The 57,671-nt window shown below is 51.0% G+C and carries 55 protein-coding genes, 2 tRNA genes and 1 pseudogene (1 of these 58 running past the window's edge); 38 read left to right on the plus strand and 20 right to left on the minus strand.

Annotated features, from left to right (window positions below; genetic code table 11):
* Positions 1 to 237 precede the first annotated feature (237 nt).
* The gene (gene dkgB, locus OGV75_RS09575) at positions 238 to 1,041 is read left to right on the plus strand and encodes a 2,5-didehydrogluconate reductase DkgB (RefSeq protein WP_019076057.1); all 804 of its coding nucleotides are present in this window, start codon (positions 238 to 240) and stop codon (positions 1,039 to 1,041) included.
* A gap of 20 nt (positions 1,042 to 1,061) precedes the next feature.
* On the opposite strand, the gene yafC is transcribed toward dkgB, so the two are convergent.
* Entirely contained in the window at positions 1,062 to 1,976 is a 915-nt protein-coding gene (gene yafC / locus OGV75_RS09580; RefSeq protein WP_200013919.1) for a DNA-binding transcriptional regulator YafC, read from the minus strand.
* A 104-nt stretch (positions 1,977 to 2,080) separates the two neighbouring features.
* Here yafC and OGV75_RS09585 point away from each other — a divergent pair, with 104 nt between their 5' ends.
* The 3 genes from OGV75_RS09585 (at position 2,081) to OGV75_RS09595 (ending at position 5,035) form a co-directional block, all read left to right on the plus strand.
* Positions 2,081 to 3,256 carry an MFS transporter gene (locus tag OGV75_RS09585; RefSeq protein ID WP_131380669.1) on the plus strand — a complete coding sequence of 392 codons (1,176 nt, stop codon included), beginning with the start codon at positions 2,081 to 2,083 and terminating at the stop codon, positions 3,254 to 3,256.
* A 131-nt stretch (positions 3,257 to 3,387) separates the two neighbouring features.
* A complete protein-coding gene (locus OGV75_RS09590) occupies positions 3,388 to 4,188 on the plus strand; it encodes an endonuclease/exonuclease/phosphatase family protein (protein WP_053389570.1) in 801 nt (266 codons plus the stop codon).
* A 76-nt stretch (positions 4,189 to 4,264) separates the two neighbouring features.
* Positions 4,265 to 5,035: a class I SAM-dependent methyltransferase gene (locus OGV75_RS09595; RefSeq protein ID WP_049271174.1), complete on the plus strand. Its 771-nt coding sequence runs from the start codon at positions 4,265 to 4,267 to the stop codon at positions 5,033 to 5,035.
* A gap of 49 nt (positions 5,036 to 5,084) precedes the next feature.
* Here OGV75_RS09595 and mltD read toward each other — a convergent pair whose 3' ends face one another.
* Positions 5,085 to 6,443 (minus strand): murein transglycosylase D, encoded by a 1,359-nt coding sequence (gene mltD, locus OGV75_RS09600; RefSeq protein ID WP_029139416.1) that lies wholly within the window; start codon positions 6,441 to 6,443, stop codon positions 5,085 to 5,087.
* Between the two features lie 71 nt (positions 6,444 to 6,514).
* Positions 6,515 to 7,270, minus strand: a complete 756-nt coding sequence (gene gloB, locus OGV75_RS09605; protein WP_075846672.1) for a hydroxyacylglutathione hydrolase — start codon at positions 7,268 to 7,270, stop codon at positions 6,515 to 6,517.
* 33 nt (positions 7,271 to 7,303) lie between these two features.
* Between gloB and OGV75_RS09610 the strand changes: the two genes are divergently transcribed.
* Positions 7,304 to 8,026 carry a class I SAM-dependent methyltransferase gene (locus OGV75_RS09610; RefSeq protein WP_218733391.1) on the plus strand — a complete coding sequence of 241 codons (723 nt, stop codon included), beginning with the start codon at positions 7,304 to 7,306 and terminating at the stop codon, positions 8,024 to 8,026.
* Here OGV75_RS09610 and rnhA read toward each other — a convergent pair.
* Positions 8,023 to 8,490: a ribonuclease HI gene (rnhA, locus tag OGV75_RS09615; protein WP_016151805.1), complete on the minus strand. Its 468-nt coding sequence runs from the start codon at positions 8,488 to 8,490 to the stop codon at positions 8,023 to 8,025. The genes OGV75_RS09610 and rnhA overlap by 4 nt on opposite strands.
* A gap of 64 nt (positions 8,491 to 8,554) precedes the next feature.
* Between rnhA and dnaQ the strand changes: the two genes are divergently transcribed.
* Together dnaQ and OGV75_RS09625 are read left to right on the plus strand one after the other, a co-directional pair.
* The gene (gene dnaQ, locus OGV75_RS09620) at positions 8,555 to 9,283 is read left to right on the plus strand and encodes a DNA polymerase III subunit epsilon (protein WP_029139417.1); all 729 of its coding nucleotides are present in this window, start codon (positions 8,555 to 8,557) and stop codon (positions 9,281 to 9,283) included.
* Between the two features lie 134 nt (positions 9,284 to 9,417).
* Positions 9,418 to 9,494 (plus strand) — tRNA-Asp (locus OGV75_RS09625).
* Positions 9,495 to 9,650: 156 nt separating this feature from the next.
* On the opposite strand, the gene OGV75_RS09630 is transcribed toward OGV75_RS09625, so the two are convergent.
* Together OGV75_RS09630 and OGV75_RS09635 are read right to left on the minus strand one after the other, a co-directional pair.
* On the minus strand, positions 9,651 to 10,169 hold the full coding sequence (locus OGV75_RS09630; protein WP_016155747.1) for a FidL-like protein: 519 nt from the start codon (positions 10,167 to 10,169) through the stop codon (positions 9,651 to 9,653).
* 1 nt (position 10,170) lies between these two features.
* Entirely contained in the window at positions 10,171 to 10,854 is a 684-nt protein-coding gene (locus OGV75_RS09635; protein ID WP_223307926.1) for a winged helix-turn-helix domain-containing protein, read from the minus strand.
* A gap of 749 nt (positions 10,855 to 11,603) precedes the next feature.
* Here OGV75_RS09635 and OGV75_RS09640 point away from each other — a divergent pair.
* From OGV75_RS09640 to OGV75_RS09680, 9 genes are all read left to right on the plus strand, one after another.
* Positions 11,604 to 12,152 carry a fimbrial protein gene (locus OGV75_RS09640; RefSeq protein WP_016155749.1) on the plus strand — a complete coding sequence of 183 codons (549 nt, stop codon included), beginning with the start codon at positions 11,604 to 11,606 and terminating at the stop codon, positions 12,150 to 12,152.
* Between the two features lie 69 nt (positions 12,153 to 12,221).
* Entirely contained in the window at positions 12,222 to 12,770 is a 549-nt protein-coding gene (locus tag OGV75_RS09645; RefSeq protein ID WP_286481012.1) for a fimbrial protein, read from the plus strand.
* A gap of 41 nt (positions 12,771 to 12,811) precedes the next feature.
* A complete protein-coding gene (locus OGV75_RS09650) occupies positions 12,812 to 15,283 on the plus strand; it encodes a fimbria/pilus outer membrane usher protein (RefSeq protein WP_286480601.1) in 2,472 nt (823 codons plus the stop codon).
* 26 nt (positions 15,284 to 15,309) lie between these two features.
* On the plus strand, positions 15,310 to 16,086 hold the full coding sequence (locus OGV75_RS09655) for a fimbrial biogenesis chaperone (RefSeq protein WP_046275745.1): 777 nt from the start codon (positions 15,310 to 15,312) through the stop codon (positions 16,084 to 16,086).
* Positions 16,087 to 16,098: 12 nt separating this feature from the next.
* Positions 16,099 to 16,704: a fimbrial protein gene (locus OGV75_RS09660; protein WP_019076065.1), complete on the plus strand. Its 606-nt coding sequence runs from the start codon at positions 16,099 to 16,101 to the stop codon at positions 16,702 to 16,704.
* A complete protein-coding gene (locus OGV75_RS09665) occupies positions 16,701 to 17,765 on the plus strand; it encodes a fimbrial protein (RefSeq protein ID WP_016155754.1) in 1,065 nt (354 codons plus the stop codon). Before OGV75_RS09660 ends, OGV75_RS09665 begins: the two co-directional genes overlap by 4 nt.
* A gap of 9 nt (positions 17,766 to 17,774) precedes the next feature.
* A complete protein-coding gene (locus tag OGV75_RS09670) occupies positions 17,775 to 18,317 on the plus strand; it encodes a fimbrial protein (RefSeq protein WP_016155755.1) in 543 nt (180 codons plus the stop codon).
* A gap of 1 nt (position 18,318) precedes the next feature.
* Positions 18,319 to 19,986, plus strand: a complete 1,668-nt coding sequence (locus OGV75_RS09675) for an O-antigen ligase family protein (protein ID WP_269518851.1) — start codon at positions 18,319 to 18,321, stop codon at positions 19,984 to 19,986.
* Between the two features lies 1 nt (position 19,987).
* Positions 19,988 to 20,707 carry an EAL domain-containing protein gene (locus OGV75_RS09680; RefSeq protein ID WP_053389577.1) on the plus strand — a complete coding sequence of 240 codons (720 nt, stop codon included), beginning with the start codon at positions 19,988 to 19,990 and terminating at the stop codon, positions 20,705 to 20,707.
* 15 nt (positions 20,708 to 20,722) lie between these two features.
* Here OGV75_RS09680 and OGV75_RS09685 read toward each other — a convergent pair whose 3' ends face one another.
* The 3 genes from OGV75_RS09685 to fadE form a co-directional block, all read right to left on the minus strand.
* Positions 20,723 to 21,133, minus strand: coding sequence for a Spy/CpxP family protein refolding chaperone (locus tag OGV75_RS09685; RefSeq protein ID WP_046275741.1), 411 nt, complete (start codon positions 21,131 to 21,133; stop codon positions 20,723 to 20,725).
* A 177-nt stretch (positions 21,134 to 21,310) separates the two neighbouring features.
* Complete coding sequence (locus OGV75_RS09690; protein WP_016151813.1) at positions 21,311 to 22,078, minus strand: amidohydrolase; 768 nt, start codon at positions 22,076 to 22,078, stop codon at positions 21,311 to 21,313.
* A 110-nt stretch (positions 22,079 to 22,188) separates the two neighbouring features.
* Positions 22,189 to 24,633, minus strand: a complete 2,445-nt coding sequence (gene fadE, locus OGV75_RS09695; RefSeq protein ID WP_016151814.1) for an acyl-CoA dehydrogenase FadE — start codon at positions 24,631 to 24,633, stop codon at positions 22,189 to 22,191.
* A gap of 239 nt (positions 24,634 to 24,872) precedes the next feature.
* On the opposite strand from fadE, the gene lpcA reads away from it, so the two are divergent.
* On the plus strand, positions 24,873 to 25,451 hold the full coding sequence (gene lpcA, locus OGV75_RS09700) for a D-sedoheptulose 7-phosphate isomerase (RefSeq protein ID WP_016155760.1): 579 nt from the start codon (positions 24,873 to 24,875) through the stop codon (positions 25,449 to 25,451).
* Between the two features lie 149 nt (positions 25,452 to 25,600).
* Positions 25,601 to 26,368, plus strand: coding sequence for a class II glutamine amidotransferase (locus OGV75_RS09705; protein WP_016151816.1), 768 nt, complete (start codon positions 25,601 to 25,603; stop codon positions 26,366 to 26,368).
* On the opposite strand, the gene dpaA is transcribed toward OGV75_RS09705, so the two are convergent.
* Entirely contained in the window at positions 26,339 to 27,079 is a 741-nt protein-coding gene (gene dpaA, locus OGV75_RS09710; RefSeq protein ID WP_016151817.1) for a peptidoglycan meso-diaminopimelic acid protein amidase, read from the minus strand. The two genes, OGV75_RS09705 and dpaA, sit on opposite strands and share 30 nt — an antisense overlap.
* Positions 27,080 to 27,428: 349 nt before the next feature.
* Between dpaA and OGV75_RS09715 the strand changes: the two genes are divergently transcribed.
* The gene (locus tag OGV75_RS09715; RefSeq protein WP_016155761.1) at positions 27,429 to 28,190 is read left to right on the plus strand and encodes a C40 family peptidase; all 762 of its coding nucleotides are present in this window, start codon (positions 27,429 to 27,431) and stop codon (positions 28,188 to 28,190) included.
* A 38-nt stretch (positions 28,191 to 28,228) separates the two neighbouring features.
* Here OGV75_RS09715 and OGV75_RS09720 read toward each other — a convergent pair.
* Positions 28,229 to 29,947, minus strand: a pseudogene (locus OGV75_RS09720) (flagellar biosynthesis protein FlhA); the annotation flags it as partial.
* Between OGV75_RS09720 and lafU the strand changes: the two are divergent.
* The 3 genes from lafU to dinB all read left to right on the plus strand — a co-directional run bounded on the left by lafU (position 29,859) and on the right by dinB (position 32,592).
* Positions 29,859 to 30,773: a putative lateral flagellar export/assembly protein LafU gene (lafU, locus tag OGV75_RS09725; RefSeq protein WP_071600315.1), complete on the plus strand. Its 915-nt coding sequence runs from the start codon at positions 29,859 to 29,861 to the stop codon at positions 30,771 to 30,773. The pseudogene OGV75_RS09720 and the gene lafU overlap by 89 nt on opposite strands.
* Positions 30,774 to 30,828: 55 nt before the next feature.
* Entirely contained in the window at positions 30,829 to 31,470 is a 642-nt protein-coding gene (locus OGV75_RS09730) for a DNA primase (RefSeq protein WP_286480602.1), read from the plus strand.
* A 66-nt stretch (positions 31,471 to 31,536) separates the two neighbouring features.
* Positions 31,537 to 32,592 (plus strand): DNA polymerase IV, encoded by a 1,056-nt coding sequence (dinB, locus tag OGV75_RS09735; protein WP_016155765.1) that lies wholly within the window; start codon positions 31,537 to 31,539, stop codon positions 32,590 to 32,592.
* Positions 32,593 to 32,645: 53 nt separating this feature from the next.
* Here dinB and pepD read toward each other — a convergent pair whose 3' ends face one another.
* On the minus strand, positions 32,646 to 34,103 hold the full coding sequence (gene pepD, locus OGV75_RS09740; RefSeq protein ID WP_016151863.1) for a cytosol nonspecific dipeptidase: 1,458 nt from the start codon (positions 34,101 to 34,103) through the stop codon (positions 32,646 to 32,648).
* Positions 34,104 to 34,364: 261 nt separating this feature from the next.
* Here pepD and gpt point away from each other — a divergent pair, with 261 nt between their 5' ends.
* From gpt to crl, 3 genes are all read left to right on the plus strand, one after another.
* Complete coding sequence (gpt, locus tag OGV75_RS09745; protein WP_003031380.1) at positions 34,365 to 34,823, plus strand: xanthine phosphoribosyltransferase; 459 nt, start codon at positions 34,365 to 34,367, stop codon at positions 34,821 to 34,823.
* Positions 34,824 to 34,921: 98 nt separating this feature from the next.
* Positions 34,922 to 36,166 (plus strand): esterase FrsA, encoded by a 1,245-nt coding sequence (gene frsA / locus OGV75_RS09750; protein ID WP_016155767.1) that lies wholly within the window; start codon positions 34,922 to 34,924, stop codon positions 36,164 to 36,166.
* A gap of 57 nt (positions 36,167 to 36,223) precedes the next feature.
* On the plus strand, positions 36,224 to 36,625 hold the full coding sequence (gene crl, locus OGV75_RS09755; RefSeq protein WP_016151866.1) for a sigma factor-binding protein Crl: 402 nt from the start codon (positions 36,224 to 36,226) through the stop codon (positions 36,623 to 36,625).
* Between the two features lie 56 nt (positions 36,626 to 36,681).
* On the opposite strand, the gene phoE is transcribed toward crl, so the two are convergent.
* A complete protein-coding gene (gene phoE / locus OGV75_RS09760; protein ID WP_016151867.1) occupies positions 36,682 to 37,737 on the minus strand; it encodes a phosphoporin PhoE in 1,056 nt (351 codons plus the stop codon).
* Positions 37,738 to 38,026: 289 nt separating this feature from the next.
* Between phoE and proB the strand changes: the two genes are divergently transcribed.
* From proB to OGV75_RS09825, 13 genes are all read left to right on the plus strand, one after another.
* Complete coding sequence (proB, locus tag OGV75_RS09765; RefSeq protein ID WP_003031373.1) at positions 38,027 to 39,130, plus strand: glutamate 5-kinase; 1,104 nt, start codon at positions 38,027 to 38,029, stop codon at positions 39,128 to 39,130.
* Between the two features lie 11 nt (positions 39,131 to 39,141).
* A complete protein-coding gene (proA, locus tag OGV75_RS09770; RefSeq protein WP_016151868.1) occupies positions 39,142 to 40,395 on the plus strand; it encodes a glutamate-5-semialdehyde dehydrogenase in 1,254 nt (417 codons plus the stop codon).
* A gap of 281 nt (positions 40,396 to 40,676) precedes the next feature.
* A complete protein-coding gene (locus tag OGV75_RS09775; protein ID WP_047498426.1) occupies positions 40,677 to 41,396 on the plus strand; it encodes a Crp/Fnr family transcriptional regulator in 720 nt (239 codons plus the stop codon).
* Between the two features lie 596 nt (positions 41,397 to 41,992).
* On the plus strand, positions 41,993 to 42,580 hold the full coding sequence (gene ecpA, locus OGV75_RS09780) for a common pilus major fimbrillin subunit EcpA (RefSeq protein WP_046276283.1): 588 nt from the start codon (positions 41,993 to 41,995) through the stop codon (positions 42,578 to 42,580).
* A 53-nt stretch (positions 42,581 to 42,633) separates the two neighbouring features.
* Positions 42,634 to 43,311, plus strand: coding sequence for an EcpB family pilus assembly chaperone (locus OGV75_RS09785; protein ID WP_286480603.1), 678 nt, complete (start codon positions 42,634 to 42,636; stop codon positions 43,309 to 43,311).
* A 47-nt stretch (positions 43,312 to 43,358) separates the two neighbouring features.
* Entirely contained in the window at positions 43,359 to 45,851 is a 2,493-nt protein-coding gene (locus OGV75_RS09790) for a CS1-pili formation C-terminal domain-containing protein (protein ID WP_286480605.1), read from the plus strand.
* Positions 45,852 to 45,855: 4 nt separating this feature from the next.
* Positions 45,856 to 47,472 (plus strand): fimbrial adhesin EcpD family protein, encoded by a 1,617-nt coding sequence (locus tag OGV75_RS09795; protein ID WP_200013900.1) that lies wholly within the window; start codon positions 45,856 to 45,858, stop codon positions 47,470 to 47,472.
* Positions 47,469 to 48,164 (plus strand): fimbrial biogenesis chaperone, encoded by a 696-nt coding sequence (locus OGV75_RS09800; protein WP_131380707.1) that lies wholly within the window; start codon positions 47,469 to 47,471, stop codon positions 48,162 to 48,164. The genes OGV75_RS09795 and OGV75_RS09800 overlap by 4 nt, the downstream gene beginning before the upstream one ends.
* Positions 48,165 to 48,308: 144 nt before the next feature.
* Positions 48,309 to 49,040, plus strand: a complete 732-nt coding sequence (locus tag OGV75_RS09805; RefSeq protein ID WP_019076099.1) for a winged helix-turn-helix domain-containing protein — start codon at positions 48,309 to 48,311, stop codon at positions 49,038 to 49,040.
* Positions 49,015 to 49,488 carry a FidL-like protein gene (locus OGV75_RS09810; protein WP_046276288.1) on the plus strand — a complete coding sequence of 158 codons (474 nt, stop codon included), beginning with the start codon at positions 49,015 to 49,017 and terminating at the stop codon, positions 49,486 to 49,488. Before OGV75_RS09805 ends, OGV75_RS09810 begins: the two co-directional genes overlap by 26 nt.
* 342 nt (positions 49,489 to 49,830) lie before the next feature.
* On the plus strand, positions 49,831 to 51,279 hold the full coding sequence (locus OGV75_RS09815; protein WP_286480606.1) for an EAL domain-containing protein: 1,449 nt from the start codon (positions 49,831 to 49,833) through the stop codon (positions 51,277 to 51,279).
* Positions 51,280 to 51,472: 193 nt separating this feature from the next.
* Positions 51,473 to 51,937 (plus strand): methyltransferase family protein, encoded by a 465-nt coding sequence (locus OGV75_RS09820; RefSeq protein WP_047417042.1) that lies wholly within the window; start codon positions 51,473 to 51,475, stop codon positions 51,935 to 51,937.
* Positions 51,938 to 52,102: 165 nt separating this feature from the next.
* Positions 52,103 to 52,178 (plus strand) — tRNA-Thr (locus OGV75_RS09825).
* Positions 52,179 to 52,429: 251 nt separating this feature from the next.
* Here OGV75_RS09825 and cbdX read toward each other — a convergent pair.
* The 7 genes from cbdX to hyaC form a co-directional block, all read right to left on the minus strand.
* The gene (gene cbdX / locus OGV75_RS09830; RefSeq protein ID WP_016151902.1) at positions 52,430 to 52,519 is read right to left on the minus strand and encodes a cytochrome bd-II oxidase subunit CbdX; all 90 of its coding nucleotides are present in this window, start codon (positions 52,517 to 52,519) and stop codon (positions 52,430 to 52,432) included.
* 13 nt (positions 52,520 to 52,532) lie between these two features.
* On the minus strand, positions 52,533 to 53,669 hold the full coding sequence (gene appB / locus OGV75_RS09835) for a cytochrome d ubiquinol oxidase subunit II (protein ID WP_286480607.1): 1,137 nt from the start codon (positions 53,667 to 53,669) through the stop codon (positions 52,533 to 52,535).
* Between the two features lie 11 nt (positions 53,670 to 53,680).
* A complete protein-coding gene (appC, locus tag OGV75_RS09840; protein ID WP_286480608.1) occupies positions 53,681 to 55,225 on the minus strand; it encodes a cytochrome bd-II oxidase subunit 1 in 1,545 nt (514 codons plus the stop codon).
* A gap of 89 nt (positions 55,226 to 55,314) precedes the next feature.
* On the minus strand, positions 55,315 to 56,172 hold the full coding sequence (locus OGV75_RS09845; protein WP_016155779.1) for a hydrogenase expression/formation protein: 858 nt from the start codon (positions 56,170 to 56,172) through the stop codon (positions 55,315 to 55,317).
* Between the two features lies 1 nt (position 56,173).
* On the minus strand, positions 56,174 to 56,572 hold the full coding sequence (hyaE, locus tag OGV75_RS09850; RefSeq protein WP_047417026.1) for a hydrogenase-1 operon protein HyaE: 399 nt from the start codon (positions 56,570 to 56,572) through the stop codon (positions 56,174 to 56,176).
* A 5-nt stretch (positions 56,573 to 56,577) separates the two neighbouring features.
* Positions 56,578 to 57,159: a hydrogenase 1 maturation protease gene (gene hyaD / locus OGV75_RS09855; RefSeq protein ID WP_016151907.1), complete on the minus strand. Its 582-nt coding sequence runs from the start codon at positions 57,157 to 57,159 to the stop codon at positions 56,578 to 56,580.
* A protein-coding gene (gene hyaC, locus OGV75_RS09860) for a Ni/Fe-hydrogenase b-type cytochrome subunit (protein ID WP_016151908.1) crosses the window boundary here: on the minus strand, positions 57,156 to 57,671 show its 3' portion. Its footprint extends 219 nt past the window's final position; only the last 516 of its 735 coding nucleotides appear in the window; its start codon lies beyond the right edge, outside the window — the gene reads right to left on this strand; it ends in the stop codon at positions 57,156 to 57,158. The genes hyaD and hyaC overlap by 4 nt, the downstream gene beginning before the upstream one ends.

The following is a 57,671-nucleotide window of genomic DNA, read 5'->3' on the forward strand; positions in this document are numbered from 1 at the left end:
CGGTAGTTCAGTTGGTTAGAATACCTGCCTGTCACGCAGGGGGTCGCGGGTTCGAGTCCCGTCCGTTCCGCCACTTATTAAGAGCCCTGAGCTAACGCTCAGGGCTTTTTCTTTTCCAGCGATTTAATTATTGCTGAATCCGCAAAAATCCTCTGCATTTTTCACTCTTTTTCGGCAAAGAACTGATGGTCATAATCCTCTCAGTTAACGAACATAGTGATTAAAAAGAGGAATTCTATGACTATCCCTGCATTCGGTTTAGGTACGTTTCGTCTGAAAGATGACGTGGTTATCGCTTCTGTCAAAACGGCGCTTGAGCTGGGCTACCGTGCTGTCGACACTGCGCAAATCTATGAAAATGAAGCGGCTGTTGGTCAGGCAATTGCCGAAAGTGGCGTACCGCGTAACGAGTTGTACATCACCACCAAGATCTGGATTGAAAATCTCAGCAAAGACAAACTGATCCCAAGTCTGAAAGAAAGTCTGAAGAAACTGCGTACGGATTATGTTGATTTGACGCTGATCCACTGGCCATCTCCGGGCGATGCGGTATCCGTTGAAGAGTTTATGCAGGCGCTGCTTGAAGCGAAAGAGCAGGGGCTGACTCGCGAAATTGGTATCTCAAACTTCACTATTCCGCTGATGGAAAAAGCCATTGCTACAGTCGGTGCAGACAATATCGCGACCAACCAGATTGAGCTGTCTCCGTATCTGCAGAGTCGTAAGGTGGTTGACTGGGCTAAAGCGCACGGTATCCACATCACCTCTTACATGACGCTGGCTTACGGTAAGGCGCTAAAAGATGAAGTGATTGCACGCATTGCCGCTAAACATAACGCGACCCCGGCGCAGGTTATTCTGGCATGGGCAATGGATGAAGGTTACTCCGTGATCCCTTCATCTACCAAGCGTGAAAACCTGGCAAGCAACCTGCTGGCGCTGGACCTGCATCTGGATACTGAAGATAAAAAAGCGATCGCGGCACTGGACTGCAACGATCGTCTGGTCAGCCCGGAAGGTCTGGCCCCTGATTGGGATTAATTGCCCGACCCTCTGTACCTTTAACCCTCTTTCACAGCTCCTTCGGGAGCTGTTCTTATATACTCACTTAAAAAGTCTATAAATGCCCGAATGCGTGTACTGACCGCACGATCGCTGTAGTAAACGGCGCTGAAAGGCATTTCTACCGGCAGACGTTTATCGGCCAGCAGCTCCACCAGTTCTCCCCGCGCGATCTCTTTATCAATCATATAATCTGAAAGACATGCGATACCATTGCCGCTCAGGCAAAGCTGTTTTAACGTTTCCCCGCTGTTGGAAGAAATCCCACATTCGACCTCATGGAGCTGTCCGTCGCTACGGGCAATCGGCCAGGTATTGAGTGAAACGGGTTCGGAAAACCCCAGACACAGATGCTGCTTTAACTGTTCGATAGTCTCGGGCTTGCCAAAACGGGCAATATAGTCCGGTGAGGCAATAATCTTACGATAGCTGGTAAACAACGGACGCGCACGCAGGCTTGAGTCAGTCAGCGTACCTGCTCGTATCGCGACATCCACTTTTCGTTCAATAAGATTGATGAACGTTTCTGAGGAGACAAGAGACAACGTCATCTCAGGATATCGCTCACGGAACGGTTTGATTAGCGGCATCAGGAAATGCAGCATCACCGGCGTTGCCGCGTCGATACGCAACAGGCCGCGCGGGGTATTGCGTGACTCCATGATTTCCGTTTCTGCTGCTGCCATCTCTTGCAGTATCTGCTGCACACGCCTGAAGTAGCGTTCTCCTTCTTCTGTCAGGCTTAGCTGTCGGGTCGTTCGATTAAGCAGACTCACACCCAATTTCATCTCCAGCTTTTTTACTGCCCGACTGACTGCGGAATTAGCCTGACCGAGTTGTTCTGCCGCCCGGCTGAAGCTGCCGCTTTCCACAACGGCCACAAAAATCGCAAGTTCTTCAGAGGTTGCTTTCATTTTTGCACCTGACGCAAAATTATATTGAGATTTTGAATGTTTTTGTTATTAAAACATCCCCGCATACTGCGTGTCATCTGATTACTGATGTTACGGAGTTATTTATGCCTCTCGCATTATTTGCACTAACAATAAGTGCCTTCGCTATTGGCACGACTGAGTTTGTGATTGTTGGCCTGGTGCCGACCATTGCTCAACAACTGGCAATCTCGTTACCTTCAGCCGGGATGCTGGTTTCAATCTATGCGCTGGGTGTGGCGATTGGCGCACCAGTGCTGACCGCTCTGACCGGAAGCCTGCCACGTAAAAAGTTGCTTGTCGCGCTGATGGTCCTGTTTACGGCGGGGAATTTACTGGCATGGCAGGCACCCGGGTATATGACACTTATTGTCGCCCGTCTGCTGACGGGGCTGGCTCACGGCGTATTCTTCTCGATTGGTTCCACTATCGCGACAAGTCTGGTGCCAAAAGAAAAAGCGGCTTCCGCTATCGCTATTATGTTCGGTGGCTTAACCGTTGCGTTGGTCACGGGCGTGCCGCTGGGTACGTTTATCGGCCAGCACTTTGGCTGGCGTGAGACTTTCCTGGCAGTATCAATGTTAGGCGTGATTGCGCTGATTAGTAGTCAACTGCTGATCCCGGCTAACATTCCTGGTCGAGCGGCCGCCAGCATTCGCGACCAGGTGAAAGTGCTGACTCATCCTCGTCTGTTGCTGATTTACGCCGTTACGGCATTGGGCTACGGTGGTGTGTTCACAGCTTTCACCTTCCTGGCACCGATGATGCAGGATCTGGCGGGCTTCTCCCCGGCAGCGGTAAGCTGGATCTTACTGGGTTACGGGGTATCAGTTGCTATCGGCAATATCTGGGGTGGTAAGCTGGCGGATAAGCATGGTGCGGTTCCTGCATTGAAATTCATTTTTGCCGCGCTGTTTGTTCTGCTGATGGTCTTCCAACTGACGGCTTCCACGCAGTACGCCGCGCTGGCTACCATTCTGGTGATGGGGATCTTTGCCTTCGGTAACGTACCAGGATTGCAGGTCTACGTGGTACAGAAAGCGGAACAATTTACGCCCAATGCTGTTGATGTGGCGTCAGGGCTGAACATTGCAGCGTTTAATATTGGTATTGCACTGGGTTCCGTGATTGGCGGACAAACGGTCGAGCATTATGGGTTGGCGCAGACACCGTGGATTGGGGCACTTATTGTTCTGGTGGCTTTCCTGCTGATGGGGCTGAGCGGCCGTCTTGATAAGTCCACACGCGTTGCTCTGGGGTAAATCATTGATGTAAGCGCCTACTTACAAAACAAACTGCAATTGTTCGTTGAAAGTGAGTGCTAAAATCCCTATAACAGAAGAACCAGTCCGGCTGCGGACTGGTTGACGTTACAGAGGTTTGAAAGTCTAAAGTGCGAAAAAACACCTATGCCATGCGTTATGTTGCCGGACAACCCGTCGAGCGGATTTTACCGCCGGGCTCGTTTGCGCATATTGGCCAGGCATTACCCGCAGGCGTACCGTTAAGCAGTGAAGATCGCATTCGCGTGCTGGTATGGAATATTTTTAAACAGCAGCGAGCTGAGTGGCAGTCGGTGCTGAAGAATTTTGGCAAAGACGCGCATCTGGTGTTATTGCAGGAAGCGCAAACCACACCAGAACTGGTGCAGTTTGCGACCACTAACTATCTCGCTGCCGACCAGGTTCCCGCCTTTGTGCTGCCTCAGCACCCCTCTGGCGTTATGACACTCTCCTCCGCCCATCCAGTTTACTGCTGCCCATTGCGCGAGCGTGAGCCTATTTTACGGCTGGCGAAATCGGCGTTGGTGACGGTGTACCCGTTGCCTGACACTCGGTTGTTAATGGTGGTGAATATCCACGCGGTTAACTTTAGCCTTGGCGTTGATGTCTATAGTAAGCAGTTACTTCCCATTGGCGATCAGATTGCTCATCACAGCGGTCCGGTGATTATGGCCGGCGATTTTAATGCCTGGAGCCGTCGACGGATGAATGCGCTGTACCGCTTTGCGCGTGAAATGTCGCTGCGCCAGGTGCGCTTTACCGATGATCAGCGCCGCCGCGCGTTTGGTCGTCCTCTCGATTTTGTGTTCTATCGCGGTCTGAACGTGAGTGAGGCCTCTGTGCTGGTCACCCGCGCCTCCGACCACAACCCGCTACTCGTTGAATTCAGTCCCGGCAAACCTGAACAATAACGGTGTGTCAGGTCTGCCGTAGGGCAGGCCTGTGATGGTTGCCCTTCATATTTCACAACAACCGAAGGACAACACAATGACAACACGCTCTCATCATGACAACGTCGAAAAACAGTTTGGCTCTCAGGCTAATGCCTACTTAACCAGTGCGGTGCACGCCTCTGGTCGTGACTTGCAACGTCTGGGGGAAAGGTTGCTGGCATTTCCGCAGGCCCGCGTGTTGGATATGGGATGCGGAGCGGGGCACGCCAGCTTTGTGGCCGCGCAATACGTAAAGCAGGTAGTGGCATATGATTTATCGTCGCAGATGCTTGACGTGGTCACTGAAGCGGCAAAGGACAGAGGTCTGGAGAATATCGCCACACGGCAGGGTTATGCTGAAAGCCTGCCGTTTGAAGATAACGTATTTGACGTGGTGATTAGCCGCTATTCCGCGCATCACTGGCATGATGTCGGGCGTGCGTTGCGAGAAGTGAACCGCGTTCTGAAGCCCGGCGGCGTGCTGATTGTGATGGATGTGATGTCGCCAGGCCATCCTGTACGTGACATCTGGTTGCAAACTGTGGAGGCGTTACGCGATACCTCGCACGTACGCAACTATTCCAGCGGAGAATGGCTGTCGTTAATCAATGACGCCAATCTGATTGCCGATACCTTGTTAACCGATCGTCTGCCGCTGGAGTTCAGTTCGTGGGTGGCGCGGATGCGCACGCCTGCAGCGTTGAGCGACGCGATCCGTGTATACCAACAAAGTGCCTCTGCGGAAGTGAAAGCCTATTTTGCGTTACAGGAAGATGGCTCGTTTACCAGCGACACGATAATGGTTGAAGCACATAAAGCGGGATAAATAAAAAAGGCACTGGGGGGAAACCAGTGCCTTCATTTCTACAATGCTATCAGGAGTCCGGCATACCGCTGTTTTTCACAAACAACGTTAGCTGATCGCCTGGCTGCAGATTGTTCGTATCGCTGTTCCAGCGCATCACATCCTTGATGTTAACCCCGTGGCGTTTGGCAATGCTCGAGAGCGAGTCGCCTTTACGCACACGATAGGTGATGCTATCGCTGTTGTTCGCCAGTCGCTGTGCGCTGGTACCAGCGCCCACCGTCAGATTTTGGCCTACTTTCAGCGATGACCCGCGCAGATTATTCCACTGCTTAAGGTCATTGGTGCTCACGCCAAGACGTGAAGCGACGCCAGAAAGCGTATCGCCAGAGCGAACTTTGTAGCTACGGCTGTTCAGCGGCGTGTTATCCGCAACCAACGTTGACTGCACGGCTGCAATTTCGCCTGAGGCCAGAGACTCACGCAGCTTCTCTGCATGCTTCTTTGGCACCATCACATATTGCGGACCGCTGGCACCCAACGTGGAGCCTTTCACGCCTGCATTGAAGGTTTTCAGCTTGCTGACGGAAATACCTGCCATATCGGCAACCTGAGCCATTTCAACCGGGCTACTCAGGCGAACACGTGCCAACGCGCGGCTTTCGTCTGTTGTTGGCAGACGCACGCCATAGCGTTTGCTGTTTTTGAGTATATCGCTCAATGCCAGCATTTTTGGCACATATAGCTTCGTTTCCTGAGGCAATGGCAACGACCAGAAGTCAGTGGGTTTACCACGGGCTTTGTTCGTTTTAATTGCCTTCATGACACGACCTTCACCGCTATTATAAGCAGCAACGGTCAGCAGCCAGTCGCCATCAAACATTTTGTTCAGACGCTGCATCATGTCCAGTGCGGCGGTGGTGGAAGCCACAACGTCGCGACGTGCATCATAATTGCGGGTCTGTTTTAAACCATAATTGCGCCCCGTGCTCGGAATGATCTGCCAAATACCTGCGGCATTGGCGCCAGACGTTGCGTGAGGATCAAAAGCGCTCTCCACTATGGGTAGTAGTACCAGTTCCATTGGCATGTTACGTTTCTTAACCTGCCCGGCTATCCAGTACATATACGGCTCTGCCCGTAAAGTTACATCGTGGAGATAGCTCTTATTGCGTAAATACTTCTGTTTCTGTTCGCGAATCCGGTTGTTTTCCGGAATTCCCATCTTTAGCTCGTCACCAATGAAAGCCCACAAATCTTGATCAGCAGCGATAGATGTTCCGTCGTCCATCCATCGCGCCTGACTTGTAAACTTTCCTGCTTCCCCTTGACCAGCTGCAGAAAGGCTCTGTGCGTGTTGTTGGACGTTACCAGTATTCTGGCACCCAACAAGCAGGACAGAGGCGAGTAATATCGCTTTTGCCTTCATGTGTGTGTCAATAGTTGCTTAAAAGACGACCGATCATAACGGCGAAGTTTTCAAAAGGCAACCCGCAATTGTCAGAACGTATCTTTCTTTGACCTTAACCAGGCAAAACGCTCTTCAGGTTGTTGCAATATTGTTTTTTTATTTATTTCATTAATTAAATCAATATCTTCCGTTCTTAAAAAAAGATTATTTCGTCGCTCATTTTTCAGAATTACGGGCAGTGTCATTTGTTTTTTTACGCGTAACTCATTAACTTTACGATAATATTCATTTATGAACGGATCGTGCGGAAGAATGCTTAAGGCAAACTTCATGTTTGCTAATGTGTACTCATGTGCGCAACAAATCAATGTATCGTCAGGAAGTGCGTTTAGTTTTTTAAGTGATTGATACATTTGAGATGCTGTGCCTTCAAAAAGCCGACCGCAGCCACCGGAGAAGAGCGTGTCGCCGCAAAACAGGTAAGGGTGGCTAAAGTAACAGATATGTCCTAAAGTGTGACCCGGCGTAGCAATTACCGTAAATTCATGCCCCAAAACGAGTGCAATATCGCCATCTTCGACTATATGCGTCGTTCCCTTATCTTGCGTTTCAGCCGGTCCGTATACCGCTATTTGTGGGAAATGTTGCAGAAGTTCTTTCACGCCGCCCACGTGATCCTGATGATGATGTGTCAGCAGAATGGCCTCGGGAACCCAGTTATGTTCTGCAATAGCTTTCAGAACAGGTGCTGCTTCACCCGGGTCCACAATCAGACAATGTTTGTCATTATTCGACAGGACCCAGATGTAATTGTCCTGAAATGCAGGAATACTGTTAAGATTCATAGATTACCTCTCAATGCGTAACGGAAGGTTGTGATGAAACCGGCAAGGATCCCTCAAACTGTCGTAGCGCCCGTTAGTTGGGATGATTTGCCCTGGGGCGAACACTATCGTCAGGCGCTGGAGCATCAGCTTAACCCGTGGTTCGCAAAAATGTACGGATTTCATCTGCTTAAGATTGGTAATTTAAGCGCAGAAATCAATTCTGAAGCGTGCGCGGTTTCTCATCAGGTAAATGTTTCTTTGCATGGCGCTCCCATGCAGGTGACTGCCGATCCTTTACATCTGCCCTTTGCCGATAAGTCCGTGGATGTTTGTTTGTTGGCTCATACGCTGCCGTGGTGTTCCGATCCACATCGCTTACTGCATGAAGCCGATCGCGTGCTTATTGATGACGGTTGGTTGATTCTGAGCGGCTTTAACCCGGTAAGTCTGATGGGATTGCGTAAACTGGTGCCCGTATTGCGTAAAACATCGCCCTACAACAGCCGGATGTTTACCCTCATGCGGCAGTTGGACTGGCTCTCATTGTTGAATTTTGAAGTACTGCACTATAGCCGTTTTCATGTCCTGCCCTGGAACAAGAAGGGCGGGAAAATGTTAAGCGCCCATATCCCTGCGCTGGGCTGTTTGCAACTGGTGGTTGCGCGTAAGCGAACCATTCCGCTTACGCTCAACCCGATGAAACAAAATAAAAGCAAAACGCCTATCCGCCAGGCCGTTGGCGCAACCCGGCAATACCGTAAACCGGACGCTTAAGCCTCCGCCTGATACCCAATATCATCCTGAGTGGGACGCATTGCTGCGGCGCGCGCAAGCTCATCACAGCGTTCGTTTTCCGGATGGCCCGCATGGCCTTTAACCCATTCCCATTTGATTTGATGCGGCCCCAGCGCGGTATCCAGACGTTTCCACAGATCGACGTTCTTCACTGGTTTTTTATCTGCTGTTTTCCAGCCGCGCTTCTTCCAGTTGTGGATCCACTGCGTAATGCCCTGGCGCACATACTGGCTGTCCGTGCTGAGTATCACTTCACACTGTTCTTTCAGGGCTTCCAGCGCAACGATTGCCGCCATCAGCTCCATGCGATTATTGGTGGTGAGGTTGTAGCCTTCGCTAAAGGTTTTTTCGCGCCCGCGATAGCGTAAAATCGCCCCATAACCACCTGGCCCTGGATTTCCCAGGCAAGAACCATCGGTGAAAATCTCTACCTGTTTAAGCATCTCTGGTAGACTTCCTGTTTTAGCAAATCGAAATCAAACGATAAGTCTGACATAAATGACCGTTATGAGCACTGGAATTACACGACAGATCGTCCTCGATACCGAAACCACCGGTATGAACCAGATTGGCGCCCACTACGAAGGCCACAAGATCATTGAGATCGGTGCGGTTGAAGTGGTGAACCGCCGCCTGACCGGGAATAACTTCCACGTTTACCTGAAACCGGATCGGCTGGTGGACCCGGAAGCGTTTGGTGTACACGGAATCGCAGACGAATTCCTGCTTGATAAACCTACGTTTGCCGATGTGGCCGATGAGTTTCTCGACTACATCCGCGGTGCGGAGCTGGTCATCCATAACGCATCGTTTGATATCGGCTTTATGGATTACGAATTTGCTAAGCTCAGGCGGGATATTCCAAAGACAAACGAATTCTGCAAAATTACCGATAGCCTGGCGCTGGCGAGGAAAATGTTTCCTGGCAAGCGCAACAGCCTTGATGCGTTATGCTCACGCTATGAAATAGACAACAGTAAGCGAACCCTGCACGGCGCATTGCTCGATGCCCAGATTCTGGCCGACGTTTATCTGATGATGACCGGTGGGCAGACCACGATGGCGTTCTCAATGGAAGGTGACAGCCAGCAGCAGAATGACACGGGGATCCAGCGTATTGTGCGACAGTCCAGCAAACTACGCGTTGTTTTCGCCACTGATGAAGAGTTAGCGGCCCATGAGTCGCGCCTTGACCTGGTGCAGAAGAAAGGCGGAAGTTGCCTCTGGCGGGCATAGTTTGTACGTTTTCCGTATGGAAATGACCATTCGGGTGATTTTTGCAGCAAACGATTAAAAAACGTGAGAAAAAGCGTTGACGAGGCGTGAGGCAATCCGTAATATTCGCTTCGTTCCCAAGCGGAACACAACGCGGAGTGGTAGTTCAGTTGGTTAGAATACCTGCCTGTCACGCAGGGGGTCGCGGGTTCGAGTCCCGTCCATTCCGCCACTATTCAGAAAGCCTGAATCAGAAATGATTCAGGCTTTCGTCGTTTTAGCCCGCCAACAATAATAATCTCATCATCACACTTTATCGACCACGTCCGTGCTATCGGGCAGGCAACACATCAGGTCATCCTTAACCCGACGCATATCCAGGGGCAGATCAACCTGCGAAGTGATTCATCACGCAGGCGAAGCGGGGGGAAAAGTTATCGCCGATAAGCACCGTTTCTTCATTCAAGTGCTTTAGCATATACAGCTTGTCGGCACGTTCGTAAGCGTCGAAGAAGAGATAATCGACAGCATCCGTTGCTTCATCATCGGGAGATTTTTCACGTCCGTTGGGAGTGAGCATGAAAACACCGGCGGTATGGCCGAGTGGTCGGGCATAGCGAAAGAACAGTTTTCGGTTCACAGCAAACTCGCCATCATCACTTTTGAGTTTCCCTTGTACTGACAATGAAAGGTGTCCGGAGTTGTAGCTGGTAATCAGCATTATTCCATGGAGTACCTTTTTTGTATCCTGGATGTCGAGTATCGACGTGAATTCCGAGGAGCAGGAAAAACTGATTTCTTGTTTTTTCGCATTCCCGGCGATAATAAAAAAAGCGATAGCCGCCAGCCCAAAAATGGCAATCACGACTGACCATAGTAAAGGAGAGTGATCGCTTTCTTGCTTCATATCATTCCTCATGATGGCGATACTGGCTGATGCAATGGTAATAGCCGAGGTTCAGCCCGCATTCAGCGGCAAACGACCACTCAACCAGATTATGGTTGCTCGCCCAGGTATTGAGATACAGATCTTTTGGGTACGAACAGTCGGGGTTAATGCCCACGGACTTGAAAATATCCAGCGCTTTCTTTTCGGTTATGGTGTCGGTGAGGGCGTTTCCTAATATATGTACACGGCATTGTTCATAGTCGATAGTCCGCAGGATAGTCGCGTCCGTCATGGCGATTTCATTGGGTATCCATGTTAACCACGCTGTCGCCAGCACGGCGATACCAGTAATTAACGCGGTTATCGCCACAGGCCAACGGCTTTGTTTCTTTTTGTTGAGCGTCGATGCAACATTGGCAATTCTGGCGGGAGCTTGCGCTTCTTCCAGTTGCTGAATATTGATATTAGCGTCGCCCATCCGAAATCCCATCCGCGGAATTGTGACGATGAGCTCTGCAGGATGACCCGTAGACGTTATTGCTTTGCGCAAAAATGAAATGTGCTGATTGAGATTCGCATCCGTCGCTCTGGCGCCATTATGCTGAAAAACATTCAGCAGAATTTCATCACGCGAGGATATCTCTTTACCATTTTGCAACAAATAGAGCAGTAATTGTGTTGCCACATTATTCAATGTGGCCATTTCACCAGATGCCAGGTCTTTTAGGGTATTTTTATGTGGTCTGAAAACTAAGCCATCACCAATAATTACGGATTTAATTTTGTTTATTGGTATATGAGAAATCACTGATGTCTCCTTTAAAGCAGGATATCTCGCATTCGAGTGGGTGAAGCAATAGCATAACATAATTCATTTATAAAAAATGGTTGTACCATAGATCGCTTTATTAATATTTATATAACAATATTTTAATATCTCTTATAGAATCCTCTTTTCTCCTTCCTCTCTTTCACTATCTTATTGTCATTACTCGCTTTTGATATCCAATTTCATTTTTACAAAAATTTCATAAATACATTTTGCCTGTTGTTCTGGCTAAATAAAAAAATAGTTGATAGATAAAAACTCTATAAAAATGCTGAATGATAGATATTAACACTGGCTACGTCGTGATTTTTGGCGGTTTTTTAGGTAAACGATCGCTATGCAGACAGTGTGACAACATGATTCCCTGAGTTTGATTAATACCGGATTTTTGCATTGTGTCATTTTCCCGTCGACTTAATATAAGCCCCGAAACAGCGTAAACAACTGTGGACGGTATTTCGGATGGAATACCAATGAAGTTCAAAATACGGGGCGGCTTGAGATGGATTGTTTGCAAGGATATGCGCTACCGCCACCTGCAGATCAGGATTCCCGGACATAAATTATCTGCGGAAATAGATCTTCGGAATAACTAAAAAACAGATATAAGGTTAAGTAGTAATATGAAAATGAAAAACGTGGCTGTGGCCTGTGCGCTGATGGCGGGAATGACTTTTACTGCCTCTTCTGCTTTTGCTGCAAAAAATGTCGAACCGACTAACGGTAAAATTCACTTCACCGGTTCTCTGGTTAATTCCGCATGTGGTCTGGCACCAGAATCCAGCCCGGTACAGGTTAATTTTGGTGAGATCCCAACTTCTCAGTTAAAAGACAACCAACGTGCTGGCGTTAAGCATGCCAAAATCGTTCTGCAGGGCTGTGATACGACCGTCGCGAAAACAGCCACTGTGACTTATACCCCGGCAACGATTGATACAGACAACAACGCGCTGGCTGCGTTCACCTCTGGTACTGCAAAGGGTGCGGGCATCGGTATGATTGACAGTGGCAACCAGGACGTGGAATGGGGCCAAGCCGCCTCTCAGGTCAACATTACCGATGGTGAAACCGACATTGATTTCGTCGCTTACCTGCAGGCAAACAACGCATCTGCCGCGGTAACCCCAGGTGATTTCGAATCTACCGTTAATTTCCAGATCGACTACCAGTAACGATCTGCAGCAGGCGCATTAACGCGCCTGCTTAACCCTTCCTGCGAATAACTGAAAGGAAATGCGGTGATGCCTGGATGGCGAATTTTACTGCTTTTTATCTTCATATCGCCTGCATGGGTTTTGGCTGACACCAATCGTCTTGTCAGTACGCCCGGCAAAATGCGCATGCGCGGAAATATTATTGAGGCTGCCTGTTATGTCGATCCACGCGACCGGTCGCTACTGGTTGAATTTGATGATCTCTCAGCCAGATATATTTCCGGAAAACCAGAGAAAGTATCAGCGCATGATTTCAGCATTCATTTGTTGGGATGTTCATTAGGGGATTCTCAACACCCCGGGAATCTGTTTCAACGCGCCAATATTACCTTTTCTGGCGCACCGGATAGTGACAATCCTGATTATCTAAGCGTGCAATCGGAAACTGAAAATTTAGCGATAGAAATATATGACAGCAACGGACAGCAAATTCATCTGGGTGAGCCATCACCGGACTATGTGCTTAATCCAGGGAAAAACACGCTCAATTTTACGGCTTATTTGATCTCCCGCGACGGAAGAATGACATCTGGCGAATTTACTGCGGTCACGCATTTTGTTGTGAATTATCTCTGAGCTGCACTGCAATTCGGGTATCTGAAGGTTTGCTAACGAAAATGATCACGCTGAAAACAGATAAAAAACGTCTGGCGCTTTTTATTGCTCTGGTCTGTGCCTCTTCATGGGCTGAAGCGGATGAGGCCATTGAATTTAATACCGACGTACTGGATGCCAGCGACAGGCACAATGTCGATTTGCAGCGTTTTTCCGAAGGCAACTTTGTGACTCCCGGAGAATATCTGCTGGATGTTCGTATTAACAGCCAGGAGATTCCACAGCAGTCGATCCGTTATATCGTCGATCCTGCCAACCCGCATAAATCCATGGCATGTCTGACCCCGCAACAACTCGAATTACTGGCGCTCAAAGAAGAAGCGCTGGCCTATATTCATCCGATTAGCGCGACCTGCTATGACATTTCCCGCCTGCCGGGTGTGGCGTTGAATAATAGCGCAGGCGTACTGGACATTATCGTGCCACAGGCGTGGATGAAATATACCGATCCAGACTGGACGCCACCGGAGCGCTGGGATAACGGTGTCGCGGGGCTGATTTTTGACTACAGCGTCTCGGGCCAGGCCACACATTATGAACAGGGCGGCGATCGTTATCGCTCTCTGTCTGGCTATGGGCAGACAGGTTTTAACCTCGGCGCGTGGCGATTTCGTGGCCAGTATCAGGCCAATTACGCTTCGGATGATAATCGCGGCCGTATCGACTGGGATCAGATCTATGCCTATCGACCGTTGCCGATGCAGGCTGCAAAACTGACGGTCGGCGAAATCTACCTGAATTCCCAGGTTTTTGATTCGGTACGTTTCACCGGGGCTAACCTCGCCAGCGACGAGCGTATGTTGCCACCGAATTTGCAGGGCTACGCGCCTGAAGTGCACGGCATCGCCCGCAGCAATGCGAAGGTTACCGTCAGTCAGCAGGGCCGTGTTATCTATCAAACCACCGTTCCTGCAGGGCCATTTAATATTCAGGATCTGCACGGTTCGGTACGCGGTACGCTGGATGTTCGCGTCGAGGAGCAGGATGGCAGCGTACACACTTTTCAGGTCAATACAGCCGATATTCCTTACCTGACGCGACCAGGCTATGTGCGCTACAACGCCGCGGTCGGGAAGCCATCGCGTTATAACCACGACGTTCAGGGGCCTGCGTTTTATAGCGGTGATTTTTCATGGGGGGTCAGCAATGCATGGTCGCTGTACGGCGGTGCGCTGCTGACAGGCGATCGCTATAACGCCTGGTCGATGGGGATTGGGCGGGACTTGAGCTGGCTGGGGGCGCTGTCGGCTGATGCGACGCAATCCATGAGTCGGGTAAAGCATCAGGCTGAACAAAAAGGCATGTCTTTTAAGCTCAGCTACGCCAAAACTTTTGATGAGTACAACAGCGCCATCACCTTTGCCGGTTACCGCTTCTCACAGCGTAACTTCCGCACTTTCTCGCAGTTTCTCGACGAGCAGTATGAAAATAACAACAGTGCCGGCAACGAAAAAGAGATGTACACCATCACCGGCAACAAAACCTTCTTTGCTGACGACCCACTATTAGCGACCACGCTGTACCTGACCTATACCCACCAGAACTATTGGGATCGCGGTTCCCAGGATCGTTACGGATTATCGATGGGGCACAGCTTTTCATTTGCTGGCATCCAGGGGATCAGCGCCAACGTTGCGGCTTACCGCTCTGAGTATCAGGGCAAACGAGACGACAGTCTTTCGCTTTCAATCTCGGTGCCATGGAGCGATGGCCGCTCTATGGATTACGAATTGCAGAACAGCGGCAACCAGACCAGCCAGATGGTTTCGTATTCCGATAACCGCGACCGTAACAATCCGTGGCGTTTGCGCACAGGGGTTTCCGGTGAAGGGCGTACGGCGTTTGATGGCTATTACAAGCACCGCAGCATGATGGCGGAACTGGAATCTAACGTCAGCTGGCAGCAATCACGTTATTTCTCCGTTGGCGGCACGATGCGCGGCGGTTTTACCGCGACGCGTCACGGTGCGGCGCTGCACAACAGCCAGGCGTCGATGAATACCGCCAGGGGGATGGTTGATACCGACGGGGTGGCGAACGTGCCGCTGAACGGCGAACAGGCGCACTCAAACCGCTTCGGTATTGCCGTCGTACCGGACGTCGTTAGCTATCACAGCTTTGATACCCGTATCGATGTGGACGCAATGGACGAGGACATTTCCGCGACTAAAGCCATTGTGACCAACACCCTGACGGAAGGTGCGATTGGCTACCAGCATTTTGCCGTGGCGCAGGGGCAAAAAATGATGGCGCTGCTGCGCCTGAAGGATGGTTCGGTACCGCCGTTTGGCGCCGAAGTGTTTAACGCTAACGGCGTTAGCGTCGCCATGGTAATGGAAAACGGTATGGCCTGGATTGCGGGTGTGAATCCGGCTGAGCGTCTTTCCGTTGCCTGGGCTGGCCGTGCGCAGTGCCACTTACAGGTGCCACAACAAATCAACCCGGAAGGTAACGTGCTGTTGCCTTGTGAATAATTTCAATAACCTGAATGAATTTTGTCATGAATAATCAAGCTTTTTACTCCGTGCAGCGTTGGCTTAAACCCGTGGCCTGTGGCCTGCTTTTGATTGCAGAGATCAACACCTCATGGGCGGGTATTGCGCTCGACCGTACCCGCATGATCATCACTGGTGATGCGCGCTCAGTCAGTGCGAACTTAACCAATACCAGTCCGAGCATTCCGTTTCTGGCTCAGTCGTGGGTGGAAGATGCCAACGGAACAAAAATTACCTCGCCGCTGATGGTCTTACCGCCGCTGCAACGAATTAACGGCGGGCAAAAGGGAATTGCCCGCGTGACGAAAACCAGCGGGATCAACGCCCTGCCGCAGGATCGCGAGAGCTTGTTCTACCTGAACGTACGTGAAATTCCGCCTAAACCGGATAAGCCGAACGTGCTGCAACTGGCGATGCAGTCGCGCATCAAATTGTTCTACCGTCCGGCCGCCATTGTGCCGGAAACGCCGGGCGCAGTGTGGCAAAACCAACTGGTCTTTCACAAGCAGGGCCAGCGCTGGAGTGTGGATAACCCAACGCCTTACTTCGTCACCTTAATCGGCTTAAGCCGCAAGCCAGAAGCGCAGGGAGGCGGCAGATTGACCGACTTCCCCGGCGTTATGGTCTCACCAAAATCCTCTCTCGATTTCAGCGTCACGGACGGCAGCGTCAGCCAGTTCAGCATGATGTACGTGAACGATTTTGGCGGTCATCCCGAACTGAAATTCAGCTGCACAGGCAATGTATGTAAAGCATTGCCGATGGAGCAACAGCCCCGGTAACAGGAATCGTAAATGAAAAAGATGCTTTGCGCCCTGCTGATGGCGGGCATGGCCTGGCAGGTTCAGGCCACCAGCGGCCGCCAGGATATGAGCAACGTGTCCGGTGAGTATGGCAACGTCCGCTTTCACGGCCGGGTCTACGTGTCGCCGTGCGTGCTGGATATGGCCTCACGCGATCAGACCATCAATCTTGGTGATATTTCCGCCAGTCGGTTTCGCCAGGGCGGCGATCGCAGCGAACCGGTGTTGGTCACGCTGTACCTGAACGGCTGCTTAAAGGGCTCTGGTCATACCCTGAGGGATTTCCCCGGGCAGACCAGCGAAATGCCTGAGCTGGCGCACAGCACGGTGGAACGCGGCGTTTCGATGACGCTGATGGCCGAAGGCGCGCCGGAAAACAGTGACCTGGGGCGTATTCGTGGTGATGTGCGCGGCGCGGGCATTCGGCTACTGACCGAGCGTAATCAGCTGATCCATCTGAACCAACCGCAACGTATGTGGATCCTCAAACCAGGCGATAACGCCATTCACTTTCTGGCCACGCTGGAATCTTTTGGGCCAGAGGTGACTGCCGGAGAATTTAACGGCCTGGTGAGACTTAAGCTGGAGTATCTATGAGCGTATTACGCAAAGCGCTGTTGTGGGTTGCCCTGGCTGGCTGTCCACTGGCCGGGCAGGCATTTACACAGGGGGAAGGTGAGCCGGAGGGCGGGTCGCCGCATCAGTACGATATCGAATTGAGCTCGCTGGATGTCAGTAAAAACCACGTGGGGGGCAGAACGGATCCGTTTACCTGGAACCTGGGCAGTTGGTATGTGGTGAATTTCTATTGCGAGCAGGCTGACATCTCCCGGTCGCCGATTTACTACACCACCACGACTACGATGCCGCCTTCAAATCAGGGGGCGAACCGTTTTCGGCTAAATGAGTATCTGGATGTGGAAGTGCAGGTGTGGGTTGCCGGGGGCTATAAACAGTATGTTCAGGCGCCTTTTACCAACGTTTCAAACCGCAACAGCAATAACACTTGCAAAAAGCGCAAGGGCTACACGCGCGCCACTAACGTTGAAAGTGGTTCAAAAGGGAAAGTGACGTTTATTGTCACTAAACCCATTATCAACGGCATCAATATCACTTCCCAATCGCTGGTGGAGGTTGCCGGGCGCATGGGGAGCGCGGGACCTACGCCCACTACGGCGATTTCCCGTGTGGTGATTAAATCCGGGCTGATTACCGTACCGGACAAATGCACCTTCAACCGGGGAGACAAAATCAGCATTGAGTTTGGCGATCTGCCAGGATCCGCTGCCCGGCTCAATGGCACTAACTACAGCAAGTCGATCCCCATTCATGTTGTTTGTGAAGGCGGCAGCTTCGATCAGGGCGCGCTGAACATTAATCTTGGCGTACAAACTACCACGGCGTCAGGCACGGCGGGGTTCAACGATCATCTCCTCGGCACGCTGAGCGGCGGACAAAAGCGCGACGATCTCGGCATTATGCTTAAAGACGAGAGCGGTGGCACCGTCGTGCCCAATCAATTCTATAACGTGAAAGGTTTTTACCAGAATCAGGGCGACTGGAATCTCACCGCTGCACCGGTGGCAAAGCCGGGCGTGGGAAGCGTTAAGGAAGGTGAGTTTGAAGCCTCTGCCACCGTTGTTGCGCAGTTTCAGTAGGGGGATGCCATGAGATTTTCGGCGTTATTCGCGATCGGCGTGTTACTGCTTGGCGGCATGGCGCAGGCCGACACCAAACTGGTCGGCGGTGATATGTATTTTCACGGCACTATCAGAGCGCTGGCCTGCAGCCTGGCACCAGGAGGCGACAAAATCGAGGTCGATTTCGGGCAAATCGCGACGCAGGATCTCTATCTCTCGGGGCGCAGTAAGCCGGAAAAATTCAGCATTCAGCTACGCGACTGCAACCCCGAGGTTTTTCGCGGGATCTCGGTCACTTTCAGTGGTAGTGAGGATGCTGAACTGGACGATCATCTGGCGCTGGATAGCAGTGAACAGGGTGGCGCGACTGGGATCGGTATTGGGATGAGCGAAGAGGACGGCACGGCAATTCGCCTTGATGAGAGCACGTCAGTCAAAGAGATAACTGCAGGCTCGATGACGCTAAATTTTTGGGCGTGGGTCGCAGCAGAGCCGTCGGCGATAAAAAATCAGTCTCTCGAATACGGTCCGTTCAGCGCCAGCGGGACCTGGACACTGAACTACCAGTAGCATGATGAACGCACTGAATCGTATTGCCCCGCTGCCTGCGCAGAAATTATTGCTCGTTATTAGTCTGTTTTTCTGGTGTGGGGGAATGCATCTCTACTGGCTGAATAACGGCGGCAGCGGTCTGTCGTTGCCGCTTAATATTACGAGCTGGATTTATGCCGTTGTGCTGGCTGCAAGCGCATCAGTGCTGGTTCCTCGTCAACGCTGGCGCATCACTGTCCCCGCCACGGTTTTTTCGATGGGGGCGCTCATCCTGACGCTGCTTTGTCTGCTGACGCCTGGCGTCTGGCAGTTCGAGGCGCAGCTGGTCGCAGGGGCGCTGCTGGGAGGCGTGCTCGTCTATCTGGTGACATTGCAGATTCCGCTTGCGGCAAACACCCTGACGGTACTGCTGACCCTGCTATGGGGCGCGTGCGTCATCGAATGTCTGGCGTTTTTGTATCAGTACTGGCATTTGCCGGGAGTTGATTACTGGGAGTTTGCCTGGCGACGCGGTACGCGGCCCTACGGTATTTTTCAGCAGGTCAATCTGATGGCCAGCTTCACTGCATCTGGTGTGCTGCTGTCAGCCCCGCTCTTTTTACGGCTACGCGACAGATATCGAATTGTCATCGGGGTTGCTCTGGTGATGATGGGCTTTGTGCTGCATGAATCCCAGTCGCAAACCGGCTATGTGTCTGTGGTGGTAGGTGAAGTCTTGCTGCTGGTGGTTTTCCCGGCGCAACGCCGTATGTTGTTGCTACTTCTGCTGCCGCTGGCGTTAGGCATGGTGGCGGGCACGCTCGCTCGCCATTTTTTGTCCGTTGCTACAGTCGATCACCAGACCACTTCCCAGGTGCGCTGGACGGTGCTTAAAACGTCACTGGCATTATTTGCCGAACGCCCGTGGACGGGGTGGGGCGTGGGCAGTTTTGCCGCCGTGTTTCTCGAACGCGCGGGGCCGTTGGGGCTGAGCAGCATCTCGCATCCGCACAATGAGCTGGTGCTGTGGCTGGTGGAGGGCGGCCTGGTGGGGTTGGCGGGGGCGCTGTGCTTTATTACGGGGGGCTTCTGGCTGTGGATGCACGGAAATCGCTGGCGTCGCGCTTGTCTGGTGGCGGCGCTGCCGGTGGTCATTCATATGTTGACGGAATACCCCGCCAGGCAGTCAACACCACACTGGTTACTGCTGATCCTGCTGCTTCGTTGTGCAGATAGCCCGCTAAAAGGGGCTCGCCTGACGCTTACGTCGACGTCGCTGATTCGTGCGCTGGCATTGATCTCGTTTTTAACCTTCACGCCACTGTTGCTTCTCTCACTGCACACGCAACAGCAGTTGACGCTGGCGGAGCGGCAGTCAGCGCAGTGGCGTCTGGCCGAGTCGCTCCCGGTAGGAGGCTGGCTCCTTGCCCCTCGCTACCGGTTTGATGTTCAGATGGGGTATCTGCAACGGTATCAGCGTACCCGGGACGCTCGCTGGCTGGAAGCGGTTCGCCGCTGGGCGCCTGACTATGTGCGTGTTCACCCAGACCCGAATGTCTCCTTCACGCAAATCTTGCTGGCGTTACAGCAGCGCGACCTACCTGAGGCGCATCGTCTGGCGACGCGCTTTTACCTGACATACCCGAACGATCGCCGTATCCCGTGGCTGCAGGATGCACGACGTCCTTTCAATCAAAAAATGGAATGATATGAACAGATTCAGCGAACAGACCCGCCATGTGCCAGAGCTTCCCCGCAACGCCGAGCTGCTGCGGATCACCGGGATCCGTTTGCAGCGCATCCATTTTTTTGATGATGCATCGCTGGATGTCTGTGAGGTGTTAAGTCAGGTACGCACGCCGCTACCGCTCGATCTTTTTTTCAAGCACCTTTCCATCACCGCAAAACAGCAGCTATTTCTGTGGCAAATGCGGCAGGTACTGGCACTCTCAGGAAGTTATTCGCTGAATTTATCCGTCAGGATGCTGACCTGTCTGTCGTGGATTGCGCAGCTCGCCCGACAGGCGCATCAGGGGCGGATTGTTATCGAAATTCAGGATCCGGGCACCATGATGCGACTGGAAAAGGCAGAACAGCAGGCCGTATGCATTGCCGTTAAAACCCTGGTGCGTCACGGGTTTCGCGTGTGGTTGGATGATGTTTCGCCTGAGCTATTTTTTGTCTGGCGACTGTCTGGCATCCGTTTCGATGCCATCAAAATTGAAAGCGGAATGTTTCATCAGTTCAGGACGTCGGATTGGCAGTTAAGGGTACTGGTCAATCAATTTCGCGGGCTGGGAGAACGGGTTGTGATCGAGGGGGTGGAAACGCCGCAGGATTATGCCATTTGCCGTATGAGCGGCGCAGATGCTGTACAGGGATTTTTGTTCGAGCAGGAAGTATTACCGAAAAGCCTGAATCATTGCTGATTCAGGCCATGGTCATTATTCGCTCAGCGTCTGTGCGATATCTTTTTGCACCTGCTGGCGCTGTTCTGGGGTCAGTACTTTGTTCAGGTCGAAATAGTATTTCACGCGGTAATAACGCGCCTGCTGTTCGATATTGCTGAACGCGGAAAGCTGTTTTTTGACGGCGGCGTCATCCCATTTCCCGGACTTGATGACGTCAATCAACGCGCCGTCTTTAACATCCTTCACCGATATCTGGCTAACGTTGGTTTCGAGCTGCTGGTGCAGTTTTTTGATTTGCGCAACCTGGTCAGTGCTCAGTTTAAGGTGCTGAACTACCGGGTCCTGAGCTGGTGCGGGTACAGTGGATACGTTTGCTGCAAGCGTGCTAAAAGAAGCGCCAGCCACGGTTGCCGCCAGCAAAGTCATGCGTACGAAGTTCTTCATTTCGGGATCCTGATAAGGGAATTATTAACATTGTCTGTCACTCGCTGGAGACGAGTGATTATCCTTTGCAGAATACGATGCCCGAAACACGTCGCCACGCGAATTTGTTTTGCGGTTGGTTACGGAGTGAAACAATCCCGCTACGGAAAACGTTGTGCAGCGGGAAGAAGGCGATATCTACAGCGTGAACGGGTCAGCGTCCTGCCAGGCGGGGAACTTCTCGCGGTACTCGCGCAGCGCCGAGAGTGACAGTTCAGCGTCAATGCGCGTAGCCTGATGTGGCTCGGCGGTGGCAATAATCTCCCCTTGCGGATTAATCACCCGGCTGTCACCGCGATAATGATGGCCGTTACCGTCAGTACCCACGCGGTTACATCCTGCTACATAAGCCTGGTTCTCAATTGCCCGCGCGGTGAGCAGAACCTGCCAGTGTAGCGAACGCGGCGCCGGCCAGTTGGCGACATACAATGCCAGGTCGTAATCGTTGCGGTTGCGCGACCATACCGGAAAACGCAGGTCATAACAGACCAACGGCAGAATGCGCCAGCCGCGCCATTCAAAAATAACCCGTGCGTCACCCGCCTGATAATGTTGATGTTCATCCGCCATGCGGAACAGATGGCGCTTGTCATAGAAATGGACATTACCTTCGGGTTCGACCAGCAAAAAGCGGTTTACCGGGCCACGTTCAGACAGGAGAGCGGCGCTGCCTGCTATAAGGGCGTTCGTCTGTTGCGCCTTCGTGCGCATCCAACTGACAACCTCTTCCTGCGGCAGCGATTTGCTTGCCGCTTCCATGGCAAATCCGCTGGTAAACATTTCAGGTAACACAATGACATCACGTCCGGTGACGGTTTCCAGTTGGCGGTCGAAATGGCGCAGGTTGGCCGGGCCATCCATCCAGATCAGCGGTTGTTGCAGCAGAGTAATTTTCAAACCGGGCACGATCGAGGCTCCTCATTGAACAACATTTTGACACTGTAGCATGAGCTCTAACTGAAATGTGGCAATAAAAAGCCCCGCATTAAGCGGGGCTAAACGTTGTGCGTGTGTCGTTACGCGGCTTCGACTTTACGCACCTTCTCTGGCAGCTTTACCGGCTGAGTCGCCAGCGCCTCGGGTTCAAAGTCATCCACGTTGATGCTACGCAGACGACTCGCTTCGGCTTTCACCAGAATTGCGGCTTCGTCTTTATCAATCAGCCCTTTAGCCAGCGCATTGTGCGCCAGTTCATCCAGGCGGGTAAACGGCAGGTTTTTGCCCAGCTCTTTGCAGATCCGCTGGTGGATAGGGTCGGCTGCAATCACATCCAGCAAAGCCTCTTCCAGCAAACCTACCGGGTTATGCTCGCTCGGCGTCAGGTATTGACCGCGGCCAAGGCGAGAACGGGTGGCGCTCGGAACCTGCAGAATCTTCGCGACTTTATGATCCAGCTTGTCAGACGGTGCATGGTAGTGGCGACCGGTAGGGAAGATAACCACATTCAGCAGTCCCGCGACCAGTCGGTTCGGGAAGTTTTTCAGCAGGTCGTCCATCGCCTGTTCCGCTTTGTACAACGCATCCTGAACACCCCAGTGAACCAACGGCAGGTCTGCTTCATTACGGCCTTCATCGTCATAACGCTTCAGTACCGCAGAGGCCAGATACAGCTGACTTAATACATCGCCCAGACGCGCGGAGATACGTTCACGGCGCTTCAGGCTACCGCCCAGTACGGCCATGGAGACATCCGAAAGCAGTGCCAGGTTAGCGCTCAGACGGTTCAGATGTTGGTAGTAACGTTTGGTCGCATCGCCGGTTGGCGTGCTGCTGGTTAAGCCGCGCGTCAGGCCCAACCAGAAGCTGCGCACTTTGTTACTACCGACGTGGCCGATGTGTTTGAACAGCAGCTTGTCGAATGCATTCACATCGTTACTCTGTGCCGCAGCCATCTCTTCCAGAACGTACGGATGGCAGCGAATCGCCCCCTGACCGAAGATCATCATGCTCCGGGTCAGAATGTTGGCACCTTCAACGGTAATGGCGATAGGCGCGCCCTGATAAGCACGGGCGAGGAAGTTGCTTTCGCCAAGCATAATGCCTTTACCGCCAGTAATATCCATTGCATCGATGATTGACTGCTGTCCACGGTGGGTACAGTGATACTTCACGATGGCCGACAGGACCGCCGGTTTTTCACCCAGCATAATACCGTAGGTAATCAGCGACGCCGCTGCATCCATCACGTACGCGTTACCCGCAATACGTGCCAACGGCTCTTCAATACCTTCCATCTTACCGATAGAGATTTTGAACTGGCGACGAATATGTGCATACGCGCCGGTTGCCATTGCGACCGATTTCACGCCGCCCGTCGAGTTAGACGGCAGGGTAATACCGCGTCCCACGGACAGACATTCCACCAGCATGCGCCAGCCCTGACCGGCCATTTTTGGGCCACCGATGATGTAATCAATCGGCACGAAGACATCTTTGCCCAGCGTAGGACCGTTCTGGAACGGTACGTTCAGAGGGAAGTGTCGACGCCCAATTTGTACGCCTGGCGTTGACGTTGGGATCAGCGCACAGGTAATGCCGAGATCTTCTTCACCACCCAGCAGTTTTTCCGGGTCGGAGAGTTTAAATGCCAGACCCAGTACGGTAGCGATAGGCGCCAGCGTGATATAACGCTTATTCCAGGTCAGGCGCATACCCAGCACCTGCTGGCCCTGCCAGTCGCCCATACAAACCACGCCGGTATCAGGGATCGCGCCTGCATCGGAACCCGCTTCCGGGCTGGTCAGAGCAAAGCAGGGGATCTCCTGACCACGTGCCAGACGCGGCAGGTAATGATTCTTCTGCTCTTCGGTGCCGTAATGCTGCAGCAGTTCGCCAGGGCCTAGGGAGTTAGGTACGCCAACGGTGATCGCCAGGATCCCGGAAACGCCGGAGAGTTTCTGCAGAACGCGAGCCTGAGCATATGCGGAGAATTCCAGCCCGCCGTACTCTTTCTTAATGATCATCGCGAAGAAGCGGTGTTCTTTCAGATACGCCCACAGTTCCGGCGGCAGATCCGCGAGTTCATGGGTGATCTGGAAGTCGTTCGCCATGCGGCAGGCTTCTTCCACCGGGCCGTCAATAAACGCTTGTTCTTCAGCTGTCAGATGCGGCTGAGGATAGTTATGCAGTTTTTTCCAGTCTGGCTTGCCCTGGAACAGGTCGCCTTCCCACCAGGTTGTACCGGCATCAATCGCCTCTTTCTCAGTGCGCGACATCGGCGGCATGACTTTACGGAAACCGCGGAACACTGGCGCAGAGATCATGGATTTGCGCATTGGCGTAAAGTTAAACGGTACGAGGAGAATGGCCAGAGGAACCAGCAGCCAGATTGACCACAGGCCAACCACGCCAAGCGCAGCTGTCCAGGCGAGCAAAATTAAGCTGCTGAGGAATAAGCTCACGCGGTGATAAAACAGAACGCTGAGCAGAACAACCGTAGCGATAATACTCAAAATCATCATAACGAAAAGCTCCCTTGCTTGTAGGAGGTCTGACCACTTGTGATGATATGGTTGTAGTGGATGTAAATTCTTTTAGCAATGTGTTTACAAAATAATTACAACAAAGCTCACATTGTTGCTGTTTTAACCGGCACAAAAAATCAAAAGCCGCAGCCATTCCTGTGGCTTGTACTTCTCGCTGGTAGCGCTATCCGGTACACTGCATCTTGTCATTTACATTCATGCTGAAGGATATCCTCATGTACCAGGATCTTATTCGTAACGAACTGAGCGAAGCGGCGGAAACGCTGGCTAATTTTCTTAAAGATGACGCCAATATTCACGCCATTCAGCGCGCGGCGGTCCTGTTGGCAGACAGCTTTAAAGCTGGCGGTAAGGTACTTTCTTGCGGTAACGGCGGTTCCCATTGCGACGCGATGCACTTCGCCGAAGAGCTGACCGGACGTTATCGCGAAAACCGCCCAGGCTACCCGGCGATCGCTATCTCTGATGTCAGCCATATCTCCTGCGTCAGCAACGATTTCGGTTACGATTATGTCTTCTCCCGCTACGTTGAAGCCGTGGGCCGCGAAGGCGATGTCCTGTTAGGCATCTCTACTTCAGGGAATTCCGCTAACGTGATTAAAGCGATTGCCGCAGCGCGCGAGAAAGGGATGAAAGTCATCACCCTGACGGGTAAAGATGGCGGCAAAATGGCGGGCAGTGCGGATATCGAAATTCGCGTACCACACTTTGGCTATGCTGACCGCATTCAGGAAATTCATATCAAAGTGATCCATATCCTGATCCAGTTGATCGAAAAAGAGATGGTGAAGTAAGAAGGCTATTTTATTTGCCATTTTGAATCCGGGCAGTGCCCGAAATCCTCACGTACTACGTGTACGCTCCGGTTTCTGCGCGCTGTCCGAATCTAAACTGGCTGCAACAATTACGCCTTCCCGCTTAAAGGCGTTTGTGGAGGTGATGTATGTGCGAACTGCTCGGGATGAGCGCCAATGTGCCAACCGATATCTGCTTTAGCTTCACCGGGCTGGTTCAGCGCGGCGGAGGTACCGGGCCGCACAAAGACGGCTGGGGTATTACGTTTTATGAAGGTAAGGGTTGCCGTACGTTTAAAGATCCGCAACCCAGCTTTAATTCGCCTATCGCCAAACTGGTACAAGACTATCCCATCAAATCCTGTTCCGTGATTGCCCATATTCGTCAGGCGAATCGTGGCGAAGTGGCATTGGAAAACACCCATCCATTTACGCGTGAACTGTGGGGACGTAACTGGACGTACGCTCATAATGGACAGCTCAGCGGCTATAAATCGCTGGAAACCGGTAATTTCCGTCCGGTCGGGGAAACCGACAGCGAAAAAGCTTTCTGCTGGCTGCTCCACAAGCTGACTGAACGGTATCCGCGTACGCCTGGCAATATGACGGCAGTGTTTAAATATATCGCGATGCTGGCAGGAGAATTGCGTGAGAAGGGCGTCTTCAACATGCTGTTGTCTGACGGGCGTTATGTAATGGCTTTCTGCTCGACCAACCTGTTTTGGATCACCCGTCGTGCGCCGTTTGGCGTGGCGACACTGCTGGATCAGGATGTGGAAATCGATTTTAGCTCAGAGACCACACCCAATGATGTGGTCACCGTGATTGCCACTCAGCCGCTAACCGGCAATGAAACCTGGCAAAAGATTATGCCAGGCGAGTGGGCGTTATTTTGTCTCGGGGAGCGTATAGTTTGATGCCAGCTGCGGCTGAACCACTTCGTGACTCAACGGCTTGCTGATAACGTAACGGCCATCGACGACGGAAACGGTCGGTGGCTTACGCGTTTGTTCAAAGTAATCGTAGCCCGGCTTTAGCTGCGCCCAGAATTCTTTGTAATACGAGAACTTATGGCGCTGCATGTTGGCATCGGTCATGCGGAATGGATAAATGCTAACCTGCACGCTGGACTGCCCAAACACCAGTGCGCCGGTGACAAACTGGAAAATCTCATCAATGCCGTTGTCGGTCATTGCGTAGCAGCCGACGGAAACGCAGGCGCCGTGGATCATCAGGTATTTACCTTCATAACCGTGTGCGCGGTCGTAGGCGTTAGGGAAACCAATGTTAATCGCTTTATAAAAGCGGCTATCCGGTTTCAGCTGTCCGCGCTGTACGCTGTAAAACCCTTCCGGGCTTTTGAAATCGCCCTGACGCTGTTTCGGACCTAAGCCGCCGGAATAATTGCAGATCTTATAGCTGTCGAGCAATTGATACTGTTCGCCCATCTTGACGTACAGATCCAGCGTTCGCTCTTCTTTGAAGATCTGGATATAGACGGGGGAGCCCATTAATTGCTGCTTATATTCTTTGCTGACAGGCGTAGTCGGGCTGCTGCTGCTCAGCAAACCGGCAAATGAAACGCACGGCAATAAAAGCATCGCAAGAAAAAATGCGATTTTACGCATACTGCTTATTCCTTGATAAAACGATTACACACGCCAGGACGGCTAAAAGAGTTCCCAAATCGGATAAATCTGGATCTGGAGCGCTCACATTATCACCCAGAGAGTTTTTCGCAAGTCTCTCGTGCGGCGTTTACACTTTAGATTTTCTTTATACGGAAAATTGTGCTTAAAGGCAGTCAGACACTGACGTATTTTGCGGGTTAGCGCACGTCATTTAGTCTTCTGAGTGCAGAATTCCTAATATATTGAATTTAAAAAATTAATAATTTAATAATCGAATATTAAAATGGAATGCTCGGCAATAGCGGTAGACTGCGGCGAACGTGTTTGATTAGGTAGTGTTATTTTCATGTCTTTTGTCTCTGCGCCCCGACGCTTTTTGCCGGGTCTGCTGTCTTTGTGTGTTGTGTTGTCCTCGCCGTCTGTCGCCAAAGTTCAGCCCCTCTTATCTGACGCCCATTTAAGCTATGCGGCGCAATTACGCATGCGTAACCGCGCCCGGCTGCTGAAGCAGTACCACGCGCAGGTAAAAAAGCAGGCAAGTTATGTGGTGGAAGGTAATGCGCAAAGTAAAAGCGCGCTGCGCCAGCAAAACAGGACGCTGATTAAACAGCACCCGGAGTGGTTCCCGGGGCCATTAAAAGCGAGCGATCAACGCTGGCAGGAGCTGGCTGAGAATGACCATTTTCTCAGTAGCGATCATCTGCACAACATAACCGAAGTGGCAATCCACCGTCTTGAGCAGCAGTTAGGTAAACCCTATTTGTGGGGCGGGACCAGCCCGGAACAAGGCTTTGACTGTAGCGGGCTGATCTTTTATGCCTACAACAAAATTCTGGCAGCAAAATTGCCACGTACGGCGAATGAAATGTATCACTATCGGCGGGCGACCATCGTCGCGAATCGCGACCTGCGTCGTGGTGATTTATTGTTCTTTCATATTCACAGTCGGGATATTGCCGATCATATGGGCGTCTATTTGGGGCAGGGACAATTTATTGAATCGCCGCGTACGGGAGAAACGATTCGGGTGAGCAATTTATCCGATGACTTCTGGCAGGATCATTATCTCGGCGCTCGTCGTATTCTGACGGAAAATACCATTCTGTAATCAAAAAGGCGGTGCGAATGGCACCGCCTCGTCAGGGGTTAACTCAACGCCCCCATGATCTTTAATTCCAGCTCATCCGGAACTTCGTTATATGACAACACCTGTAAGCCTGGTGCAAACAGGCGCGCATAGCGCGCAAGCAGAGGACGTAGCTGCGGTGCGACCAGCAGTACCGGCTCTTTACCCGCGGCTTTCATCTGTTCTTTAATCTGCGGCATATTGGTCTGGAACTGATTCAGCATATTAGGATCGACCGGTACGCTATCGAGCACCACTTTGCCGCTTTGCTGAGCCTGATTCACTACATTAGCCAGCAGATTCTCCAGCTCATTATTCAGCGTGTAGACCGCCAGCTCATCTTTGCGCACAAACGGATGGGTAATGCTGCGACGGAGCGCCAGACGCACATCTGCCGTTAACAGAATATGATCTTTAGTGACGGCGCTACTGGCGACCAGTACGGTGGCAATGGTAACGATATCGCGCAGCGGCACGCCTTCGACCAGCAGCGCCCGATAAACCTTCAAGAGCTGGCTGTAATTCAGCGCCGCGCTCAGATCTTCCGCCAGACGGGGGGCCATCGTAGAGAGGCGGTTATGCAGTTGGGTAATATCATCGTAGTTAAACAGGTCGGGAATAAAGTTGCGAATGACCTTATTCACATGCGTCGCAATGACGCTGGCACTATCAATGACCTGATACCCCATATTTAGCGCTTTGGCTTTTTGCGCCGGGACAATCCACGTCACCGGCATACCGTAGGCCGGATCGTGGCCTAAAACACCATCGATCTCGCCATACGTTTCACTGGAGGGCAGCGCCATCAGCTTATCTGAGGGAATATCGGCCTCATCAGCCTTGATCCCATTGATAAAAATGGCGTACTGGGTCGGTTTTAGACGGAAGTTTTCGCGGATGCGAATTTCCGGGAGCAGCACGCCGTTAGTGTCTGAGACAACCTGCCGTACACCGCGAATACGTTGAGTGAGCGGATTCCCTTTGGATTTGTCTACCAGCGACACCAGCTTGTACCCCAGGCTCAGGCTGATTGGCTCGATCAAAGGGATAGTTTCCCAACTGACCTGTTGCTCAGTAGTTTCAACGATGGTTTTAGTCAGCGTCTCAAGATTTTTCTCTTCAGTTTCAGCCACCTTCGGGCGCTTGCTCATACGCCAGGCGGTGAAACCCATCAGGGCGCTGAACACCAGGAACGGGAAGTGCGGCATTCCCGGTACCACCGCCAGTACAAACATAATGCTGGTGGCGGTATAAAGTACGGAGGGGCTGGCCAGCAACTGGCTACGCACGTCTGTGGCGATATCACCGCTGTCGCTCACGCGTGTAACGATAATCGCCGCCGCCGTCGACAGCAGCAGAGATGGGATCTGGGCAACCAGACCATCGCCGATGGTCATCAGTACGTATTGCTGGAATGCGGCTTCGGCGCTTAAATCGTATTTAAAAATACCGATACAGACGCCGCCTATCAGGTTGATGGCCAGGATCATCATCCCGGCGATGGCATCACCGCGCACGAACTTCGACGCACCGTCCATTGCGCCATAGAAATCCGCTTCGCCCGCCACATCTTTACGTCGCGCCTGCGCCTGGGCCTGATTAATCAGGCCTGCGTTCAGATCGGCATCGATCGCCATCTGCTTCCCGGGCATGGCGTCCAGCGTAAAGCGGGCCGAAACCTCGGAGATACGCTCGGCACCCTTGGTAACCACGATAAAGTTGATTGTGAACAGCGTCAGTAAAGCTGACCGCGAAAATATCGTGGCGGCGCTGCATGGTCAGTCAATCTTTAACGGTGGCGGTATGGCGCCGTTAAATAAGCTGGGCAAGCAGCCGATAGCGCCGGGAGCGCAGAAGAAAAACGTCACGCGCAACAAACTCGATAAAACCGTCAACCCACAGGAGACGGCGAAAATTACGGAAGAGAACGCGAAAAAGGCGCTGGATGTGAATGAAAAAGCGGTGCTGCTGAAACAAAAATCAGCCCGCGAATTGGGCGAACTGGCGACCGACATTAACGTTATCGCCCGCAATGCGCATATGGAAACTAACCTCGAGATGGAGATTGTTCCTCAGGGGCTGCGCGTACTGATTAAAGATGACCAGAATCGCAATATGTTTGAGCGCGGTAGCGCCAGGATTATGCCGTTCTTTAAATCGCTGCTGGTTGAACTGACCCCCGTGTTTGACTCGCTGGATAACAAGATAATCATCACCGGGCATACAGACGCGATGAGCTATAAGAGTAACATTTACAACAACTGGAACCTCTCCGGCGACCGCGCTTTGTCGGCGCGACGCGTGCTGGAGGATGCCGGAATGCCGCAGAATAAAGTCATGCAGGTCAGCGCGATGGCGGACCAAATGCTGCTGGATGCGAAAAACCCGGAAAGTGCCGGGAACCGTCGCATTGAGATCATGGTGCTGACGCAAAGCGCTTCCGATACGTTGTATCAATATTTTGGCCAGCAGGGAGAGAAGGTTGTGCAACCGCTGGTGGATAAGCTGGACAAGCAAAAGCAAGTGACTTCTTTACGTCAACAATCTGCTCCCGTCACTCATTAATTCTGTTCCCGTCCCCCACGCAACGTGGGGGCAATTTATTCCTCAGGAAGGCAATGTGATAGATGTAACCCATATTATTCCATTGGATATTCATACTGATAACGTCACCGATGTAGCCTGTCAGGGGGCGCATTTCGACAAGGTCTCAGGTATCTGGTACACCGAATCCCACGAGCTAAACGGGGCGCTTCGTGACTATGTCTACGACACCGACAATTTTAATATTGTCGCGCCGTACTATCTGGTGATTACCTCGAAGATGCACTGCTGGAGCTGCCACCAAATTACCCGCATCCATGGCGTGATGTTTACCCGCTTTATTAAGAAAAATCAGGATGGTCAGGGCTGGCAGTCGGTCAGGCGTAACAGCTTTTTGTTCCACATTAATTCTCTGCCTGAAGAGATAAAAAAGAACATCAAAGCCAGCAATTACTACCTCGATAAAAGTAAAACCACCGGGCTACGTTACTGGATGAATCACTGTGAAATTTGTGGTGAACGTCTGGGCGACTACGAGCTTTTCTGCGTTGAAAATGATGCCTTCCGCCTGATGACAATCGAAAAACTGCTGCGGGCAAATGTTCGCAAAGTGAATAAACTGTTTGTCAGTACGGCGGGTAATCCCGCAGAACATACGAAAAAGGATATTGTGCGTTACCTGTGCGATGCCCGCTTCGTCATGAATGGTCCGGCGTAAGGAATAATCATACTTCTCACACTATAAAAATACTGTATACTTAAACAGTATTGTGGGAGGCGAGTAATGCGCAAAATCATACATGTTGATATGGACTGCTTTTTCGCAGCGGTGGAAATGCGCGATAACCCCGCTCTGCGTGACATCCCCATTGCCATCGGCGGCAGCCGGGAGCGCCGGGGGGTTATCAGTACAGCCAATTACCCGGCGCGCAAATTTGGCGTGCGTAGCGCGATGCCAACGGGAATGGCGTTAAAGCTATGCCCGCATCTTACCTTATTACCCGGTCGCTACGAGGCCTACAAAGAAGCCTCCCGCCAGATTCAGGCTATTTTCTCCCGCTATACCTCGCTGATTGAACCCCTGTCGCTGGATGAAGCCTATCTGGATGTAACCGACAGCACCCACTGCCACGGTTCTGCCACGCTGATCGCCCAGGAGATCCGCCAGACGATTTTTAACGAGCTGCAGCTAACCGCCTCCGCCGGGATTGCGCCGGTTAAATTTCTGGCAAAAATAGCCTCCGATCTCAACAAGCCCAACGGGCAATATGTGATTACCCCTGCCGATGTTCCTGAATTTCTCAAAACGTTACCGCTCGGCAAAATTCCCGGCGTCGGCAAAGTCTCCGCCGCGAAGCTGGAATCAATGGGATTGCGTACCTGCGAGGATGTTCAAAAATACGACCTGGCAATGCTGCTCAAACGTTTTGGTAAGTTTGGTCGCGTGCTGTGGGAGCGAAGCCAGGGCATTGACGAGCGGGACGTTAACAACGACAGACTGCGCAAATCCGTCGGCGTGGAGCGCACGCTGGCGGAAGATATTCATGAGTGGTCAGAGTGTGAGGCGATTATTGAGCGGCTTTATCCCGAACTGGAACGGCGTCTGGCCAAGGTAAAGCCGGATCTCCTTATCGCTCGCCAGGGGATAAAACTCAAGTTTAATGATTTCCAGCAGACCACGCAGGAGCACGTCTGGCCGCGCTTAAATAAAGATGACTTAATTGCGACGGCGCGTAAAACCTGGGAAGAACGTCGGGGAGGGCGAGGCGTGAGGCTGGTGGGATTACACGTCACGCTGCTGGATCCCCAACTGGAAAGACAGCTGCTGTTGGGGCTGTGACTCTGATGGATTGCCGGATTAGCGCAGCGCTATCCGGCATTTAGCGCAGGATCTTACTTCGCCGGAATAGACTTCAGCAGTTCAGTCAGCAGCGTCCAGTAGTGACCAACGCTTTCGATATGAACCTGCTCATCCGGGGAGTGCGGACCGGTGATGGTTGGCCCGATGGAAACCATGTCCATTTCCGGATACGGTTTCTTGAACAGGCCACATTCCAGACCGGCGTGAATGATCTGGATGTTTGGCGTTTTGTTGAACAGACGCTGGTAGGTTTCGCGAACCAGGTGCATAACCGGAGAGTTAGCATCCGGCTGCCAGCCAGGGTATCCGCCTTTGGCCTGGGTTTTCGCGCCAGCCAGTTTACCCAGTGAATCCAGCATGCTCACCACGTAGTCTTTACCGCTGTCGATCAGGGAACGGATCAGGCAGTGAATTTCAACGTTGTCGTCAGTCATGGTTACAACGCCGACGTTCAGGGAGGTTTCTACCACGCCTTTGGCTACGTCGGAATTGCGGATAACACCGTTCGGGGTGGCGTTCAGCAGACGTACGAAGCTGTCGCGAGACTGAGTGGTCAGCGCGGCTTTGTCGTGAGTCACGGCATCCAGCAGCAGAGCCAGGTTCTTCTCTTTGGCTTCCAGTTCGTTTTTCAGGATTTCCTGGTAGGTATTGACCAGCGCTTTTAACGCATCAACTTTATCTGCCGCCACGGCGAGGGTGGCAAAGGCTTCACGCGGAATTGCGTTGCGCAGCGTACCGCCGTTGAAATCAACCAGACGCAGATCCAGCTCTTCAGCGTGACCCGCCAGGAAGCGTACCAGCAGCTTGTTAGCGTTACCGAGACCAACGTGGATTTCGCCACCGGAGTGACCGCCTTTCAGGCCTTTCAACGTCAGCTTAAAGCTCTGGAAGCCAGCCGGGATTGCTTCACGGGACAGCGGCAGGTTAGAGGTAAAGTCGATACCGCCTGCGCAACCCATATAGATCTCACCTTCTTCTTCAGAGTCGGTGTTGATCAGGATATCTGCCTGCAGCCAGTTAGCCTGCAGACCAAACGCGCCATCCATACCTGCTTCTTCGGTCATGGTCAGCAGCACTTCGAGCGGACCGTGTACCACGTTGTCATCAGCCAGAACGGCCAGTGCGGACGCCATACCGATGCCGTTATCCGCACCCAGCGTGGTGCCACGGGCTTTTACCCATTCGCCGTCAATATAAGGCTGGATAGGATCTTTAGTGAAGTCGTGCACGGTGTCGTTATTTTTCTGCGGGACCATATCCAGGTGCGCTTGCAGAACGACCGGCTTGCGGTTTTCCATTCCTGCGGTAGCGGGTTTGCGAATCAGGATATTACCGACCTGATCGCGCTCGACGTGGAAACCTTTCTCTTGGGCCCAGCTCAGAATGTGTTCAGCGAGCTGCTCTTCATGGTAGGACGGATGAGGAATAGAACAGATTTTGGCAAAAATATCCCACAGCGGTTGCGGGGATAACTGAGACAGTTCAGACACGTTGAGTCTCCTTGGCGATGTCCTACAAAACTTGCTTGCAGGCCACAGGGTTAGCAGAATTAAAAACATCACAAGTCAGGCTTGCGCGATGCGATTGAGAATACCACTTTCTCCGCTGACGGCTAGCATAAAGCATGCAAAAAGAGGCACGGATTCCGCGAAACACTGGTTTTTAGTGCGTCAGATCTCTATAATCTCGCGCAACCTATTTCCCCCTCGAACACTTTTTAAGCCGTAGATAAACAGGCTGGGACACTTCACATGAGCGAAAAATACGTCGTCACCTGGGACATGTTGCAGATCCATGCACGTAAACTGGCAAGCCGCCTGATGCCTTCTGAACAATGGAAAGGCATTATTGCCGTTAGCCGTGGTGGTCTGGTGCCGGGCGCATTGCTGGCGCGTGAATTGGGTATTCGTCATGTCGATACCGTATGCATCTCCAGCTACGATCACGACAACCAGCGCGAACTGAAAGTGCTGAAGCGTGCCGAAGGCGACGGTGAAGGTTTCATCGTAATTGATGACCTGGTTGACACCGGTGGTACCGCCGTAGCGATCCGCGAAATGTACCCTAAAGCGCATTTCGTCACTATTTTCGCTAAGCCGGCAGGTCGCCCGCTGGTGAATGATTATGTTGTTGATATCCCTCAGGATACCTGGATTGAGCAGCCGTGGGATATGGGCGTAGTGTTCGTTCCGCCGATCTCGGGTCGCTAATCTAAAAAGTTTTCAACGCCCGCACTGTCGGGCGTTGTTCTTTTTGTGCTGTGTCAGGTTACACTATGCCTTAGTGAGTACTCATGGAGGCTGCAATCATGTCACAGGCTAACCTCAGCGAAGTCCTGTTTAAACCCCGCTTCAAACACCCTGAAACGTCAACGCTGGTTCGTCGTTTTAATCACGGCGCGCAGCCGTCCGTACAATCGACCCTGGATGGCAAAACCATCCCGCACTGGTACCGTATGGTGAACCGCCTGATGTGGATCTGGCGTGGCGTCGATCCGCGCGAAATCCTCGAAGTGCAGGCGCGTATCGTCATGAGCGAAGCCGAACGCACCGATAAAGAGCTTTACGACACGGTTATCGGCTATCGCGGCGGAAACTGGATTTACGAGTGGGCGAAGCAGGCGATGGACTGGCAACAGAAAGCCTCTATGGAAGAGGATCCGCAGGTGAGCGGACGCCACTGGCTGCATGCTTCCACGCTCTACAACATCGCCGCTTATCCGCACTTAAAAGGCGATGAGCTGGCAGAGCAGGCGCAGGCTCTGGCCAATCGCGCCTATGAAGAGGCCGCACAGCGTCTGCCGGGCACGCTGCGTGAGATGGAATTTGCCGTTACCGGCGGCGCGCCGATTACCGGCTTCCTGCATATGCCAAAAGGCGACGGTCCGTTCCCGACGGTGCTGATGTGCGGTGGCCTCGATTCCATGCAAACGGATTATTACACTCTGTATGAGCGCTACTTTGCCCCGCGCGGTATTGCCATGCTGACGCTGGATATGCCGTCGGTCGGGTTCTCGTCAAAATGGAAACTGACCCAGGACTCCAGCCTGCTGCACCAGCACGTATTAAAAGCGCTGCCGAATGTTCCGTGGGTGGATCACACTCGTGTGGCGGCCTTCGGCTTCCGCTTTGGCGCCAACGTGGCGGTACGCCTGGCGTATCTGGAATCATCACGTCTGAAGGCGGTGGCCTGTTTGGGTCCGGTGGTTCATGCGCTGCTTAGCGACCCGCAGCGCCAGGCAAGCGTCCCGGAAATGTACCTTGACGTTCTGGCCAGTCGTTTGGGAATGCACGACGCATCCGATGAAGCGTTGCGCGTTGAGCTTAATCGCTATTCATTAAAAGTGCAGGGCCTGCTGGGCCGACGCTGCCCAACGCCAATGCTGTCGGGGTTCTGGAAAAACGATCCGTTTAGCCCGGAAGAGGAGTCGCGTTTAATCACTTCTTCATCTTCTGACGGTAAGTTGCTGGAGATTCCATTCAACCCGGTGTATCGCAATTTTGACAAAGGGCTGCAGGAAATAACCGGTTGGATCAATCAGAGATTGTGTTAAAAGTTTGCTAAATTTTATCGATTTGGTAAAACAGGTGCTTCACCTAAGGAGATCGTAATGACGTTACCGAGTGGGCATCCGAAAAGTAGATTGATCAAGAAATTCACCGCGCTTGGCCCGTACATCCGGGAAGGGCAGTGCGAAGATAATCGGTTTTTTTTCGATTGTCTGGCTGTTTGCGTCAATGTGAAACCCGCCCCAGAGAAACGCGAGTTTTGGGGCTGGTGGATGGAACTGGAGGCGCAGGAAAAACGCTTCACGTACAGCTACCAGTTTGGCTTGTTCGATAAAGACGGGAACTGGACTGCGGTGCCGGTGAAAGAGACTGAAGTGGTAGAGCGACTGGAATACACCTTACGTGAATTTCATGAAAAATTACGTGGGTTGTTAACGTCGCTGAATCTGGCGCTGGAGCCTGCTGACGATTTTAACGATGAACCGGTTAAATTAACGGCATAATGAACAGTAAAATGCCGGATGGCGGCGCAACCCATCCGGCATTTTTTTATGCTACATCAGAACTGATAAACCATACCGACAGCAACGATATCATCATTGTTGATGCCCAGTTTATTGTCGCTATCGAGCTGGTTGATTTTATAATCGACAAACGCGGACATATTTTTGTTGAAATAGTACGTTGCGCCAACGTCGATATAATTGACCAGATCCTCATTGCCTACGCCTTCAATATCTTTCCCTTTTGACAGCACATAACCCAGTGACGGACGCAGACCAAAGTCAAACTGGTACTGAACTACCGCTTCGAAGTTCTGTGTTTTATTGGCGAAGCCGCCGGAAATTGGCGTCATATTGCGCGTTTCAGAATAGAACGTCGCAATATAAATATCGTTAGCATCATATTTTAAACCGGTTGCCCAGGCTTCTGCTTTATCGCCAGTCCCGCGCGTTTGCAGATTCTGTTGGTTGGTACGATCGGAGTTGGTATACGCACCGCTCACCGCGAAATCGCTGCCGCCAAAATCATAGGTAACGGAAGTACCAAAACCGTCGCCATTTTGTTTTTTCACATCGCGGTCCTGATTTTTCCCCTGGTATTGCAGGGTGAGATCCAGACCATCCACGACGCCGAAGAAGTCGGTGTTACGGTAGGTCGCCAGGCCGCTGGCGCGTTTGGTCATAAAGTTATCGGTCTGCGCGGAGGAGTCGCCGCCGAATTCCGGGAACATATCGGTCCACGCTTCCACGTCGTACAGCGCGCCGAGGTTACGACCGTAATCAAACGAGCCAAGGTTTTTTAATTTCAGACCGGCAAAGGCCAGACGGGTTTTTTGCTGGTTTGAGTCGCTTTCGGCTTTATTGCCGGCGAACTCTGCTTCCCAGCGGCCATATCCCGTCAGTTCATCGTTAATTTGCGTTTCGCCTTTAAAACCTAAACGGATATAGCTCTGGTCGCCGTCTTTGCTGTCATAATCCGTCATGTAATGCATGGCTTTTACTTTGCCGTACAGGTCCAGTTTATTACCGTTCTTGTTATACACTTCCGCTGCCTGTACGGATGCCGACGCAGTAATACCCATCACCACTAATGCCAGAGTGCTCTTTTTCATTTTCATTCCTGATTAAAAGTACGCGCTAATATTCACTGGGTGTGATCCCCGTTAAAAGACAGGAGGGTTTTTAACGTCTGGTAATGAACGTTTTATGACAAAGTAAGAATATTTTTAAAAAAGGATGTTTTTTTGTTTCTGTAATAAATGCGTCAAAATCTGCCGCTACGCTTGCTGATCCTGCGCAATAAAATTTCATGCTTTGTGAGCTGGTTGTTGGCAACCGGGGCCAGTCCTGCTAAAACGTTCGTTTGATATCATTTTCCCCAATTTTGAATGGCAGAGAATCATGAGTGACAGCCAGACGCTGGTGGTAAAACTTGGCACCAGTGTGTTAACGGGCGGATCGCGCCGCCTGAACCGCGCCCATATCGTAGAACTGGTTCGCCAGTGTGCGCAGCTCCATGCCGCAGGGCATCGTATTGTTATCGTTACCTCGGGCGCGATTGCCGCCGGACGTGAGCATCTGGGTTACCCTGAGCTCCCGGCAACGATAGCCTCGAAACAGCTGTTGGCGGCGGTAGGGCAGAGCCGATTGATTCAACTGTGGGAACAGTTGTTCTCGATTTACGGTATTCACATCGGACAGATGCTGCTAACGCGTGCGGATATGGAAGACAGAGAGCGCTTCCTTAACGCCCGCGATACGCTACGCGCGCTGCTGGATAACAACATCGTTCCTGTCATTAATGAGAACGACGCCGTAGCGACCGCCGAAATTAAAGTCGGTGATAACGACAACCTTTCAGCGCTGGCGGCGATTCTGGCCGGGGCCGATAAGCTGCTGCTGCTGACCGATCAGCAAGGGCTGTTTACCGCCGATCCGCGCACCAACCCGCAGGCTGAGCTGATCAAAGACGTTCACGGTATTGATGATGCGCTGCGCGCCATTGCCGGTGATAGCGTCTCGGGTCTGGGAACCGGCGGTATGGGGACTAAACTGCAGGCCGCTGATGTTGCATGCCGCGCCGGGATTGACACCATTATTGCCGCAGGCAGCAAGCCGGGCGTAATTGGCGACGTGATGGAAGGGGTTTCCGTTGGGACGCGTTTCCATGCACAGGCCTCTCCGCTGGAGAACCGTAAACGCTGGATCTTCGGCGCACCGCCTGCCGGGGAAATTACCGTTGATGAGGGTGCGACCGCAGCGATTCTGGAGCGTGGCAGTTCATTACTGCCAAAAGGCATTAAAAGCGTGACAGGCAACTTCTCTCGTGGTGAAGTGATCCGCATCTGCAATCTCGAAGGGCGCGATATTGCCCACGGCGTTACCCGCTATAACAGCGATGCGCTGCGCCGTATTGCCGGACATCACTCACAACAGATCGACACCATCCTGGGCTACGAATACGGTCCGGTTGCTGTCCATCGCGACGACATGATTACCCGTTAAGGAACAGGCATATGCTGGAACAAATGGGCATTGCTGCCAAAGCTGCGTCATACAAGCTGGCGCTGCTCTCCAGTCGCGAAAAAAACCGCGTACTGGAAACGATAGCTGATGAGCTGGAAGCGCAAACGGAAAGCATCCTCAGCGCGAACGTACAAGATGTTGAGCAAGCGCGAGCCAACGGCCTGAGCGAAGCAATGCTCGACCGCCTGGCGCTGACTCCGGCGCGTCTGAAAGCGATTGCCGACGATGTGCGTCAGGTATGTAATCTCGCCGACCCGGTCGGGCAGGTGATTGATGGCGGTCTGCTGGATAGCGGCCTGCGTCTCGAACGTCGTCGCGTTCCGCTGGGCGTGATTGGCGTGATTTATGAAGCGCGTCCAAATGTCACCGTTGACGTGGCTTCCCTGTGCCTGAAAACCGGTAATGCGGCGATCCTGCGCGGTGGGAAAGAGACGTACCGGACGAATGCGGCAACCGTGGCGGTTATCCAAAAGGCGCTGGAAGCCTGTGGTTTACCCGCCGCAGCCGTGCAGTCGATAGATAACCCGGACCGCGCGCTGGTCGCTGAAATGCTGCGCATGGATAAGTACATTGATATGCTGATCCCTCGCGGTGGCGCGGGTCTGCATAAGCTGTGCCGTGAGCAGTCGACTATCCCGGTCATCACCGGCGGCATTGGGGTCTGTCATATTTATGTTGATGATAGCGCGGAGATCGACCCGGCGCTGAAGATTATCGTCAACGCCAAAACTCAGCGACCGAGCACCTGTAACACCGTAGAAACCCTGCTGGTGCATCAGGATATCGCTGCGCGTTTTCTGCCTGCGCTGAGCCAGCAGATGGCACAAAGCGGCGTCACGCTGCATGCCGACGACACCGCGCTGGCCACATTGCAGGCAGGGCCCGCTAACGTGGTTGCGGTGAAAGCCGAAGAATATGACGACGAGTTTCTGTCGTTGGATCTGAACGTGAAAATCGTTACCGATCTGGACGATGCTATCACCCACATTCGCGAGCATGGGACCCAGCATTCCGATGCTATCCTGACGCGCACCCTGCGTAACGCCGATCGTTTCGTGAATGAAGTGGACTCTTCTGCCGTGTACGTTAACGCCTCTACTCGTTTTACCGATGGCGGCCAATTCGGACTGGGGGCGGAAGTGGCTGTGAGTACGCAAAAACTGCACGCGCGTGGCCCAATGGGTCTGGAAGCACTGACCACCTATAAGTGGGTTGGCTTCGGTGACGACACGATTCGTGCGTAATTGAAAACGGGCGATGCCATAATAGGTCTATGCTTTTCAGGTCTGTTAAGGCATTGCCCGGTTAATTCTACTCTTTACCCCGCTACCGCATTTGTTTTCTATCCTGTGTTTTATCATCATCCGCATCAGTCTGGTTTTTAGCCATGTGCTCCCCGGCGTCGAAAAGGCGACGTATCACAGAATTTTCCCTACCAGCATGAATTTTCTGGGTCTGCGGCTCACGTATTGTTCCTATGGTCCAATCTATTAGAATCAGTCTCATTTTTATGAGGAGTAGTTGCGTGAAATCGGATATTCACAAACATAGCATTCCTGTTGTGCCACTCGGCAACCCGTTTCCCCCCCGCCATTGTTCACTGTGTCCAAAGGGAGCGGCGATTGATCGTGATAATCAATACCGATTAATAGACAAAAGAAGGAAGTTTAAAGCGGGGGAGATACTCGCCCGGCAGGATGGAGCCGCGGACATGCTTTTTGTTATTCACGAGGGGTACTGCACGTCCAGCGTGGAATGTGGTGATAACGATTTTATCAGTCGCTTTTATGTTCCGGGAGATATCATGGCGCTGGATGCCGTTGAGGGGGGTAAGTATCTGACAACGATCAAGGCTGCAACGGCTGCGGAGGTATGTCATATCGATATTGCGCGGTTGTTCAAGGCAGCAGAAAAGGAGCCGTCGGTTGCAGCGGCAGTCATCAAGTTTCTCTGCAGGGACAATGGATTCATTGTTGAAAAACTACGGCGTTATGCCAATAAACATGCTGAGGCCAGAATCGCTGCTTTCCTCGTGGAGTTTTACGAAATGCATTTACGTATTGGCAGGCCTGAAACGACGCTTCGCTTGCCATTCTCGCGGGAGGAAATTGCCAGTTATCTCGATCTTAAAATTGAAACCGTTAGCCGCTCATTAAAATCCCTCGAACATCAAAAGTTGATTAGCTTACATCGGGTCCGTACGGTAACAATTAATAGTTATTTGGGGTTAAAAGGTTTCAGCTAACCCTATCTTTGCCGTGCGTTATTTATCTCTTGATATTCCAGGAATATTCATTTTATATGGAAAATTCCTGGTTTTATTTATGTGGAATAATTATCAATTCGAATGATAATCCTACAGGTCAGCGCTATTTTTATAAGAATATTCCCTCTTAAATAAATATTTCATGAGAATTTTCTTGTGAAGTTAAAAAATTAGCATAATTGCAACAAATAATAAGCATTACAGAGAGAGTATGTGGATGTTAATTATCTTTATGTTTTTTAAGGGTTTTACTCCTGGGCTATTTGTATGATCTTTTTGATATTTATCAAAAACATAAAAAAGATGAATTGTTTGGTTTTTATTGTTCGCGTGGATAATAATTCTAAAAATGTACATATTTTAAGTAATTATATCTTAGGAAACTTCTTATATAATGTTTTTTATAGGAAAATTCTTAGTTTTTTTGTAATTTTTACGTTTCAGGGTTTGTTGAGATGTTACTTAATCCAAATGATAATTTTTTGGCGCGGCAATTCTGGCTCGCAATTAATGGAACCGCTGGAGTGACTTAATAATAAGACTCGGTGGTGAGTTTGTTCTTAGGAGAAGATAAAATGAAAAAAATATTATTAGTAACATCTCTGGCTTCTGTATTTGTTGCAGCAAATGCAATGGCAGATGTTACTGCTTCTGCAACAGCCTCGTGGGACGCGACGGCAACGAAAGATACCACCAGCATGTTGGTTGTCACCCCGCTGAACTCTTTAACTTTCCAGTATGCTGAAGGGCTGAATGCCTTCAACTCTCAGGACGGTGCTTTTGATGTGACGATTCAGGGTCAGGAGACGGCAACTGATTTTGAACTGACTGCTCAGATTATTAGTAACACTCTGATCAACGCCAGTGGTGATGCTTCTACCCTGAACGTAGGGGTGGCATGGAATGGCACTGCGCTGACTAATTCATCAGATACTGTCCTTGTTAACTCCAGCTCCACTTCTGGTCTTGAAAGCTTGATGGCTGATGGCGCTTATAACGGTGCCGATCGTGTCAGCGATCAATCCAACTTCAAATTCACCATCGCGTCAGCGACTTCTGATGGTAGTCAGACAGTAGCAGATTACTCTGCACTGCCAGACGGCTATTGGACTGGCGATGTAAAAGTACAGTTCAATGCAACCTGGACGACTCCGTCTGCCTAAGTAATAAAAAATTCGGGAGAATTTGTTCTCCCGAATTTATCAGGAATGGTGTCATGAAAAAATATTTACCGGCAGCGATGTTGGTAGGGTTAGTAGCATCTTTTCCCGGATGGGCAATTAATGTTGGTGAAATCACATCGATCATGACTTCTGCTGAGAGTTCATTATCGAAAGAAATTATCAATACGACAGATGCGGCGCGTTATGTCAGTGTTTCGGTAAAACAATTGTCATCACCTTTGGCGGGGGGAATCGAAATAAAGCCCGTTAATTCCGGAGAATTACTCTCTACACCTGCCAATCTTATTCTTCCTGGCCAGGCGAAGGATGTATTTCGTTTCTTTTATAAAGGACCTGCAGATGATGTCGAGCGTTATTATCGTCTGCAATGGATAGATGAGCCGGTCACCGAGAGCGCGGAAACCCGGGCGAATAAAATGGCTGTTGCAACAGCGTCGGCTGAAATTGGCACTATCCTGGTAGTCGCGCCGCGCAAGGAGCGTTTTGAATATAGCCGAAATGGCGATGTTATTACTAATACCGGCAATGTTTCGTTTCGTGTGATCGCCTATGGGGCTTGTAAAGATAAGGCTCGCGATCGGGGACGAGGCTGTCGCGAACGTTATTACATTATGCCGGGTACAAAAATAAAATTACAGTTTACCGACATTCGTAATAGCCGTTCACGCATCGGTATCTGGCACGGTAAGCAGTTTATTACAGTGAAGTGATGGTCAATAGCAGGGATAAATAAAATTACCGGAATGTAAGGATGCAGATGACAACAACAAATATTGTCGGCGGTAGCATTTGTCTTTTTCTTGCGCTGACACCAGGATTTTCACATGCAGCCCCAGTAAAAGTGGGTAATTATGTTATCCCCAGCGCTTTCGCCCGTTCACTGGAGCAGGGAATGACGGTGCCGGTATATATTCGTTACAACGAGACTGACGAGAAAAGTAAGCAAAAAGTTGCCGATGCGGTGATTTCCCTTGTTGATGGCAATATTACGGTTAAAGCCCTGACTCTTGCTGAATTGCCCAATAATGCCGTGTTATCTGGAAAAACCCGCGCGTTGGTGGAAAAAATTCGTGATGTGAAGTTTCACGATAACACCAACATCGAGCTATCGAATGATGCACGTCTGCAACTCAACGTCTCTTCATTTCACCTGGAGATGATTGTCAGCAAAGATGCGTTAACTGAAGCGATTGTCGCACGCAGCAGCCTGCTTGGACCTTCCAGCGTGGAGACTCTCTCTAACGTCCTGAACTATAACTTTGGCACCTACTACAACGATTATCATAACGGCAGCAGTACCCGCAGCTATCTGACGATGGACAATACAACATCGCTGCGTGAACACCATGTCAACATTAACGGTTCGTTTTACGGCATAGGCGACAGCAACAGCACCAGTAAACTCTATCGCGCGATGTATGAGCGTGATTATGACGGATATCGACTGGCGCTCGGGATGCTCGACACCTGGAATGTCCAGTCTATTGCCAGCCTGAATGCGCTGAATGGTGGGAAAATTTACGGCGTAAGCTACGGAAACAAAGGAAGTACGGTTGTTGAGAATACCTCGCTTTCGCTCACGCCAATTACCGTATTTTTGCCAGCCGCTGGCGAGGTTCATGTATTTCGTGACGGGCGTTTGCTCAGCGTACAGAACTTTAATATGGGCAGTTATGAAATTGATACCAGTCGTTTTCCGTATGGTGTTTATGATGTCACGGTAGATATCGTGGTCAATGGCCGGACAATTAATAGTCGTATCAGTCGGGTTAATAAAATCTTTGCCCGCCAGCAGGCAGCTGGAATTGATCAGCTCTCATGGCAACTGTTTGGTGGCTCACTGGATTATGACCGTGTGAGCTATAAGCGAAACCACTATCAGGATTTAGGCAATGAGCAGACCTGGATTGCCGGCGGTGCCGCATCGGTGACGTTGGCGATATTGTCGGGGCTGGGCCTGAAATCTACGCTCTACGGTTTTGGCAACAATGCGGTTAATGAAACGGATGTCACACTCAATGTGAACGAATACGTAAGCATTGGCAATCAGACGCTGGTAGCGAACGATTCGTCATGGCGAAACATCAGTAATATCAATCTCAATATCCCCGAGGGATATGGTTCCCTTTGGGCATCTCGTGAAGACAGTAAAATTGGCGACCGTCTGCCCATGCAGGAGCGTGACAATTATTCCATTGGTGGCACTCTTAACCTCGGAAAGTTTATTCCTCATGGCGGCTCGCTTACCGTGAGTCAGACGGAGAATCGCTACTCGGGAAATAAATACCGTAACCTGGACTACAGCACGAACCTTTATTCAGGCAAGTATGCCACGGTTGGGTTGCGCGCAGGTATTCAGCGTTATTACTACAACAACCGGAATGACGATGGGCGACAGGAACGTTATGTCAGCCTGGATTTATCGTTGCCGTTGGCGTCCTGGATGAGCATGGGCGTCTCCCGGGATCGCTATGGCAGCACTCAGGGTAATCTCAGCGCGCGCAAGCAGTATGCTGAAGGCCCCATTAAATCGGTCGGATTGTCGGCTTCGACACGCCTGAGTGGCGAGCAGTATTACGACAATAATTATTCGGTAAACGGCAATCTGAGTTATGACACGAAATATAACGCCGGCACCGTATCGGTAACGCGTTCCGCGGACAACTCCACCAATATGAACTTCTCTTCTCAAGGTTCCCTGGCGTGGGCAGGAAAAGATTTCGGTCTGAGTAAAGAGAGGCAAAGGTCAGGCATTATTGTGAAAACCGATTTGACCGGCGAAGGGAAACTGGCTGCGAAGATTAATAACCGAAATTATCTTCTCAGCGGTAAATCAAATTTCATTGCACTGCCGCCTTATGCTCAGTACAAGCTGGAGATCCTCAATGATAAAAACTCTGAAGACAGCTTTGATATTGTTTCAGGGCGCAAACAGGAACTGACGCTATATCCGGGTAACGTGGGTGTTATCAACCCTGAAGTGAAAAGTATGGTCACCGTATTCGGGCGTATTCGTTATCCCGATGGGCAGTTGGCTGCAAACACCGATATTCATAATCACATCGGTAAAACGCGTACGGATGAAAAAGGGGAGTTTGCTATCGATATCGATAAGAAATATCCGGTCATCACGTTAATTTCAGCCAATGGCAGCCTATGCGAAGCCGATCTCGATTTGGAAAAAGCACGCGGCGCAGCGTGGGTTGGTGATGTGAAATGTTCCACGCAAACCACGATGGCGCAGAGGTAATAAAATGAAAGTATTAATTAAAGTAGCTACTGTAATCTGTGCCGTGGGGAGTTTCACGCCTGCGCCTGCTTTGGCTTTAAATGCAGTATCTTCCGGCTCAGTCAGTAATAACTATTTGTTTATTGAAAATGCCATTGATAGTGAATACTTTATCACCCCCTCCGCACTCGACCCTCGTTTCAGCGGTTCAAACACGTGGATAAAATACGGTACCTCTCAGGTAAGTCTCGGGTATTTAGGTTTTGTCATCTGGACTGCGCCAGGAAATTATTATCAGGACATGTGGATTGATAATTCCCCGATTAACGGGCCTTTTCGGGGGATCCGTTGTTATAGCGGCAGCCAGTGTCCATCAACTGGATTTATTGCCGGGCAAGGCACTGATAAAAACGGTTTTTATCATGCGCAGGTGGGATCTATCGCAGGTGTTATTGGTGGCGCCTACGGATTCGCTTCCCTGACGGATACTGCCTATGAGTACTTTCGCAATGTGCCTACCGGTAGCAGCGAAACCTATGTGTTCAACCGTTGTTATACTTCCGTGGATTATGATTATTCTTCCGGGCAACGTTGCAAAGATCAATCGAAAGGATTATGGAATTACGTCAATTATACGTTAACCAAACGTGGTCATCTGTCACTGGTATCGACTAATGCATTTCAGGAGCTTTGGGTTGCCAGCGACGGTACGCCGAGCATCACCAAAGACACTGGTTATTGCGAGCTTGGCGTGGTTAACGGCGAAGACGGCGTGATTTGCAAAATGGTAAATTATAACCTGCAACAAACCGCCAATCTGACCGCCTCTCTGACGTTTCGCGCTTATGTCGACACGGCGATGCTTGGTTTTACGCCTGGACCGGCCACCGTGAAATACTCCGGGAATGGTTCAAACTGGTATAACTATGGTACTTCAACTGCTTATTACAACGTTTTCACGACCTCTGGAGAGTACATATATATTTTTCTGTCAAAAGTGTTCCTGAAAAAACTCGTCGATTCAGGAATCAGCATTACTAACACTCAACCGTTTACTTTCGGTTTTTATAATGGCTTAACACCTGAGTCAGGGCACTACCAGTTTACGCCTTCGCTACAGATCAATATTGTGCCGAAGGAGTATGGGATCAGTATCGTCTCTTCAGACAACACCGCTTCTGCGAGCGGCAGTGGCACGATTGGCGACGCCGCTCCTATAGAAATAGATTACACCGTGACAGTCTCCGGTCCTCGTCAGGCTGATAGCATTACCGCGCAAGTTATTGGAGAAAGTACGACGATAAACAGTGTGCCTTACTGTCTGTTTACCTCCCCTCAAGGCGGGCTGTCAGTCCCAATCCCCGCCTTTCTGCAGTACAACAGTCAGTCGGGGGGCGTGGTGAAGAAACGAAATAGCTGTAGTGAAGCAGCAATCCATATGAGCGATGCGCAGTGGCAACAGACGCCATGGGACGCAAATAACAATGATGATGGAAGCTATTATGCTACTGATTTGAAATTGCTTTTCCCAATGAATGATTCAAGGTCGATGTTAACTGTTTCCGGAACAGATTGGGAAGGTGTCGTCAGTGCCAGTGGAGAGATAAAAGTCACGGCGAATTGGGTGGGAGTGACGCCATGAACCGCTGCCGTTTGGTGTTTAGATGGGGATTTATCTTACTTTCTGGGTTGACTATATTCTCCGCACAGGCTGTCTACCTGGAGTCGACCATTTATGAGATGCCATCGGATAAATCATTTATCAGCAAACGGATCTATAACGATAGCCAGAAACAGAATTTGTACAGTATTGGCGCAGTAAAAATTGATAAGCCTGGACCGGGAGGTGAAAACAGAAGTGCCATTGCTGAAGGCGAACTTCTGTTTACGCCGCTGAATTTTTCACTGGCTCCGCAGGCGAGTGAGTTTTTTAAGATTTTCTACCGTGGACCGCAGGATGATAAAGAACGCTATTACCGAATTCTGTTTCGTGAAATGCCGATAACGCTGTTTACCGAGCGTAATCAAGGGAAAGGAGGGCAGGCTCTCCCGGTGATCGCTATGGACACCATATTGGTTGTTCGCCCGAGAAAAATGAATCTGGCCTACACCATTGATGAGGCAAACGGAACACTGAAAAACACCGGGAATACTTTTTTTAAAATCATCGTACATCTGGGGTGCAACTCAACCGATGATGAAGCCACCATGCGTTATGTGTTGCCGGGTGAAACCTGGCGTAGTAGCGAATTGAAATCAAAAAACCGGAAATTTATCGTTGCATTGCAGAAATACATACCAGTAGGTCAGGGGTGCTTCAAACTCAATCAATAGTAAGCATTAAGTCTGATCCGATATGTCATGGTTAGATATCGAACCTATACTGTAACTATCTTTATACAATGCAGTGATCAGCTCGGCACAGATGAAATTTTAGTCATTTGCACTCAACGTCACGGTAATTAAGAGTCAGGTAGTATGAACAGTATAATTAATGAACAGGTTGAGTATGATTCCACCAGAAAAAGCCTGAAACATCGCGATACGACAATAATTCTTTCGGCGTCTACCGCGAGACTACTTGAGCTATTCATTGCCCATAAAAATCAACAAGTCCACCGCGAGTTTATCATTGAAGAAGTCTGGAAAAAGCATGGCATGGCCCCATCGGGTCATAGTCTTAATAAAAGCATCAGTATTTTGCGAAAAGCATTTAGTGAGCTGGGGGCGGGTAATCCCATTGAAACGCTGCCTCGGCAGGGATTTTTGTTCCATGCTTCGATCAGCGATGAATCGTCATCTTCCTCTGAAGATGAAACTGTGCGTTCGGTAACTGAGACGGTGAACTCATCCGTAAGACCAAAACGTAAAAACATTATTCTGTTCATTTTATTATTTGCATTTCTTGGAAGCGCTATTTTTATATTTTTAGCACTTAATTCAAGTTCCAAAAATTTTATCTATATCAGGGCAATAGATGATTGTGAACTTTATACTGCCGATGACAATAATGCTGATAAAACGAAAGCATTTTTATCTTCTGATATGTGGCGAAAAGTAAATGCGGCTTGTCATGATGGCAAGAAAACAATTGTTTTTTATGACGATAATAATTTATCAGCCGGCAATGATCTTAGAGTGAATTTGCTTGGGATTTGTACGTTAGAGAAAGGAGGGGTTGTCCGTGAATGTGAAAATTTTGTTTATTAGTGGGGCAATCTTTCTTGCAGCTATAACAGCATATTTTTTATATCGCCATCAAGAACCTGAGACGCTGACCTGCTCGGCAAAAACTTACCTGCATCTGGAGGCGCAAACTCAGGGGGTAAAAATTGAAGGTGAAGTTCTGCTGGTTTTTCGTATTTCTTCTGCTACCGAAGGGCGGGTATCTCAGATAGGAAGCCTCAATATTCAGGGTAAAAATTATGCTGTAGATCGTAATGTTATCCTGAATTTTATTGGTAAAGATCGTGATGGTTACCTGCAGACCCGTCGTGTAGCTATTGTTAAAAATAAAAATGATAATGTTCCTGATGACGTTACCGAACAACTCATGTCACGACAGGAAATTTTTTATTATAAGATCATCCATATCGCCAAAAATGTCTATGCGATCAGAGATCTGCGACGTACGTTAATGGTTTGTCGGGCAGCATGAGTAACAATAATATGTTATCCTTATGGTTTTAGTAGTTTTATATTTTGTCGTTTTTAGTATTCGTGGTTTTTTGTTTTGTCTTGCAGTGAAAATGAGCAATAGGATTTGTATTGATGAAGAATTAGGATTTTTCCTTTTTCAATAATTAAAATGGCCTTAACATTTAATGGTAATATTCATATGGATAATCGTGATTATAAAATCTGAAACTGCGTGAGATGACTTATGGATAAAGTTAATTCGCGGACTGAATTGTAATTTCTGGAGGCTAAAGGTGTTGTATATTCTCTCGTGTATAAAACGAGGGACCTGCCATGCCATAAATTTAAGTTGGTGGTAACTATGAATACGAAAAAGGTTTTTCTGCTCAGTTATGATATTTTTCTTTTCTCAGGGATAAAAGCGTGGTTGCCAAATCTGGTGTTGGTCGATGCGCGGGCATTTATTTCTGGTTCACAGTCAATTATTCCACGGTATCCATCCTGTTTACTGGTGATCGATAACCGGTTACCATTATTCCAGGTCAGGAAGTGGTTTCAGAGAAATAGCACGCAGTTTATCAATATAAACTGTATTGTTCTTCGGATGAATGAAAATCGTTCTATTAATCGGGGGTATGAGGAGTATGCATTCATTAATGGACGGGAACTATCGGATCAGCTGATTTCTCAGTTGAGAGCCAATCTAATGGCTCCCAATGAGGTTGTGGAAGTCACTAAAGGTTCAGCGATATTTACTTTTCATTTGACTGAGTTTGAAGAGAAAATGCTGTATGCATCTTTCACAAAGGAAAAATTGCACGATTTTTGTCATGCTAACTCGATAACAATTAAGTCAGTGTATCGATATCGGGAACGAATTACCGCTCGTCTGGGATTTTCTCATTTTAATGAAACTATCATTTTTTTAACCAGGAATAATCTATTGGATGAAGGTTCCTCGACGAACAGTTATTCTGGTAAGAATGTAATATACGGCGAAGCATATGATGTCTCAGATTCTAGTCGACTGAGTATGGCAAAAAGGAATGAAGAGATCATTCCTTATTTTCAACCCATCTTAAATATCAACGAAGATGTCTGTGGTGTTGAGGTTTTGGCTCGTTGGCCACAGGGGGATAATTATGCTATTTCTCAGCGTGAGTTTATACCGCTGGCTGAAAAAAGTGGTTTAATGAATGAGTTAACGAGCTATTTAATGAACGCCGTCGCGCGTAATCTGGTCGACGGAAGCGAGGATTTCAATAAAACTTTATTCGTCTCCTTTAATGTGAGCCCATCAGGTTTAAGTAACCCGGTCTTTTATTGGGAGTGTCTTAATTTTATGGAAATAACGCAAAGGCTACCGATAAAATTGATGATTGAAATAACTGAAAACCAGACTCTCACTATTACTCCTGCAATCAAAGAGCTGATACGATCGTTGCGAAACAGAGGGGTTCTGTTTGCTTTAGATGATTTTGGGACGGGATACGCTAACCTTTGCTATCTCAATGAGTTAGACCTGGATGTTATAAAAATTGATAAAACGTTTATCAAAGCTATTAAAGAAGTTGAGCAACATATCCCTATGCTCGAGTCAATCATTCACCTTTCCGGACTCCTGGGGTTACGCATGGTGGCGGAGGGCGTTGAATATGGCTATCAGCAGCAATGGTTAGGGAAAAATAATGTTGATTACCTGCAGGGTTATCAATTTTTACCGCCAGTGACGTTTGATGATTTTATGCGTTATTACAAGCAGTCTTTAGATTTTTTTGAATCAGCGTCGGATTCTACTTTCTCAACGTAAAGCCTTTCGGGAACATCAGGGGCGGATGCCTCTGATGCAGGTATTTTTGTCGAGGTGAGTACGATAACTCCCGCCTGTCTGGTGAAAGTGACAGTCTGTTGTGAATGAAGCATCGTTTGTTTATGTATCTAATACGGGGTATTTATAGCGGTATCAGCGTTAATTAAACCGATACCGAGGTGAGTTCCTGGCCATGCGTCATTTCCTGACAAAATTAAGAGTCTGGTTTCCGCCGCCTCTTATCTTAGTACTTTTTCTCGTTGCGGATGTGCTGACGGCGAGTCCGCGTTTCACATTCGGCGGGGTGAATATCGTGATATGCGCATTGCTGGCCGGCGTCAGTCTGTTGGTGATATTGCATACCGCGTGGCAGATGCGGATGAAACGTACGACCCTGAATCCGCTGCATGCACATAAATCGACCACGCTTGTTACCGACGGATGTTACGCCTGGAGCCGCAACCCGATCTACCTTGGTATGAGTGGACTCCAGTTGGCCTTTGCTCTTTGCATCGGTAGCCTGACTGGAGTACTGGCTGTACCGGTGTTTATGCTGGCGGTTGCCAGATTACATATTGATTTTGAAGAGGAACAACTGCGAAAACATTTCGGGCTGGAATGGGAGCGCTATGAACAACACGTTCGCCGCTGGTTATAGTAATACCCGACCGCGTATAAGCATGCCTGTAACGACACGATTCGTGCGTAATTGAAACCGGATGATGCAAAAATAGGCGTTTGATTCGCAAGGCCATTGACGCATCGCCCGGTTAGTTTTAACCTTCTACCCCGTGCTCACATTCGTGGACATGTCCTTTTCAGGGCCGATATAGCTCAGTTGGTAGAGCAGCGCATTCGTAATGCGAAGGTCGGAGGTTCGACTCCTCTTATCGGCACCATTCAATCAAGCAGTTACAACTCCACATCTTCAATGTAATCCCCTTCTTTTTGTCTCGCGCACTGGTTTAGCACTCTATAGCTTCTCATTTCCTTTCCGCTCTTCGAACCCTTCCATTGCAGCACCACACTGCGGTTTATAGATAAGCTTGGTGCTAACCAGGGTTTGGGTACAGCCATGCTGCTTTTGTGCGAACGAATAAAGACTCCCCGAATAAACAGGGGAGCCAGGAAGCGTAACGCACGCGCAGGGCTATTTCTGCCGTGACTCAAGCCAGACCAGCGCCAGCGTAGAGAGCGTGCACATCAGCAGAATGCCGACAAACCAAAACAGATACCACATCGTACAGTCCTCCCTAATAAAGTTCGTGGTTGTGGCGGCGGATTGTTTCTACGTTGATTCGTCCCAGCATCTTGTAATAACTCCACAAGGTATAAAGCAGAACTATCGGTAGGAAAATCAGCACGATAACCAGCATGATACTGAGCGTCATCTGGCTGGAGGTACTGTCCCACACCGTCAGGCTAGAGAGTGGATATGCGCTGGATGGCATCACAAATGGAAACAGGGTGATTCCAGCGGTGAAGATCACGCAGGTCTGGGTCAATGAAGCAAACAGAAATCCCCACACGGCCCGACGTTGCCCGCAGGCATAGATCGCGAGCATCGGAAAAATCATGCCCAACAGCGGAATAACCAACAGTAGTGGTGAATTTTCAAAGTGCGCCATCCACGCGCCCGGTGCGGTCGTTACTGCCTTTAATAGCGGGTTGGACGGACCATTAGGATCCTGGCTAAGCAGCACATAGCCATTAATCCCCGTCCACAGCCAATACCCGGCTAACAGGAAGCAGAGCACCACTAACATCGCGCTGCGGCGGGTGGCAGACAGCGCGCGCAGGTGAAGAATGCCGTCGGTTTTCAACTGGAGCCACACGCCCCCCTGCATAATGACCAACATCAGGCTTAATGCGCCGCACAGTAGGGCAAAAGGAGAGAGCAAATCCCAGAAAGTGCCCAGATATTGCACGTGTAATTGTGGTGTGAACACAAAAGGCACCCCCAGGAACAGATTGCCGAAGGCGACGCCGAAGATAACCGGTGGCACCAGGCTGCCGATAACCAACCCGGTGTCCCACATGGCGCGCCAGCGTGCATTCGCTATTTTACCGCGATAATCAAAGGCCAACGGACGAAAGAAAAGGGCGCACAGCACCAGAATCATCGCCACATAAAACCCCGAAAATGCGGCAGCATAGACGCGCGGCCAGGCTGCGAATAATGCGCCGCCCGCCAGAATGAGCCACACCTGGTTACCTTCCCAGTGCGCCCCTACGCTATTGATTAACACCCGACGTTCATCATCGTTGTGCGCGATCAGCGGTAACAGGCAGCCGACCCCCATATCAAACCCGTCAGTGACCATAAAGGCCACCAGAATAATGCCAATCAGCAGCCACCAAATGAGCCGCAACGTTTCATAATCCAACATGATGCTCTCCTTTATTCCTGTTGTTGTGCCGGTTGTTGACGTTGCATCGCATCTGGACCAAGACGCGCGTATTTTTGCATCAGGTAGACTTCGGCAATTAAAAACAGGGTGTAAAGTGTGAGGATTAGCCCCATGGAGAAGGCCAGTTGGCCCGCGCTCAGCGCAGAGTGGGCGTACCAGGTCGGCAAAATATCCTGAATCGCCCACGGCTGGCGGCCAAACTCCGTCATAAACCAGCCTGCTTCAATGGCAATCCACGGTAGCGGCAGGCTCCACAGCGTTATGTGCAGTACCCAGCGATGCTGGTCGATACGCCAGCGTAAGGTCTGTATCAGCGCAATCGCCATCACCAGCAGCAGAAGGGAACCGCATCCAATCATGATGCGAAAGCTCCAGAACACGGGGGCGACTTGCGGAATAGCGCCGCGTTGTGCGGCCTGATATTGCGCTGGCGTGACATGGTTCATGTCAGGGGCGTAGCTGGCCAACAGGATGCCGTAACCCAGATCTTTTTCCACGGCGTGAAAAGCGTGCAGTAGCTGAGGCGTGCGGTTACCTTTGGCGATTTCCTGCATCAGCAACCATGCTTCCCGGCCCCGCTGCAGGCGGGGTAGCGCGTCTGCCATCAGGTTCTTCAGCCCCGGAACTGGCGTATCTAAAGAGTGAGTCGCCAGGATACCCAGCAGGGCCGGTATCTTCACGGAAAAGGCGTTACGCTCTTGCTCCTGCTGCGGCCAGGCTATCACATGAAAGGGCGCAGGTGCCGGTTCGGTTTGCCATTCCCCTTCCATTGCCGCCAGTTTTACCGGCTGGCGTTGGGCGACCTCATAGGCTGAGCTATCTCCCAGTTGCAGAGTGCCGAGGATAGCCAGTGTGCCAAAGACGGAACCTACCGCGAAGGAGCGCAGGGCGAACTCGCGAGCGCGACCACGCAGCAGATACCAGGCGCTGATGGACATCACAAACATGGCGCCTGTGACATAACCGGACATCACGGTATGCACAAATTTCACCTGGCTGATGGGGTTAAAAACCAGCTCGCTAAAGCTGCTCATCTCCATGCGCAGGGTATCAATATTAAAGTGAGCGCCCGTTGGATATTGCATCCAGCCGTTGGCGTTGAGGATCCACAGGGCCGAGATATTGGAGCCAAACGCTACCAGCCAGGTCACCAATAAATGCTGGTACTTGTTTAAGCGCTGCCAGCCGAAGAAGAACAGCCCCACGAATGTGGATTCAAGAAAGAAAGCCATCAAGGCTTCCATCGCCAGCGGAGCACCGAAAATATCGCCCACATAGTTGGAATAGAGCGACCAGTTAGTCCCGAACTGAAACTCCATGGTCAGGCCGGTCGCCACACCGAGCGCAAAGTTAATACCGAATAACTTTCCCCAGAAACGCGTCATGTCGCGGTAGACTGTTTTGCCCGTCACCACGAACAGGGTTTCCATGATGGCCAGCAAAAAAATCAGCCCCAGCGTCAGGGGAACAAACAGAAAATGGTACAGCGCGGTCAGCGCAAACTGCCAGCGCGATAAGTCAATGACGTCCCACATGCGAACTCCATCAGGCATTAGAGAGTGAATAGATAAGGAAGAAAACGCCAGACCCGCAGCAGAAAAGTATGCGGGTCGGGAGAAGGGGATCAGGCCGGCGGGCCGGATGCCAGCCAGCTACAGACTTCATCCAGGCGCTGGAGCGAGTCGAGCAGATCCTCCGGAGCAGCCAGTACCAGTTCCGGTAATGGACAGATCTCATAACTCTCGAGCAGAAGCCCTTTCAGGGTATCCAGACAGCGCACATGCCAGACATGGCGCAGCGCCGTGGCGTCGATTTGGCTCTCGCCGTAGCCGATGGTGCGGATCTGAATGCGTCCTTCGCCACACAGGCGGGAGAGGAACTGGCGATCCGCATCGCTAACCGGGAGTTGGGTGAGGTTAATGCTATGAGGTTGCGTGGCCGGATCGCGCACGTGCGCCAGCAGTTCCTGAGCCAGCGTCAGGCCATTCATCAACCCATCGACGGGCGGAGGCAACAGGCTATCGTCTGGCAGCGTCGTGATTGTTGCTGCCTGCCACAGCGCCCGTGGCGCACTGCCTGCCTCCAGATGCTCCTCCCATTGACCCAAGTCATTCTGGCAACGCACCCGCCAGATTCCGCAGAAAATAGACTCCTGAATCTCACTCGCCCTGCCGTCAGCCTGCTGGATACGCACGGAAACTTCGCCTTCGCCGAGCAGCGTATTCAAAAACGTGAGGTCGTCTGCGTTGAGCGTGGATAAATCCCATCCCAGCACGTCCTGTTTTACGGGGATTTTCTGGCTAAGCTGGTGGCGCACGTCGGCTAACAATGCCATCACCGCCGGGCTGTGCGGACAGTTTTCCAGCCTCGCCATGCTGGGGCTGCTGTTGACCTGGCAGGTGAGGGGCAAGGGATTCATGCTGAAGCTGTCATCGCCCGGCTGGGTTCCCGGCCCCAGCAGATGAAAAAAGGTATCACTCATCTTACAGGCTCCGGGGGATGCGTTCTTCAACGAGGGGGCGCATCAGGTTGAGCAGGTCGGCCCACGGATGGATGCCGCTGAGAATGCCGCGCAGCTCGCCGTGGATAAATACCAGCGTGGCCGGGAAGCGGAATACGCCAAAACGATCGCCGATAGCCTCGCTGTGCTCGAGATCCGCCATAGCGATTTGCCAGTCAAACTGGGGAAACTCGCGGAGCAACTCGGCAATCATTACCGGGTTATCGCTGACTTCTGGCGTGCGGCGGGGATCGCTACTGAGCAGCACCACGCCATCACGCACACGCGTTACCCAGTCATCCAGTTCAGATGCGGTCAGCGGTTGCCAGCCGCGCGCCAGCATGCGTTGCCATAGCGCAGAAAATGGTTTGTCATTCAACATGTTGCTTATCTCTCCAGCGTTACACGATACTGGCGAATACGCACGCCTTCATAGTTTTCCAGCGACAGGCATTCATAGTTCAGGCAACGCGTTTCATCGATTGTCTGTGGCGCGATGCCCCACGCGGCCAGTTGCGTTAGCGCGGCTTGTTCTGCCGCTGGGAGCTGAGCGCGCGCGATGTCGGTCAGGCTGCCGCCATAGTCGTCCAACTGCACCGGCTGTAGTCCTACGAGGGCGATGTGGGCGGGCAGATGACCGCGAATCTCCGCCAGAGCAAGCACTTCGGAGAAGCTGTTCTGATGCAGACTCATTTTTTTGGCGCTGAGGTAACTGGGGACTTGTTCACCGGCGTAGGATTGCAAAGTGCCTGGCGCGAGTCCGTAGTCGATGGCGTCCAGCAGCAACAAATGGCTGGCCTGCTCAACGTAGCCCAGCAGATTCAGCCCTTGCGTGCCGCCGTCGACAATCTCTACCCATTCCGGCCAGTGATAGTGGGCGTACAGGCGTTCGGCAACGCGAATGCCAAATCCTTCGTCTGCCCACAGCAGGTTGCCTAAGCCCATCACGATGACGTTAGGTTCGCTCATGATGCCTCCTTATCGTGCTGGCGTTTGGCAAATTTGTGGCTACGATAGCCGTTGATCATGGTTGAGATGACGGTATCGTCAGACATGATGTCCTCGCGGATAGCCATATACACATGACCGATGATGAAGGCGGCGATGAACCACATCCCCAACCGATGCCAGCTGTGGATATCGAGAGAGTTACCGCCGGTCCAGTAGAAAAACTCCGTCACATAGCGGAAGGGGGTAAAAATGGCGTACTGGCTATGCTCGCTGTATAAGGCAAAACCGGTGAGGATCATAAAAACTGAGAGCAGGAAATAACCGAACATCGCCGCCTGCGCGACGGGGTTATGGCCGATATCCTCTCCCGGTTTTTTTTCCAGAAACAGATACCAGCGCACCACCGAAAAGGCACCCTGCCACCAACTGCGACGCCAGACAGGCACGATAAACAGCTCGCGTGAATAGCGATTGCCGACGAAGGCCCAGTAAATGCGACCCAACAGTATCACCGTAAACACCATGGCTGC

It is taken from the genome of Citrobacter sp. Cb028, assembly GCF_030336705.1.
Classification (GTDB): domain Bacteria; phylum Pseudomonadota; class Gammaproteobacteria; order Enterobacterales; family Enterobacteriaceae; genus Citrobacter; species Citrobacter braakii.

Excerpts from the sequence above, each read along its gene's own strand:
- rnhA (WP_016151805.1), bottom strand. The coding sequence starts at position 8,490 with ATGCTTAAACAGGTAGAGATTTTCACCGATGGTTCTTGCCTGGGAAAT.
- OGV75_RS09785 (WP_286480603.1), top strand. The coding sequence starts at position 42,634 with ATGAAAAAATATTTACCGGCAGCGATGTTGGTAGGGTTAGTAGCATCT.
- dpaA (WP_016151817.1), bottom strand. The coding sequence starts at position 27,079 with ATGCGTAAAATCGCATTTTTTCTTGCGATGCTTTTATTGCCGTGCGTT.
- frsA (WP_016155767.1), top strand. The coding sequence starts at position 34,922 with ATGTCACAGGCTAACCTCAGCGAAGTCCTGTTTAAACCCCGCTTCAAA.
- hyaE (WP_047417026.1), bottom strand. The coding sequence starts at position 56,572 with ATGTTGAATGACAAACCATTTTCTGCGCTATGGCAACGCATGCTGGCG.
- appC (WP_286480608.1), bottom strand. The coding sequence starts at position 55,225 with ATGTGGGACGTCATTGACTTATCGCGCTGGCAGTTTGCGCTGACCGCG.
- OGV75_RS09670 (WP_016155755.1), top strand. The coding sequence starts at position 17,775 with ATGAGATTTTCGGCGTTATTCGCGATCGGCGTGTTACTGCTTGGCGGC.
- OGV75_RS09635 (WP_223307926.1), bottom strand. The coding sequence starts at position 10,854 with ATGGCCACATTGAATAATGTGGCAACACAATTACTGCTCTATTTGTTG.
- OGV75_RS09845 (WP_016155779.1), bottom strand. The coding sequence starts at position 56,172 with ATGAGTGATACCTTTTTTCATCTGCTGGGGCCGGGAACCCAGCCGGGC.
- dkgB (WP_019076057.1), top strand. The coding sequence starts at position 238 with ATGACTATCCCTGCATTCGGTTTAGGTACGTTTCGTCTGAAAGATGAC.
- OGV75_RS09715 (WP_016155761.1), top strand. The coding sequence starts at position 27,429 with ATGTCTTTTGTCTCTGCGCCCCGACGCTTTTTGCCGGGTCTGCTGTCT.
- yafC (WP_200013919.1), bottom strand. The coding sequence starts at position 1,976 with ATGAAAGCAACCTCTGAAGAACTTGCGATTTTTGTGGCCGTTGTGGAA.
- gpt (WP_003031380.1), top strand. The coding sequence starts at position 34,365 with ATGAGCGAAAAATACGTCGTCACCTGGGACATGTTGCAGATCCATGCA.
- fadE (WP_016151814.1), bottom strand. The coding sequence starts at position 24,633 with ATGATGATTTTGAGTATTATCGCTACGGTTGTTCTGCTCAGCGTTCTG.
- cbdX (WP_016151902.1), bottom strand. The coding sequence starts at position 52,519 with ATGTGGTATCTGTTTTGGTTTGTCGGCATTCTGCTGATGTGCACGCTC.
- ecpA (WP_046276283.1), top strand. The coding sequence starts at position 41,993 with ATGAAAAAAATATTATTAGTAACATCTCTGGCTTCTGTATTTGTTGCA.
- OGV75_RS09705 (WP_016151816.1), top strand. The coding sequence starts at position 25,601 with ATGTGCGAACTGCTCGGGATGAGCGCCAATGTGCCAACCGATATCTGC.
- dinB (WP_016155765.1), top strand. The coding sequence starts at position 31,537 with ATGCGCAAAATCATACATGTTGATATGGACTGCTTTTTCGCAGCGGTG.
- OGV75_RS09655 (WP_046275745.1), top strand. The coding sequence starts at position 15,310 with ATGAATAATCAAGCTTTTTACTCCGTGCAGCGTTGGCTTAAACCCGTG.
- OGV75_RS09650 (WP_286480601.1), top strand. The coding sequence starts at position 12,812 with ATGATCACGCTGAAAACAGATAAAAAACGTCTGGCGCTTTTTATTGCT.
- OGV75_RS09790 (WP_286480605.1), top strand. The coding sequence starts at position 43,359 with ATGACAACAACAAATATTGTCGGCGGTAGCATTTGTCTTTTTCTTGCG.
- OGV75_RS09805 (WP_019076099.1), top strand. The coding sequence starts at position 48,309 with ATGAACAGTATAATTAATGAACAGGTTGAGTATGATTCCACCAGAAAA.
- OGV75_RS09640 (WP_016155749.1), top strand. The coding sequence starts at position 11,604 with ATGAAAATGAAAAACGTGGCTGTGGCCTGTGCGCTGATGGCGGGAATG.
- OGV75_RS09660 (WP_019076065.1), top strand. The coding sequence starts at position 16,099 with ATGAAAAAGATGCTTTGCGCCCTGCTGATGGCGGGCATGGCCTGGCAG.
- OGV75_RS09610 (WP_218733391.1), top strand. The coding sequence starts at position 7,304 with ATGAAACCGGCAAGGATCCCTCAAACTGTCGTAGCGCCCGTTAGTTGG.
- lpcA (WP_016155760.1), top strand. The coding sequence starts at position 24,873 with ATGTACCAGGATCTTATTCGTAACGAACTGAGCGAAGCGGCGGAAACG.
- dnaQ (WP_029139417.1), top strand. The coding sequence starts at position 8,555 with ATGAGCACTGGAATTACACGACAGATCGTCCTCGATACCGAAACCACC.
- OGV75_RS09815 (WP_286480606.1), top strand. The coding sequence starts at position 49,831 with ATGAATACGAAAAAGGTTTTTCTGCTCAGTTATGATATTTTTCTTTTC.
- proA (WP_016151868.1), top strand. The coding sequence starts at position 39,142 with ATGCTGGAACAAATGGGCATTGCTGCCAAAGCTGCGTCATACAAGCTG.
- lafU (WP_071600315.1), top strand. The coding sequence starts at position 29,859 with ATGGCGTCCAGCGTAAAGCGGGCCGAAACCTCGGAGATACGCTCGGCA.
- crl (WP_016151866.1), top strand. The coding sequence starts at position 36,224 with ATGACGTTACCGAGTGGGCATCCGAAAAGTAGATTGATCAAGAAATTC.
- OGV75_RS09595 (WP_049271174.1), top strand. The coding sequence starts at position 4,265 with ATGACAACACGCTCTCATCATGACAACGTCGAAAAACAGTTTGGCTCT.
- OGV75_RS09585 (WP_131380669.1), top strand. The coding sequence starts at position 2,081 with ATGCCTCTCGCATTATTTGCACTAACAATAAGTGCCTTCGCTATTGGC.
- OGV75_RS09800 (WP_131380707.1), top strand. The coding sequence starts at position 47,469 with ATGAACCGCTGCCGTTTGGTGTTTAGATGGGGATTTATCTTACTTTCT.
- appB (WP_286480607.1), bottom strand. The coding sequence starts at position 53,669 with ATGTTGGATTATGAAACGTTGCGGCTCATTTGGTGGCTGCTGATTGGC.
- OGV75_RS09645 (WP_286481012.1), top strand. The coding sequence starts at position 12,222 with ATGCCTGGATGGCGAATTTTACTGCTTTTTATCTTCATATCGCCTGCA.
- phoE (WP_016151867.1), bottom strand. The coding sequence starts at position 37,737 with ATGAAAAAGAGCACTCTGGCATTAGTGGTGATGGGTATTACTGCGTCG.
- gloB (WP_075846672.1), bottom strand. The coding sequence starts at position 7,270 with ATGAATCTTAACAGTATTCCTGCATTTCAGGACAATTACATCTGGGTC.
- OGV75_RS09675 (WP_269518851.1), top strand. The coding sequence starts at position 18,319 with ATGATGAACGCACTGAATCGTATTGCCCCGCTGCCTGCGCAGAAATTA.
- OGV75_RS09630 (WP_016155747.1), bottom strand. The coding sequence starts at position 10,169 with ATGAAGCAAGAAAGCGATCACTCTCCTTTACTATGGTCAGTCGTGATT.
- OGV75_RS09795 (WP_200013900.1), top strand. The coding sequence starts at position 45,856 with ATGAAAGTATTAATTAAAGTAGCTACTGTAATCTGTGCCGTGGGGAGT.
- hyaD (WP_016151907.1), bottom strand. The coding sequence starts at position 57,159 with ATGAGCGAACCTAACGTCATCGTGATGGGCTTAGGCAACCTGCTGTGG.
- OGV75_RS09665 (WP_016155754.1), top strand. The coding sequence starts at position 16,701 with ATGAGCGTATTACGCAAAGCGCTGTTGTGGGTTGCCCTGGCTGGCTGT.
- proB (WP_003031373.1), top strand. The coding sequence starts at position 38,027 with ATGAGTGACAGCCAGACGCTGGTGGTAAAACTTGGCACCAGTGTGTTA.
- OGV75_RS09680 (WP_053389577.1), top strand. The coding sequence starts at position 19,988 with ATGAACAGATTCAGCGAACAGACCCGCCATGTGCCAGAGCTTCCCCGC.
- mltD (WP_029139416.1), bottom strand. The coding sequence starts at position 6,443 with ATGAAGGCAAAAGCGATATTACTCGCCTCTGTCCTGCTTGTTGGGTGC.
- OGV75_RS09685 (WP_046275741.1), bottom strand. The coding sequence starts at position 21,133 with ATGAAGAACTTCGTACGCATGACTTTGCTGGCGGCAACCGTGGCTGGC.
- OGV75_RS09820 (WP_047417042.1), top strand. The coding sequence starts at position 51,473 with ATGCGTCATTTCCTGACAAAATTAAGAGTCTGGTTTCCGCCGCCTCTT.